Origin of the sequence: Herbiconiux daphne (assembly GCF_024979295.1) — a bacterium.
GTDB classification, from domain to species: domain Bacteria; phylum Actinomycetota; class Actinomycetes; order Actinomycetales; family Microbacteriaceae; genus Herbiconiux; species Herbiconiux daphnes.
This window is the reverse complement of the sequence record NZ_JANLCJ010000001.1, coordinates 1-56263: the sequence shown is the minus strand read 5'-3', so window position 1 is coordinate 56263 and position 56263 is coordinate 1. Positions and strand designations below refer to the sequence as shown.

Sequence of the window (56263 nt, the reverse complement as noted above, 5' to 3'; positions counted from 1 at the left end):
CCGCTGCCGCGATCTCGTCGAGCTCTGCGAGAGAGGCGAACTGCTCGGCATCCATCTCGAGGGGCCCTTCCTGTCTGCCGCACATCGCGGGGCCCATCCCGAGGCCCTGCTGAGGGCTCCGGATGCCGCCGAGCTCGACCGACTCCTCGCCGCCGGTTCCGGGTGGGTGAAGTCGGTCACCCTCGCTCCCGAGCTGCCCGGTGCCGATGCCCTCGTCGCCCGGCTCGACGAGAGCGGCGTGATCGCCGCGTTCGGGCACACCTCGGCCACCGACGAACAGATGACCGCCGCGCTGGCGGGCCGGAGCGGTTACATCACGCACCTGTTCAACGGGATGCCGCCCATCCACCACCGCGACCCCGGGCCGGTGATCCCCGCCCTCCTCGACCCGGCGTGCTCGGTCGAGATCATCAACGACAACGTGCACGTGCATCCGGATGTCGTCCGGGCCGTGTTCCGGTTGGCCGCCGGCCGCGTCGTGCTCATCACCGACGCCATGGCCGCAGCCACACTGCCCGATGGCGTCTTCGGTCTCGACGGAGCCGAGATCGACGTGCGCGACGGACGAGCCTGGTCGGTCACCGAGCAGTCACTTGCCGGCAGCACGCTCACGATGGCCGAGGCGGTGCGCAACACGATGGCGCTGGGTGTCGATGTCGTGGCCGCGGTCGATGCCGCCGCCGGCATCCAGGCGAGGCTGCTGGGGCTCGAGCACGAGATCGGCGCGATCGGCGTCGGCATGAGGGCGGATCTCGTGGCGATGGACCCCTCGTGGAAACCCGGACTCGTCGTGCGCGCCGGTGTTCCGGTCGAGGCACCGGCATGCTGACCATCACCCTCAACGCGGCACTCGACGTGACCTACACGGTCGAACGGCTGCAGCCGGGAGCCAGTCACACCGTCAACTCCGTGCGCGCTCAGGCGGGTGGCAAGGGAATCAACGTGGCGCGCGTTCTGGCGGGGCTCGGCGAGCGCGTGACGGCCACGGGTCTGGTGGGCGGGGCGACGGGGGCTGAGATCCGCCGCGACCTCGCGTCGACGAACATCGGCGACAGCTCGATCTCGGTCGGCGGCGACTCTCGCCGCACCCTCGTGGTGGTCGACGACGAGGGCGCGACGGCCTTCAACGAACCGGGCGACGGGCTCGAATTCACCTGGCGGCACGTGGAACCCGAGCTCGTCGACCTCATCCCGCACGGGTCGGTCGTCATCGCGTCGGGGTCACTGCCCTCCCAGGCGCCGCCCGACGCCTATGCCCGCCTCACCCGCGAGGCCCATGCACGGGGCAGCGCGATCGTCGTCGACACGAGTGGCGAACCGCTTCTGCTCGCCGCTGCGGCCGGGGCCGACCTGGTCAAACCCAATGCCGAGGAGCTCGAACGCTCGACCGGGCATCGAGACGCCGCAGCGGGCGCGGCCGTGCTGCTGGCCCTCGGCGCGCGATGCGTCGCCGTGTCACTCGGCCCGGACGGCATGCTGCTCTGCACCGCCGACGAGACGGCACGAGCACGCCCGCCGGGGTTCGTGAGCGGCAACCCGACCGGAGCCGGTGACGCGGCCGTGGCCGCACTCGCCCTGGGGCTGCGCGACGATCTGCCCCTCTCCACCAGCGCCGTGCGGGCCGTCGCACTGTCGGCCGCGGCCGTGGCGCATCCCTTGGCCGGCCACGTCGATGCCGGCCACTACCGCGAATTCTTGACCGCAGTCACCCTCGAAGGGGGATTCGATGACGCTCACCACCACCGCCACTCTCGTTGACGAAGCCGTTCACGCCGGCGTCGGTGTCGCGGCGTTCAACGCCATCACCCTGGAACAGGTCGAGGCATTGCTCGAAGCCGCCGAAGCGGCCGACCGAGCCCTGATCGTGCAGCTCAGCGAGAATGCGATCCGATTTCACGGCGACGAGGTCGCGCCGATCGCGCGCGCGACGGTCGCGGCGATCGAATCGTCGACGGCGCGGGCCTCCCTGCACCTGGATCACTCGATGTCGCTCGATCTGTGCAAGGCGGCTGCCGCGTCGGGCGCGTCGTCGGTGATGTTCGACGCGTCGCACCTCGAGTTCCACCGCAACCTGCGGGCCACCGCCCAGGCAGCCGAGTGGGCGCACGACGCCGGAGTGCTGATGGAGGCCGAACTCGGGGCGGTCGGGGGCAAAGGCGGGGCTCACACCCCGGGCGTGCGCACCGACCCCGATGAAGCACGCCGGTTCGTCGACCGCACCGGGGTCGACGCGCTCGCCGTCGCGGTGGGCAGCGTGCATGCCCAGCAGTCGCGCGAGACCCTCCTCGACCTCGATCTCATCGAGGCGATCCATCGGGTGGTGCCGGTGCCCCTCGTGCTGCACGGCTCGTCCGGCGTTCCCGATCAGCAGATCGTCGAAGCGGTGCGTCGCGGCATCACCAAGGTGAACATCGGCACGGTGCTCAACATCGCCTACACGGGCACATTGCGGGAACACCTGAGCGCGAATCCGCGGCAGTCCGACCCGCGCCCCGGTCTCGGGCACGCCCGTTCCGCCATGGCGGCGGTCGCAGCGGAACTGCTGCGCACCGTACACTCGACGCGATCGGCGGAGGTGCGGTGACCGGATCACCCGAGGGGAGCGGCATGACGAGCGATGCGACATCCGGAGTCGGCGCAACGGCCCTCTCGGGCCGAGAACTGGTGGGGTTCGAAGGACTGGCCGAGCGTCTGCCGACACCGCCGTTCCCGCGCGAAGACGACGCCGGCGTCATCGCCGCCCGCTTGCGCGACGTGCTGGGGGTGCCGGCGAGCAGCGGCACCACGATCGTGCGCGAGGGCGAGAGCTGGACGCGGGACGGGATCGACGGCGTCGCCCTCAGCTGGAACGCCGGATGGGGGCCCGACACCCAGGCGTGGCTTCTGCGTCCGGCCGGAGAGACGGGCCCCCTTCCCGGTGTCGTCGCCTTGCACTGCCACAGCGATGTGAAGTACTTCGGCAAGGAGAAGATCGCCGACGGGCCGGGCGAGACCGCGCCCGAGGTACAGCGACTGCGATCGCAGTCGTACGGCGGGCGGGCCATGGCGAACGAGATCGCGCGGTCGGGCGCGAGCGTGCTCGTGCACGACGTGTTCGGCTGGGGCAGCAGGCGGTTCCCGGTGTCGGGGATGTCGGCGCGCAGCGAGCGGTATGCGGCGCTCGCGGAGGCGGCGGCTGCCGTAGCCGGCTCAGGGGCGGGGGCAGGAGCTGAGGCCGTCGGAGCCGGGGCGCTCCTCGGCGAGGCGGAGCGGTATGAGATCCACGCCGCTCCCTACGAAGACGCCGTGGCGAAGGTGCTCGGGCTGCTCGGCACGTCGTGGGGCGGGGTCGTCGTGAGCGAAGACCTGCTGGCGGCCCGGCTTCTGGCCGATCGTGCCGATGTGGCGCCAGGCGGGGTCACGCTCGTCGGGATGTCGGGCGGCGGAGCGCGGGCCGTGCTCGCCTCGGCGCTCAGCGACGACATCCGGGCCATCGGGGTGATGTCGATGATGTCGACCTTCGGCTCGCTCGTCGACGGTTACGTGAACAAGCACACCTGGATGATGCTGAATCCCGGCATCGGGCGGGTCGCGGAATGGCCCGACATCGCCGGGGCGCGCGCACCGCGGCCGCTGTTCGTGGGCTTCGCCGCCGAGGACGAGCTGTTCCCGGCGGAGGGGCTTCGGGCCGCCGACGTTCGACTCGCGGAGCGCTACGCCGCTGCCGGCGCGTCGGCCCGCTACCGAGCGCACTGGGAGGATGCCCCGCACTCGTTCGGAGTGCCGATGCAGGATGCGTTCATCCGATGGCATCGCTCGCTCGTGAACCCCTGACGCCGAGCAGGGCACTCACCGGCGCCACGGCGATCAGCGCACTACAGGCGACCAGTGCCGTCTGAACGCCGGCGGCCTGCACGACGACTCCGCACAGCGCTCCTCCGGCGGCGATTCCGGAGGCCGAGGCCGTGTTGATCCAGGTGAAGCCGCGGGTCAGGGCGTGGCGGGGCACCGTCGTCTCGACCAGCTGCGTGGAGGTGACGTGCACCGGAGCGATCGTGGTGCCTGCGACCAGGAGCGCGAGCACGATCACCGGAAGCACCGGGGCGAGTGCTGCCGCCATCACCGAGGCAAGGAGGGTCACGGCGGCCAGTGCTTGCACGGTCGAAGGAGCTCGTCGCACGCGGATCGCGCCGTAGGCCAGGCCGCTCACGAGGCTCGCCAGACTCGTGAGTGCCACGATCACGCCGGCTGCGGGGGCGTAACCCTGCTGGGCGGTGAAAGCGGTCACCACGATCGGCGCAGCGCCGAAGAAGCAGCCCAGCCCGAACACGACCCCGAGGGTCGACACCAGCCGGCGGGACACGAAGCCGCCGCCGGATCTCCTCACGGCCGTCTGCGCACCCTCGGCACGCGCGTCGCGAGCTCGGGCCGGGGGTGCGGTGCGCCGCTGGGCGACGAGCACGACGCATCCGGCCACGAGCAGACCGGCGGCGCCGACCGTGCCGGCCCCCCACCAGATCAGGCCGCTCGCGAGAGTCACCGCGGGCGGTCCGGCGAGGAACACCACGTCGTTCACGGCCGCCTCGAGCGAGAACGCCGTGCGCAGCCGGTCGCGGTCGGTCAGAAGATGAGTCCAGCGGGCCGCCGACAAGGCGCCCGGCTGCGGCAGCGATCCTCCGGCGACAACCGCTCCGGCGATGAGAACCGGAACGCTGTCACTCAGGCATCCGGCCACCACCGACGCCAGACCGAGCAGGTGACCGGCCAGGAGTAGGGGCACCGTCCTGGTCTGCCCGAATCGATCGACCAGCCGGGCGAGCTGCGGACCGGCGACGGCCTCGCCGGCGGCGAAGGTTCCCGTCGCGAGGCCGGCCAGCGCAAAGGAGCCCGTCAGCGACTGCACGGTCCACAAGAGGCCGAGACCGGTCATCGCCACGCCCAGTCGAGCGACGGAGGCACCCGCGAAGAAGGCGGCCGCACCCGGGGGCGAGAACAACGAGGCATAGCGCTCGCGCCCTGATCGAACGCGAAGGATCAGCATCTGCGCAGCGCGCCGCACGTCGGCCATCGTCGACGCCTCCACGCGGCTGGCCCGGATCGTCGGCAGACAAGTCGGCCTGGACTTCGACGATCAACGACTCCACCGCAGAGTCATGCATGTGAATGCCTCTCCAGTTTATCGCCGGTCACATCCGTAGTGATAGCGAAGCGGTCAGTAGTGATAGGGGAAGGGCGACCAGTCGGGGTCGCGTTTCTCGAGGAAGGAGTCGCGGCCCTCGACCGCTTCGTCGCTCGCATAGGCCAGGCGGGTCGCCTCGCCGGCGAACACCTGTTGGCCCACGAGACCGTCGTCGACGGCGTTGAACGCGTATTTCAGCATGCGCACCGCGGTGGGCGACTTGCCGAGGATGGTTCTGGCCCACCGCAGCGCCTCGGTCTCGAGTTCGGCGTGACGTACGACCGCGTTCACCGCACCCATCTCATAGGCCCGGCGCGCACTGTATTCCTCGGCCAGGAAGAACACCTCGCGCGCGAACTTCTGCCCCACCTGGCGGGCGAAGTAGGCGCTGCCGTAGCCGCCGTCGAACGAGCCGACATCGGCATCCGTCTGCTTGAAGCGGGCGTGCTCCTCGCTGGCGATGGTGAGGTCGCACACCACGTGCAGGCTGTGCCCGCCGCCGGCCGCCCAGCCCGGAACCACCGCGATGACAACCTTCGACATGAACCGGATGAGCCGTTGCACCTCGAGGATGTGCAGGCGGCCGGAGCGGGCGGTGTCGATGCCCTTGGCGGTCTCTCCGTCGGAGTATTTATAGCCGTCACGGCCCCGGATGCGCTGGTCGCCCCCGCTGCAGAACGCCCAGCCGCCGTCTTTCGGGCTCGGACCGTTGCCCGTCAGCAGCACCACGCCCACACGGGGGTTCTGCCGAGCGTCGTCGAGCGCCGCGTAGAGCTCGTCGACCGTCTTCGGGCGGAACGCGTTGCGCACCTCGGGCCGGTCGAACGCGATGCGTGCCACGCGGCCCTCGCGGTCGAGGTGGTAGGTGATGTCGGTGAACCCCTCCGAACCGGGCGCGACGACCCATTCTGACGGGTCGAAGATGTCGGAGACTGTGGTGCGTTCGGTCATGACCCCAGCCTATTCGGGCGGTGGATTCGGGGCCGTTCCGGGCCGATTATGTGGATAACCCGCGAGCCGCGCGAGACTTGTGGAGTGATGGACGACGACGTGACCGAACTCCCCCCGCTCGACGACCTGCTCGAGACGGCGCGGGTGGTGGCCATCCCACTCCACACCCGCTTCCGGGGTCAGACCGTGCGCGAACTCGTGGTGTTCGAGGGGCCCGAGGGTTGGACCGAGTTCTCACCGTTCCCCGAATACGACGACGCCGAGGCCGCATCCTGGCTGCGGGGAGCGATCGAATTCGGGTATGCGCGGATGCCGACGGCGCTCCGTGCCGAGATCATGGTGAACGCCACACTGCCGGCGGTGGCGGCATCCGAGGTCGCGCGCGTTCTGTCGCGATATGACGGATGCCGCACGGTGAAGGTGAAGGTCGCCGAAACCGGCCAGACACTCGACGACGACGTCGCTCGCGTACGCGAGGCTCGCGCGGTGCTCGGCGCCGAGGGCCGGGTGCGCATCGATGCGAACGGCGGCTGGAATGTCGACGAGGCCGAGCACGCGATCCACCGGTTGTGCGAGTTCGACCTCGAGTACGTCGAGCAGCCCTGCGCGACCGTCGACGAACTGGCTGAGATCCGCGGCCGCGTCGCCTACATGGGTATTCCGATCGCCGCCGACGAGAGCGTGCGCAAGGCGGCCGATCCGCTCGCGGTCGCGAAGGCCGGCGCCGCCGATCTGCTCGTGATCAAGGCCCAACCCCTCGGCGGGGTGCGCCGCGCGATCGAGGTCGTGCGCCTCGCGGGCCTGCCGGCCGTGGTGTCGTCAGCCCTCGAGAGCTCGGTGGGAATCGCCATGGGAGCGCACCTCGCGGCCGCCCTGCCCGAACTCGACTACGACTGCGGCCTCGCCACCGTCGACCTCTTCACCGGTGACGTCACCCACGACAGCCTTGGGCCCCGAGCCGGACGTATTCCCGTGACGCGCCCCGACGTCGACCCCGCCCTCCTCGACCGCTACCGCGCAAGCCCCGACCGCGAACTCTGGTGGCGCGACCGCCTCACCCGCTGCCACGCCCTCCTGCACTGACCCCCAGCGCCCGCCCCTCCGCCCCGAGAAGTCACAATCTGTCCTACGACAGCCCAACTTTCAACACATTTCGACTTCTCGCGTGGGCACAACTCGGTCGAGCGGCTGCCCGTCACACCGAGAAGTCACAATCCGTGCCATAACCGTCCGGGGTGCCACGATTCCTGACTTCTCGCGGTAGCTCGCGAGCACCCTTCGACGGCTTCCGCGCGACCGCCCCGCGGCGAGGCCGCCCGCGAGCGCTGGTGGCATGACCGCACCACCCGCGCCCGCACTACCCGCACCACCCGCGCTACCCGCCCCGGCGCACGATGGCCGCTCCCCCAAAAAGTCACGTTCCGTTCCACCACGGCCCAACGGGCAACGCATTTTGACTTCTCGCGTGCGCACAACTCGGTCGAGCGGCTGCCCGTCACACCGAGAAGTCACAATCTGTGCCAAAACCGCCGGAGTTGCCACGTTTATTGACTTCTCGCGGCTCCTCGCGGGAGGTTCGCAACCAATACAGGGCGCGCGCCGACGCGAGCGGTGGAGGCGCGTCCGCAGCGGTGCCGCGCTCAACTGCGCCGAGCGGCATCCCGACGCGCCGAGAAGTCACAATCTGTGCCAGATCCGCCCGAGATGCCACGGGTATTGACTTCTCGCGTGGGCACGCGCGACGAGCGCGCGGCTAGAGGCCCGAGTACGCGTGCAAGCCCTTGAAGAAGACGTTCACGATGCCGAAGTTGAAGAGCACCGCCACGAAGCCCACGATGGCGAGCCAGGCCGAGCGCGAACCGCGCCAGCCGCGCGTCGCCCGCGCGTGGATGTAGCCGGCGTAGATGACCCAGATGATGAAGGTCCAGACCTCTTTCGTGTCCCAGCCCCAGTAGCGGCCCCACGCCCGCTCGGCCCAGATGGCGCCGGCGATGAGCGTGAAGGTCCAGAACACGAAGCCCACGATGTTCACCCGGTAGGCCAGTCGCTCGAGGGTCTCGGCGTCGGGCAAGGTCTTCAGGAAGCGAAGGCGCAGCGCACCCGCCAGCCGCGAGACGGCGTCGCCCTTGGTCTGCAGCAGCTGCACCACCGAGAGGGCCCCGCCGAGGGCGAAGAACGCCGTGCCGAGGCTCGCGACGAACACGTGGATGACGAGCCACGCCGACTGCAGCGCCGGCGGCAGCGGCGACACGCTCACGTAGTAGTTGACCGTCGAGATGCCGAGCAGAATGAGCACGAGCCCGGTGACGAACGTGCCGAGGAACCGCAGGTCTTCGCGCAGCAGCACCACCAGGAACACCGCGACGATCAGCAGGGTGCCCGTGATCGAGAACTCGTACATGTTCGCCCACGGCACCCGGTCGGCGGCGACGCCGCGGAGGATGACGCCCGCGAGCTGGATGACCCAGGCCAGGATGGTGAACGAGACCCCGAGACGCAACGGGATCGACCGGCGGCCCGCAGTGTCGAGCCCCTCGACCGACACGAGAGCCGCATCGTCGGCGCCCGGGGAACCCGCGCCACCGGCATCCGGAGCCCCCACCACGGCGGGAACCTTCGCGGCACCGACCTCGGCACCCACCTCGGCAGCCTTCTTGACCGTCGACGACCGGCGGGCCAGGTCGAGCGCGAAGGCGATGAATGCGAGCGCATACACGGCCATGGCCGAGTAGATGAGGATGATCGAGATCTCGTCGAGGGTTTGCGTCACAGGTAGAGCCTAAGCCTTGGTGTCGGAAGGAGAAGAGGCGGCGTCAGACTGTGCAGAATCGGCCCCGTCATCGGGAGTTGTGGAGGAGAAGCTCTCGGCCTGTTTCGCCGCCAGCGCCGCCACCGCCTCGACCAGCCGCGGATCGTCGCCCCGGGCCAGACCCGCGTATTCCACGTGCACCGACCCGTCGGCCCGATCGGTCGCCTTGACCCACAGTCGCCGCCGCGGAATGAACAGCGACGTGAGCAGTCCGCCGAGCACGAGCACCGCGAACAGCAGCACCCAGCCCTGGGTGGGGTCGTGGTGCACGTCGAACGACGCGAACCGCTTGACCCCGTCGAGGGTGACGGTGCCGAGGCCGTTCGGCAGGTCGGCCGTCTCGCCCGGCTTCAACTCGAGCGAGTCGACACCGGTTTCGCCTCCCGTGAGCTGCGTCATCGAATCGGTGTCGAGCGAATAGACCGACGCCGGCACCCCACCGTCGAGGCCGAGGTCGCCGTCGTAGACGTTGAGCGTGAGCACCGGATATTGCAGCTCGGGGAACGACGAGAAGTAGACCCCGGATGCCGCCTCCGCCTGGGTCGGGTAGAAGAAGCCGATCAGCCCCACCTGGTCGGGCAGTCCGTCGGGGATCTTCACCACGCCGAGCGACGTGAGGCTCGCATCCTGCGGCAGGAAGGGCACTGAATCGGTGAACACCACGTCTCCCGCGGGGTTCCGCACCGTGATGGTGGGGGCGTAGCCGTTGCCGAGCAGGTAGATGTCGGTGCCGCCGATCTTCAAGGGGCTGTTCACCTTGATCTCGTCGGTGGAGGTCTCGCCCGCGGCATCCTGAGCCGTCACCGAGGCCGTGTAGTCGAGCGGCTGGCCGAAGGCCTTGAGCGACTGCGTCTCGTAGGTCGCCTCGAACGAGTCGAGGGTGAGGGCGTAGCGCGAGAGCTGGTCGTCGCTGAAGAAGCGGCCCGGGTTGAACGAGTCGTAGGCGAGCAGCGTGTTCACGAAGGTCTGCCCCTCCACCACCACGCGCTGCCCCTGGTAGCCGAAGCCGCCGCCGATGCCGACGGTGATCAGGATGCCGACGAGCGCCGAGTGGAAGACGAGGTTGCCGGTCTCGCGCATGTAGCCGCGCTCGGCCGACACCGAGACGGTCTCGCGCCCCGTTCGCGCGTCGACGCCGGTGAACACGACGGTGCGGTAGCGCTGGCGGCGCAGCAGCGTGCGGGCCGAGTCGACGACGGATGCCGCGTCTGCTCCACCCTCGAAATCGCGCGTGGTGAATCCCGCCAGTCGCGACAGGCGCGCAGGGGTGCGTGGCGGCTTCGCGCGCAGGGCGTCGAAGTGGTGCTTCGTGCGCGGGATGACGCAGCCGATCAGCGAGATGAACAGCAGCAGGTAGATCGACGAGAACCAGGCCGACGTGTAGACGTTGAACAGCTGCAGGGAGTCGAGGAACGGCGCCAGATCGGGGTTGTCGACGAAGTACTGCGTGACGCCGTTGGGGTCGGCCGCGCGCTGGGGCACGAGCGATCCGGGCACGGCTGCGAGCGCGAGCAGCAGGAGGAGGAAGAGCGCGGTGCGCATGCTGGTGAGCTGACGCCAGAACCAGCGCAGCCAACCGACGACGCCGAGCTTCGGCAGGGTGACGTCGTCGCCGGCCTTCGGTCGCTCGGGCTGCGCGGAATCGTAGTGATCAGATGGGCGAGACAAAGCCGTTGATCACCGCCTGCATCTCGTAGATCCAGATCGTCCAGAGCCCCGAGACCATCAGGATGCCAATGGCCACGAGCAGGGCGCCGCCGACGATGTTGATGGTGCGGATGTGGCGCTTGAGGAACCGCACCGAGCTGGTGACCCAGTTGAGGCCGAGGGCCACGAGCAGGAAGGGCAGGCCGAGGCCGATGCAGTAGAAGAGGCCGAGCAGCACGCCGCTCCAGGCCGAGCCGCTCGTGAGGCTGAGCGCCTGGATGGCGCCGAGGGTCGGGCCGATGCAGGGCGTCCAGCCGAGGCCGAACACGATGCCGAGGATGGGCGCGCCCGCGAGGCCGGTGGCGGGTCGCCAACTCGGCTTGAAGGTGCGCTGCATGAAGCTGAACTGGCCGATGAACACGAGCCCCAGGGCGATGACGATCACGCCCATGATGCGGGTGATCCACTCCTGCCAGACGATCAGCCAGGTGCCGAGGGCGCCGAAGGCCGCCGAATAGGCGAGGAAGATGACCGAGAAGCCCAGGATGAACAAGGCGATGCCGAGCAGCATCCGTCGCCTCGCCGCCTTGCGACCCGCCACCGAGTCGCCGGCGCCGCCCGCTTCGGAGATGCCGCCGACGTAGGCCAGGTAACCCGGAACGAGCGGCAGCACGCACGGCGACGCGAACGACACCAGGCCCGCGAGCAGGGCGATCGGGATGGCGAGCAGCAACTGGCCGCTCAGCACGACCTCGGCGAAGGGATTGCCCACGGGTCAGCCGGCTTCCGGCGAGGGGGTGGGTGCCGAGGTACCGGGCGCCGAGGTGCCGGGCTCGAGGTTCGATGTGATCAGCGTCTCGAGGATCGACGCGTCGCTCAGCTGGCCCAGGATGCGCGCGGCGACCCGGCCCTGCTGGTCGATCACGAGGGTGGTCGGCACCGCGTTGGGCGCGACGGTGCCCGAGAAGGCGAGTTGCATCGCCCCGTCGGTGTCGATGACGGAGGGGTAGGTGACGTCGTAGGTCTCGGCGAATGAGATGGCGGTCGGCGCCTGATCGCGCACGTTGACACCGAGGAACGAGACATCCCGGCCCTGGAAGTCGTTGTTGAGCTTCTCGAGGTCGGGTGCTTCGGCGCGACACGGCGCGCAACCGGCGTACCAGAAGTTCAGCACGAGCACCTGGCCCGCGTAGTCGGCCGACGAGACGGTGCCGCCGTTCTCGTCGGTGCCGGTGAACTGCACGGGCTCGCCGCGGTCGGCCGGCTCGACCTCGGTGACGGTGCCGTCGCCGGAGATGTAGCCCTTGTTGCTGCCGTCGAGGTACTGCTGCGCGAGCGGGTCGCTCGAGCAGCCCGCGAGCAGCAGCGTCGCGGCGACCGCCGTCGCGGCCACGGCGGCGCGGATGCGCGTCGACCTCGCCGTCACACTGCCCCCACGTCGGTGGCGCCGACGGCGAGCGGGGCGGCCGGGTCGACGTAGCCGACCTCGACGAAGCGACCGTCGCGGAACTCGAAGCTCGTGATGCTCGACAGGGCGCAGCGGCGCTTGCGCGGGTCGTGCGGCAACTTCTTGCCGACGATGGTGAGGTGCGCCATCCAGATCGGCAGCTGGTGGCTGACCATGACGACGTCGCCGGAGTCGACGGATGCCTGTGCGTCGGTCATGGCGGCGAGCATGCGTGCCGAGACCTGGCGGAAGGGCTCGCCCCAGGCCGGGCGCCACGGGTTCCAGAGGAAGCGCCACATGCGCGGATCGCGGAGCGCCCCGCCCGGGCCCTTCATCCGCCGGCCCTCGAAGGCGTTCGTGGGTTCGATGATGCGGTCTTCGATCGACGGCGCGAGCTCGAAAGCCTGGGAGATGGGCTGGCCCGACTGACGGGCGCGCAGCAGCGGCGACGTATAGAGGGCGCTGATCGGCCGGTGACGCGCCACCAGATCGTCGGCCGCCGCCTTCGCCATGCGGTGCCCGAGTTCGCTGAGGCCGAAGTTCTCGAGGCGCCCGTAGAGCACTTCGTCGGGGTTGAAGACTTCGCCGTGGCGGACGAGGTGGATCTGGCTGGCGGGCACGGCATCCAGTCTACGAGCGCCGATACCGCGAGAATGCCGAGAGGGCCTGAATCTGTTAGCGACACTTCACCAGTCATGAAGAACTATTCGATTGTGCTGAACAGTCATCCGCGGTGGAATGGATGTCAGAAAGGCTTACTCATGACCATCATCACCCTGTCCGTTTTCGCCATCATCTCCGCCGCCGGCATCGCCGCGACCATCGCCGCCATGCGCGTCGACGGCTATCGGGCCGTTCCCTCGCGCGAGGCCTGATCGACCAGTCGCGGGTAGACTCTTCTCCCGTGACTGAACGCACCCTCGTCAAGAACCTGGCCGCCCTCGAAGACGGCCTCGTGACCGTCTCCGGATGGGTCGAAACCGTCCGCGACCAGAAGAAGGTGCAGTTCGTCGTGTTGCGCGACGAGTCGGGCGCCGTGCAGCTGGTGAACCCGCGCACCGACGACACCGAGGCGGTGGCCGAGATCATCTCCGGCCTCGCCCAGGGGTCGTTCGTGACCGCCACCGGCGAGCTGAAGCACGACGAGCGCGTGAAGCTCGGCGGCATCGAGGTGAAGCTCGCCACCCTGGTGGTGGAGACCGCAGCGATTGCCGAGACGCCGATCGCGGCCGACTCCGGAATCGACAAGCGCATGGACTGGCGCTTCCTCGACCTGCGCCGGCCCGAGCAGAACCTCGTGTTCCGCGTGCAGACGACGCTCGAGCACGCGTGGCGCACTTACTGGGTCGAGCACGACTTCATCGAGATCCACACCCCGAAGCTGATGGCGTCGGCGTCGGAGTCGCGCGCCGAGCTGTTCGAGGTCGACTACTTCGACACCAAGGCCTACCTGTCGCAGAGCCCGCAGTTCTTCAAGCAGATGGCCCAGCCCGCCGGCTTCGGCAAGGTGTTCGAGGTGGGCCCCGCGTTCCGCGCCGACCCGTCGTTCACCTCGCGTCACGCCACCGAGTTCACGAGCGTCGACGCCGAGATCTCGTGGATCGACTCGCACGAAGACGTCATGCAGCTGCACGAAGAGCTCATGGTGGCCGGCTTCAAGGCCGTCAAAGAGAAGCACGGCGACGAGATCAAAGCGCTCTTCGACGTCGACATCGAGGTGCCGACCCAGCCGTTCCCGCGCATCCCGCTCGCCGAGGCGAAAGAGATCGTGGCATCGCGCGGCTACGTCGTGCCCCGCGAAGACGACGACATGGACCCGGAGGGCGAGCGCCAGATCGCGGCCTACGTCAAGGAGACCTACGGTCACGACTTCGTCTTCCTCACCGACTACGCCGCGAGCATCCGGCCGTTCTACCACATGCGCAACGCGGCCGACGAGACCATCACCAACAGCTACGACCTCGTCTACAACGGGGTGGAGATCTCGACCGGCGCCCAGCGCGAGCACCGCATCGACGTGCTCGTCGAGCAGGCCAAGCAGAAGGGCCTCGACCCGGAGGAACTCGAGTTCTACCTCGACTTCTTCCGTTATGGCGTGCCGCCGCACGGCGGCTTCGGCATGGGCCTCTCGCGCGTGCTGATGCTCATGCTCCACCAGACCAACCTGCGCGAGGTCGTCTACCTCTTCCGCGGCCCCACCCGCCTCACCCCGTGATCGCGGCGCCCACCCCGGCGCACGACGGCGGCGGCCGCTAACACGGTCACCACCACCACGAGCACGGGAACCGCGACCCAGACGACCCCCCAAATCAGGACCCAGACGACCCACCAGATCAGGTTGCCCGCCCCAGCATCACCCACACGCAGCTCACCTTCCTTGCCGAGTATTCCTCAGCTCCCGGTGAGAGGCTAGGCCGCGAGACGGCCTGTCGGCAACGCGCGACGACGACCTGTGGATAACGAGCGCCGTGAGGGCCGCCAGTGGGTCAGAGGTCGATGTCGACCGACGCCCGAGCCGACACGAGTGCCTTGATCTGAGGCACGACGAGCAGGTGCTCGGGGTGCGACTGGTAGGCGTCGAGACCCGCGAGGTCGTCGAAGTCGGCGATGAGCACGACATCCCAGTTCGCGTCGAAGTAGGCCATGTTGCCCGCGACGGTCAGCGAACGCACCGACGGCACGAGCGGCGGCAGCGACGAGAGCAGACGCACGATCGTGTCGACCGCGTCGGCCTTCTCGTGCGGGTCGGTGGCGACGAGCTTCCAGGTGACGACGTGTCGGATCATGCGGAGACCTCCAGCAGTGCGGCGCGGAGACGGGCCTCGTCGACCCGCCAGATGGTGTGCACGCGACCCTCGATGAGCACCACCGGGATCTCCTCGGCGAACTCGTCCATCAGGGCGGGATTGTCGAGGATCGACAGCTCCGTCACGGCGACGTCGACCGACGGCACCGACGAATCGGCCGCGAGATCGTCGAGCACCCCGCGGATGGCCTCGCGCGCGTCATCGCAGAGATGACACCCCGGTTTGCCGACCAGCGTGAGAGAGACGGATGCCACGGCTCAAGCCTATCGAAGCACTCGCCGCAGCCCTCATCCGAGCACTTGCCGCGGCGGCATCCGCGCGGTCACAGCACGAAGTCGGGCTCGATGGTCCAGGCCGTCGCCGACTCGAGCACCCCGAGCAGGGACAACGCGCTCAGAACCGCATGGTCGTGACCGAGGGTCGAGTAGACGTCGAGCGCGAGCGGCGGCGGTTCGCCGAACTTGGGAATCTCGATCTCGACCCGGGCGCCGCCGTCGAGGCCGATGAACGGGTGCACGCCGCGCGCATCCGTCACCTCGCGATCGAGCGCCAGTGCGACGATCGCGAGCGCGTCGACCTTGGTCACCGCATCGCGGACGACCAGGGTGGCGCAGTATTCGACCGGAGACGGCACGAGCCCAGTATCTCCCTCGGCGCCCAGCCCGCGGTGGCCGCGGGCAAGCAAAAAGCGCCAGACGCAATGTCTGGCGCTCTGCTCGCGTAGCGAGACGTAAAGTCTGGCTACTTCTTGTTGCGACGCTGGTGGCGAGTCTTGCGAAGCAACTTGCGGTGCTTCTTCTTCGCCATGCGCTTGCGACGCTTCTTGATTACAGAACCCACACAAACCTCACACGTATTGGTATTGACCGCGGCGATTCGGCGGTCAGGGGCAAAAGAGCCTCGCAGAAGTGTACCAGCTACCGTCAGGCGGAATCGGCGACGTGATTCTCGACCGCCGAGGCGACAGCAGACTCCGGCACCCGGAACGAGCGGCCGAAACGGATCGCCGGAAGCTCACCGGAGTGCACGAGACGGTAGACGGTCATCTTCGACACCCGCATCATCTCGGCGACTTCGGCGACCGTGAGGAAACGCACGTCTTCCAGGTCAGCAGCCATGGCGAAACTATAGGGCTCGAAGGCGCTCACGAGCAACAGCAGTCACTCCCGCATCACCGGCGACGGCGGATGCGACAGCGTCAGCCTCAGCGACGCAGCTTCGACACCAGGTCGTCGGCCACCGACTTCACGGCGTGCGAGGTCGCCGCCGCCCGGCGCCCGACGTTCTGGCCGAACGTCGCCGCGGCCGACTTGACCGCGTCGGACGCGTTGTCCCACAACTCGTCTTCGGCGGCGGTGTCGAAGTCGGCGGAGAGGAACGGGATGATCCAGTCCTCGACGTCTTCGAGCGGCGACACATCGATCTTGTAGAAGCGGTGCTGACCCTCTTCGCGCACCATCACGAGGCCGGCATCCCGCAGCACCTTGAGATGCTTCGAGACCGTGGGCTGACTGAGTTCGAGCTGCCCCACGAGCTCGGACACACTGAACTCCCCCTCGGCCGCCCCCGACGTGGTCGACGTCTCGGTCGAGACGTACCGCTCGAGCAACAACGACAGCAACTGACGCCTGGTGGGGTCAGCGATCACTGAGAAGATGTCGGCCATGCGTCCAGGGTACTGGTGCTCCCCCGCATTCGCGCCACCGCCGGGTAGCATTGCACCGTTCACACAGGGGCAGCCAGAACGACTGCCGAAGCGAGGATCTGGATGAGCTTCCGCAGCACCACGATCAGTCGCAACCCGCTGCACCGGAGCCGCACCTGGATCGGCCGCATCCGCGACGGGATGCGCGAATTCTCGGAGCGCTCACCCTCCCGCTTCGCCATCCTCATCTTCGCGGCGCTCGTGCTCATCTTCACGGTGCTGTTCTCGCTGCCGATCTCGAGCGCCTCGGGCCGCGCCACGAGCCTCGCCGACTCCGTGTTCACCGCCGTCTCGGTCATCTGCGTCACCGGCCTCTCCACAGTCGACATGGCCACCCACTGGTCGGTCTTCGGCCACATCGTCATCTACTTCGGCGTGCAGATCGGCGCGCTCGGCGTGCTGACGCTCGCGAGCATCCTGGGCCTCGTCATCTCGCGCCGGCTGGGGCTGCGCGCGCGTCTCATCGCCGCGAGCGACACCAACCCGCTCCGGATGCACCACGGCCCGGTCGCCGAGGGACAGGCCGTGCGGCTCGGCGAGATCGGCTCCCTGCTCGCCACCGTCGCGATCAGCGCCCTGGTCATCGAGCTCGCGCTCGCGGTGCTGCTGCTGCCACGGATGCTGGTCGACGGCATCCCGATCGGTGAGGCCGTGTGGTTCGCGCTCTACTACTCGGCCATGGCCTTCACGAACACGGGGTTCACGCCCAACGCCGACGGGCTCACGCCGTTCGCGGGCGACTACTTCTTTCTCACCGTGCTGATGATCGGCGTGTTCCTCGGCAGCATCGGGTTTCCGATCATCTACACGCTGTCGAGGAGCGTCAAGGGATGGCGCCAGAACCACAAGCGCGGGATGAACCGGCCACCGCGCTGGTCGGTGCACGTGAAGCTGACGCTCGTCACCAGCGCCATCCTGATCGTGGCGGGCGCCGCGCTCTACATCGTGCTCGAATTCGACAACCCGAAGACCTTCGGCGAGCTCGGGGCGGGTGACACCGTGTTCCAGAGCTTCTTCCTGTCGGTGATGACCCGGTCGGGCGGATTCTCGACCATCTCGATCCCCGATCTCAACGGGTCGAGTCTGCTCGTGACCGACATGCTCATGTTCATCGGCGGCGGGTCGGCGTCGACGGCCGGCGGCATCAAGGTGACCACCCTCGCCGTGCTCTTCCTCGCCGCGTTCGCCGAGGCCCGCGGCAACCAGGAGATGGAGGCGTTCAGCCGCCGCATCCCGAGCGACGTGCTGCGCCTGGGTGTCAGCGTCGTGCTCTGGGGGGCCACCACGGTCGCGGTGTCGAGCATCCTCATCCTGCAGATCTCGAAGGCGTCGCTCGACTTCGTGCTGTTCGACGTGATCTCGGCGTTCGCGACCTCGGGACTCACCACGGGGCTCACCGCGTCGCTTCCCGACGGCGGCATCTACATCATGGCGGCCACCATGTTCATGGGCCGCGTTGGTACTGTGACACTGGCTGCCGCCCTGGCCGCGAGCCAGCGGCAGCAGCTCTACAAGCGCCCGGAAGAGAGGCCCATCGTTGGTTGACCGAATCAAACACGACGCGCCCGTGCTCGTCATCGGTCTCGGCCGGTTCGGCGCGGCGACGGCGGGCGAGCTCGACCGGCTGGGCCGCGAGGTGCTCGCCATCGACGAAGACGAGCGGCTCGTGCAGAAGTGGTCGGAGCGCGTGACGCACACCGTGCAGGCCGACGCCAAGAACGTCGAGGCGCTGCGGCAGATCGGGGCGCAGGAGTTCCAGATCGCGGTGGTGGCCGTCGGGTCGTCGATCGAGGCATCCGTTCTCATCACGGCCAATTTGGTCGATTTGCGAGTGCCGCAGATCTGGGCCAAGGCCATCTCGCGCTCGCACGGCAAGATCCTCGAGCGCATCGGCGCGAATCACGTCATCTACCCCGAGGCCGAGGCCGGCGAGCGCGTGGCGCACCTGGTGTCGGGCCGCATGCTCGACTTCATCGAGTTCGACGACGACTTCGCGCTCGTGAAGATGTATCCGCCGAAACCGATCCGCGGCCTCAACCTCACCGAGTCGGGGGTGCGCACGAAGTACCACGTGACCGTCGTCGGTGTGAAGAGCCCCGGCAAGCCGTTCACCTACGCCACGGAATCGACCGTCGTGTCGAACCACGACCTCATCATCGTGTCGGGCAAGAGCTCCGACATCGAGACGTTCGCGTCGCTCGGGAATTGAGCTGGTTTCGTGCGGCTAGCCGGCGGCCAGTTCTTTGGCGCGGGTGAGGGCGGCGTCGGTGGCGCGGGTGAACAGGGCGGGCAGGTCGGCGTCTTGCAGCACGGCGATGGCTCGTTCGGTGGTGCCCTTGGGGCTCGTCACTTGAATCCGCAGCTCGGTGGGGGTCTTGCCCGAAGCCACGAGCAATTCGGATGCGCCGGCGAAGGTTCCGTTCACCAGCTCGGCCGCCTGCTCGGCGGTGAACCCCTTCTCCACAGCCGCGGCCGTCATCGCTTCTATCAACAGAAACACGTACGCCGGCCCTGATCCCGAGATGGTGCTGAGAGCATCGAGCTGTGATTCCGGAACCTCGACCACCGTCCCCACCGTCTCGAACAGCGCGCGCACGAGCGCCAGATCGGCGTCGCTCGAGCGGGTGCCTGGTGAGACGCCGGTGACCGCCCGGCCGACGATGGCGGGAGTGTTGGGCATCGAGCGCACCACCGCGACGGTCTCCGGCAGGTGCGCCTCGAACGTCGCGACGGTCACCCCCGCGGCCACGCTCACGACGATCGTTCCCGGCTCGAGCGCCTCGGCGATGTCGTCGAGCAGGTCGGGCACCATCGCGGGCTTCACGGCGACGAGCACGACGGCGGCGCCGGCCACGGCACGTCGATTGGCGTCGGGGTCGCTCTCGGTCGCGAAAGCCGTCACACCGTCGGTTCCGTCGAACTCGGCGGCCCGCTCGGCAGACCGGTTCGTCACCCGGATGCCGCCCGTCACCTCGACCGCGTCGGCGAGCAGCCCGCCCAGAATGGCGCGGCCCATCGAGCCTGCTCCGAGAAGGGCGATGGACGGGAGTCGGGTGCTTTCGACGGTGCTCACGAGTCCATCCTAGGATTGGCCACGCAGCGGGTTGAGATGCGGAGAAAGAGGGCATGGCGTGAGCACATCAGGCGGCACCAGAGCGATCATCGCGGCGTTGCTGGCGAACGTCGGCATCGCCATCGCCAAGTTCATCGCGTTCCTGCTCTCGGGGTCGTCGTCGATGCTCGCCGAGAGCGTGCACTCGCTGGCCGACTCCGGCAACCAGTTGCTGCTTCTGCTCGGCGGGCGCAAGTCGCGACGCAAGGCCGACAAGGAGCATCCGTTCGGCTACGGCCGCGAGCGCTACGTCTACGCGTTCGTGGTGTCGATCATCCTGTTCTCGGTCGGTGGTGTGTTCGCGATCTACGAGGGCATCGAGAAGGTGGGGCACCCGGAGGAGATCTCGAATCCGTGGATTCCGATCGGCGTGCTACTCGTGGCCATCGTGCTCGAGGGGTTCTCACTGCGCACGGCGATCAAGGAATCGAACCACACCCGTGGCAAGCAGAGCTGGGTGCAGTTCGTGCGACGGGCCAAGGCGCCGGAGCTCCCGGTGGTGCTGCTCGAAGACACCGCAGCGCTCACCGGTCTGGCGTTCGCGCTGGTCGGCGTGGGGCTCTCGGTCGTCACCGGCAACGGCATCTGGGACGGCATCGGAACCCTCTTCATCGGCACCCTGCTCGTGCTCGTGGCGGTGGTGCTGGGCATGGAGACCAAGAGCCTGCTCGTCGGCGAGGGCGCGACCGACGCCGACACGTCGAAGATCATCACCGCGATCGAGGGCACGCCCAAGGTCGATCGCCTCATCCACATGAAGTCACTCTACCTGGGGCCCGACGAACTGCTCGTCGCCGCGAAGATCGCCCTCGCGCCCGAGAGCGAATTGCGCGACGTCGCCGAGACGATCAACGAGGTCGAGGTGAACATCCGCGGCGTGATGCCCATCGCGCGGGTCATCTACATCGAGCCCGACGTCTACGTGCCCCCGGTCGAGACCGAGACCAACACGTCGGCCATCGTCATTAAGAGCACCGACTGAGCGTGACGGGTCGGCACGCGGTCGTCATCCGCAATGAGCGCGCCGCCGGGCTCGGCAACTTCGAACCGGTGCTGCTCGCCCATGGCTACACGATCGAGGTGATCGACGCCGAGCCGAGTGCGGGCGCGCTGCCCGCGGCACAGGGCGGCACGGCTCCGAGCGACACCGCGCAGGGCGGCACCGGCGGGTTCGCCGCCGCACTCGCCGCGGCATCCGGAGCCGACCTCGTGATCGTGCTCGGTTCGAGCCGGGGCGTCTACGAGAACGACCGCCACGACTTCATCGACCCCGAGATCGCGTTCGTGCGCGAGCGCCTCGCTCGGTCGACCCCGACGCTCGGCGTGTGCTTCGGGGCCCAGGTGATCGCGGCGGCACTCGGCGCGCCGGTGCATCCGGGCCCGGGGGCGGATGTCGGCTACCGCGACGTGACGCCCACGGCCGATGGCCTGGCGTCTCCGCTGCGCCATGTCGCCGGTGTGCCGATGGCCGAGTGGCACGGCGACACTTTTCCGCTGCCGGAGGGCACGGTGCGCCTGGCGTCGTCGGCGCGCTACCAGAACGAGGCGTTCGGCATCGGCGACTGGCTGCTCGCCGTGCAGTTCCACCCCGAGCTGACCGACGAGATGCACGAGCAGTGGCTCGCCGACGACGAGGCCTACGTGCTGAACGCCGGCTACTCCCCCGCCGCCCTGCGCGCCGACCGGGAAACCTTCGGCGCCGGCATGCAGACCGCGTCGCAGCGGATGCTCGCCGACTACCTCGACCGCATCGCACGTCTCGGCTGAGCCGGCCCGCGCAAGCAGACCGACGACCCCCTACCGCCAACCCCTACTGCAGCGGCCCGTCCCCTACCGCAGCGGCCCGTCACCACGGAAGAACGTCGTGAGCAACGCCGCGCACTCCTCGGCCTCGACCCCCGCCACCACCTCGACCCGGTGATTGAGCCGGCGGTCGCGCAGCACGTCGTAGACCGAGCCCGCCGCGCCCGCCTTGTCGTCCCACGCCCCGAAGATCACCCGCGGGATGCGGGCCGAGAGAATCGCCCCGGCGCACATGATGCACGGCTCGAGGGTCACGATGAGGGTCGCGTCGGTGAGATGCCAGTCGTCGATCTTCCACGCCGCCTGCTTGATCGCCACGATCTCGGCGTGCGCCGTCGGGTCCTGCCGCAGTTCGCGCTCGTTGCGGCCCACCCCGATCACCTCGCCGTTGCGGTCGATCACGATCGCACCGACCGGAACGTCGTCGGTCTCGAGGGCGGCCCGGGCCTCGTCGAGCGCCAGTCGCATCCAGTCCGACAAGATCTCCGGAGCCGGCAGCGTGCTCGGCATCGAATCGGCCACGTCAGGTCCTCTCGGTCGGGCGGCAGGTTCCATAGTCGTGCCTCGGGGCGGTCCCGTCCAGTGCGGCTTCCGGCAGCCGGTGCGGCGTCCGATAGATTGACTGCTATGCGAGTTCACGTTGCCGACCACCCGCTCATCACCCACAAGCTCACGGTTCTGCGCGACATCAACACGCCGTCGCCCACCTTCCGCTCGCTCGCCGAAGAGCTGGTGACCCTGCTCGCCTACGAGGCCACACGCAACGTGCGCGTCGAGCCCGTCACCATCCAGACCCCGGTCGCCGAGACCACCGGCGTCGCCATCAGCGACCCGCGCCCCCTCGTCGTGCCGATCCTCCGCGCCGGCCTCGGAATGCTCGAGGGCATGACCAAGCTCGTGCCCTCGGCCGAGGTGGGCTTCCTCGGCATGGTGCGCAACGAAGAGACGCTCGAGCCCACCACCTACGCCGAGCGTCTGCCCGACGACCTCTCCGACCGGCAGTGCTTCGTGCTCGACCCGATGCTCGCCACCGGCGGGTCGCTCTCGGCCGCCATCGGCTTTCTGTTCGATCGCGGGGCTCAGGATGTCACGGCCATCTGCCTGCTCGGAGCCCCCGAGGGTGTGGCAGCGCTCGAGAAGGCCACCGAAGGCCGCGACGTCACCCTCGTGCTCGGCGCTCTCGACGAGCGGCTCAACGAGAAGGGCTACATCGTTCCGGGCCTGGGCGACGCCGGCGACCGCCTCTACGGCACCGTCTGACCGCCGCGCCTCAACCGGCCTCCTCGGCCCCGGCCGCGGGGGCCGCGCTGGGAGCCGTGGGAGCCGAGTCGGCGTCGCTCGCCTCGCCATCGTCGGTCGATGCGCGCTTGCGGCGCAGCAGGTCGAGCAGGCCGATCACCAGCGCGATGGTCATGAGCCCGAGCGTCACGAGAAAGGCGTTGCGAAAGCCGTCGTGATAGATCATGACGTTGTCGCTGTTGCCCGGGCCCTCGCGATAGAGGGTCGAGAAGAAGATGGATGACGCGGCCGCCACGCCCACCGCCGTGCCCACGCGCTGGCCCACCTGAGCCATCGACCCGGCGACGCCGCCCTCGGTCACCGGAACATCCGCGAGTGTGAGGGTCTGGTTGGGCGAGATCACGAGCCCACCACCGGCGCCAGCCACCGCCATCGCGCCCGCCATGAACCAGATCGAGTCCTCGGCGGGCGGCAGCACGGCCCCCAGAAGCACGAGCACGAACCCCACGATCGCGATCACCAGGCCGAGCACCACGAGCGACCGGCCGTAGCGCGCCACGAGGCGCCCGCCGATGAGCGCGGTGATCGCCGACGTCAGCGCGAACGGAATGCTCACCATGCCCGCGAACACGGGCTCGAAGCCGAGGCCCTCCTGGAGGAAGAGCGTCGTGAGCAGGAACACGGCCGGGATGGCCGCGAAATACGCGGTGGCCAGCAGCAGGCCATTGCGATACGACCCCAGCGAGAACAGGGCGAAATGGATGGCGGGCGACTTGCCCGCCGCCTCGTAGCGCCGCTCCCACGCGATGAACACCACCACCGCCACCGCGCAGCCGGCGAGGGAGAGCCACCGCCACGGACTGTCGTCGGGCCCGCCGGTCGTGAGCACGAACGGCAGCATGAAGGTGAACACGGCGATGCCGAGCAGCACGATGCCGACGAGGTCGAGATTGCGCGCTCCCGGCTGGTGCGGCTGCGTCTTCGGCAGCAGCCGGATGGCGAGCAGCAGGGCGATGATGCCGAGCGGCACGTTCATCCAGAACAGCAGTCGCCAGCCGTCGGTCGGTCCGCCAACCGCGATCAACAGGCCGCCGAGGGTGGGGCCGAAGGCCGTCGAGACGCCGATCGTGGCGCCGAACACCCCGAACGCCCGCCCGCGCTCCTCGCCCTGGAACAGCTGCTGCACGAGCCCGAGCACCTGCGGCATCTGCACGCCCGCGGCGACGCCCTGCAGGATGCGGGCGATCACCAGGGTCTGGATGGTCGGCGCCACGGCGCACAGGGCGCTGGCCACGGTGAAACCGCTGAGTCCGATGATGAACATGACCTTGCGCGAATAGAGGTCGCCGAGCCGCCCGGAAGGCACGAGCGCCAGGCCGAAGGCCAGCGCGTAGCCCGCCACGATGATCTGCAGCTCGGTCGAGCCGGCGCCGAGCGACTTCTCGATCGAGGGCAACCCGACGTTGACCTTCGAGAGATCGAGGATGGTGAGGGCGGCCACGGCGACGCACACGCCGAACGCCTGCCACCGGGCGCGACCGGAGATCGCGGGAATCGAGGGAGTGGCCATGCGCTCGAACCTATACCTCGGTCGGCGGCGCAGCCGCCCGCAGGATGCGCGAGGCCGATCGGGCTCGCGCGGATCGCTTGACATTTCGGGGCGGCATCCGGTTAGCTTCTGTCTATGACTGACAACGTGCACACCCTGACCTCCTTTGAGGCCCCTGGGGATGCCGGCATGATGATGGCCGGCAGCGTCGTCATGTGTTGTCGAATGTGTCGCTAACGAGACAATCTCGTCGAGCACCTCTTCACCTCTCAGCCTCATCCCGCTGATCGAACGGTACAGGTGCTCCCGCATCGGAATCCCGATGCCGCCCGGACTCTCATCGCAGTCCGCAGCCTGACACACCTCCGGCCCCCGCTCACGCGGGCCACTGTTCCATAGGACAACTCTCATGTCGATCGCCCACCTGGATTCCCGCCCCGCCACCATCACCCCCATCTCGCGCGTCGACGACGTCGCGACCACCCCCCGCATCCGCGCCGTGCCCGAGGGCACCGAAGCGCGCGGCTTCGTGCTCTACGTCGGCATCGACGAAGACAAGGCCGCCGCCGACGGCACCGACCTCGGCCGCATCGTCGAGCAGCTGAAGGCGCTCGCCGCGCAGATCGCCCCGTCGTCGGAGACCTACGCCGCCGTGGCCCTCGCGCCCCGCGGCGCCGGCGGCCGCGACGTCGAGGTCGTGCGCCTCGCGCTGCAAGACCCGTCGGCGCTCGCGAAGCACCGCCAGGTTCCGGATGCGCAGGATCGCGCCCGCGACGGCGTGGTCGTCGACCTCTCGCGCAAGCGGGTGCTGCTCGACAACACGGCCGCGAACCTCACCTACAAGGAGTTCGAGCTGCTGCAGTATCTCGTGCTGCGCGAGGGCCGCACCATCGAACGCGCCGAACTCATCACCGCGCTCTGGAGCGCCGGCGACGAAGAGGTGCCCAACGAGCGCACCATCGACGTGCACGTGCGACGCCTGCGCTCGAAGCTCGGCGACTACGAAGACATCGTGCGCACCGTGCGCGGCGTCGGCTACCGCTTCGACCGCCACGCGGACGTGTCGGTGCGGCACACGAGTACGCCCTCCCCGGACCTGTTCTAGTTTGTGCGCCGCCGCCTCTGCGGCGCACCTTGCGGTAAGGGTTCGGCTCGGGAGAACTTGGCCGCTCTCAGGGTGGAAAAGCGACGTCACGCCGCCGCTTTTCCACGGCTCGGTTGTGCGCCGCCGCCTCTGCGGCGCACCTTGCGGTAAGGGTTCGGCTCGGGAGAACTTGGCCGCTCTCAGGGTGGAAAAGCGACGTCACGCCGCCGCTTTTCCACGGCTCGGTTGTGCGCCGCCGGGCGGGTTGATTGGCGCTTCAGGGTTGGCGGTGGGGTTTGGTGGGGAGGGCGAAGGCGGTGAATGCGCCTAGGGCGGTGAAGGCGGTGGCCCACCAGAAGGCGAGGTCGAAGCCGTCGGAGAGGGGGCCACTGCTCCCCGACGTCGCGAGAGCACCTTCGAGAATGACCGCCAGCAGCGCGACACCGAACGAGCCGCCGAGTTGCTGCACGATGCGCGTGATGATGCTGGCATGCGGCACGTCGTCGCGATCGAGGCCGATGTAGGCGACGGTCATCAGCGGCACCAGCACCGCCCCGAGGCCGAAGCCGCGCACCACGAGCACCGCCATGAGCACCCACTGGTCGGTCGTGGCGGTCACGAAGGCGAACGGCACGGTCGAGAGGGCGACGATCGCGAAACCGGCGACCGCGACCCATTTCGCTCCGAGCGAGTCGGTCAGCCGCCCGGCGAAGAACCGGCTCACCAGCGCTCCGACGCCCTGAGGCGCGAGCAGCAGCCCGGCGCCAAGCGCATCGAACCCGCGCACCTCTTGCCAATAGAGCGGCAGCAGCAGCATCGCGCCATAGAGCGAGACTCCCGAGAGGAACAACAGCACGCATGCCGACCACACCCCACGATGGCGGAGCAACCGGATGTCGACCAGCGCCGCCCCGCCCCGGCGCCTCGCGTGCAGAACGAAAGCGACGACCAAGGCGACCCCGACGATGACCGACACCAGCACGTCGAGGCGCGTGAACCCGCCCTGCTGCCCCGCGTTGGAGAGACCGTAGAGCAGCCCGACGACGCCGGGCGACAGCAGCACGAAGCCCAGCAGATCGAAGCGCGGCCGAGCGGCCGGGTTCTCGTTCGGCAGGATGCGCCAGGCCAGAACCAGGCCGACGACGCAGAACGGCACGTTGACCCAGAACAGCCACCGCCAGTCGAGCGCGCCGAGGATGAGACCGCCCGCGACCGGGCCGAGAATGGGGCCGAGCGCCGTCGGCAGGCTGACCACCGACATGATGTTGCCGAGCCCGCGGCCGCCCGAGGCCTGCACGATGATCGTGGCGAGCAGCGGCAGCATGAGTCCGCCGCCCAGGCCTTGCAGTGCCCGGAACGCGATCAGGCTCGGAGCGTTCCAGGCCAGGCTGCACGCGACCGAACCCACCAGGAACACGACGAGGGCGAACATCCAGACCCGTTTGCCACCGAAGCGCGCCTGCCCCCACCCCGCGAGTGGGATGGCGATGCCGAGCGCGAGCAGGAACGCGGTGCTCACCCACTGGATCGTGGCCACCGACGAATCGAGCTCGGTCGTGAGCGTGTGCAACGCCACGCTCACGATCGTGGTGTCGAAGACCACGGCCAACGCTCCGACGATCAGCACCGTCGCGGTCTTCGCCATCTGGGGGTCGATCCGCTTATCGGTGCCGGTGTTCGTCGTCATCGGGAGTCCTCTCGTTAAGGAACAGTCATGTACCTTAACGAGACTAGGGGTCTGCGATAAGGTACACAAGTGGGCCCTGACGAGACGATGCCGAGACGACGACGCGGTCGCGAACTCGAAGACGCCCTGCTGCAGGCCGCACTCGACGAGCTCGCCGACAGCGGCTACGGAGACTTCACCATCGAGCGGGTGGCCGAGCGCGCCGGCACCAGCCGTCACGTTCTCTACCGGCGCTGGCGCTCGCGCGAGGAACTCGTGCTGGCCGCCCTGCGGCACGACGCCGACCGCGACGCGGCCGAGGTGCCCGACACCGGATCGCTGCGAGAAGACGTGCTCGCCGCCCTGCGTTCGGCGAACGAGCGGCGCATCGGCGCCGTCGCGCTCTACAGCGTTCAGCTCGGCACCTACTTCCGCGACACGGGCACCTCGCTCGGCGAACTGCGCCGGCAGATCCTCGGCGACCGCCCCCCGGTCATGCAGACGATCGTCGACCGGGCCGTGGAGCGCGGCGAGGTCGACCCGCGCCGGCTCACCCCGAGGATCGTGACCCTGCCCGCGGATCTGCTGCGCCACGAGGCTCTGATGACCCTCGGCCGCGTGCCCGACGAGGCGATCGTGGCGATCGTCGACGACGTGTTCCTGCCGCTCGTTCAGGGCAGCTGAGGCCCCCGTTCGGGGCACACAGCTAATTCTCAGAAAAATAACGTTTTGGTAACTAGCGCTCCGTTACCAGACCGTTATATATTGATGAAGCCGAAGTTGTTTGCTGTGGCAGCTTCGGCGGAATGTGATTGCAGGACACTCTTGGTGCAAGGGAGAGGGCCCGTCGTTAGCCTCTACGACGGGCCCTCAATCACTTAACGCTCCGGTCCCCGCCGGTCCGATACACCCGGTCCAATACAGTGGCCGGATGACCCGTGAGATGCTCTTCGTCGGCACCGTCATCACCGCCGATGCCGCACAGCCCCGCGCCGAAGCCCTGCTCGTGCGCGACGGGCGCATCGCCGCCGTCGGCGGGCGCGCCGCCGTGCAGGCCGAGGCCTCCTCGGATGCCGCCGTGGTCGAGCTCGGCGACCGCGCCCTGCTGCCGGGTTTCATCGAGGCCCACGGTCACCCCTCCGACAGCGCCGTCGTGCTGAGCCGGCACTTCGTCGACATCCGCCCCGTCACGCTCGAGACCGCCGACGACGTGATGCGCGCCATCCGCGACGGCGTTCGCGACCACCCCGACGGCGCCTACTTCAACGGGTGGGACGGCCTGCTGCAGACCGGCCTCGCCGACCCCACCATCGCCGAGCTCGACGCGATCGGCGGTGACACCCCCCTCGTGATCCTGCACAACTCCGGCCACGTCGTCTACTTCAACTCCGCGGCCGCCCGGCAGGCCGGTGTCGACGCGAGCACCCCCGATCCGGCCGGGGCGCACTGGCAGAAGGATGCCGCCGGGGCGCTCACCGGCAAGGGCTTCGAGGTCGGCACCGTGTTCGCCCTGCTCGGCCCCACCCTCACCACTGCAGCCCACGAGCTGCCCGAGCTGCTGCCCGCCTACCTGCGCAGCCTCAACGCGGTCGGCATCACCACGGTGAGCGACATGAGCTGGGATGCCGCGAAGCAACCCGCTCTCGACGCCGCCCGCGCCGCCGCTCCGCTGACGGCGCGACTGCGGCTCTACGAGATGTCGGCGCCCGGCCGGACCGCATCGGTGCCGCTCGAGAACGGCGACGACGTCGTGAAGCAGGTGGGCGTGAAGACCTGGGCCGACGGCTCGCCCTGGGTCGGCAACATCCTCATCTCGTTCCCCTACCTCGACACCGACGGCACCCGGTCGATCGGGGTCGCGCCCGGGTCGCACGGCTCGGCCAACTACTCCCGCGAGCAACTCGACGAGGTGGTGGAGCGCTACTTCCCCGACGGCTGGCAGCTCGCCTGCCACGTGCACGGCGACCTCGCGGTCGACCGGGTGCTCGACAGCTGGCAGGCACTGCTCGAGCGGCATCCGCGGTCCGACCACCGGTTGCGCATGGAGCACGTCGGCGCCATGTCGCCCGCCCAGTTCGAGCGGGCCGCCGCTCTCGGCGCCACCGTGAGTCTGCTCATCGACCATGTCTACTACTGGGGCGAGGTGCTCGTCGACGAGCTCTTCGGCCCCGAGCACGGCGGCCCGTGGGCGAACGCCCGAGCCGCTCTCGACGCCGGGCTCACCATCTCGTTCCACAACGACGGCACCGTCACACCGGCCGAGCCGCTGCGCAACATGGCCGTCGGCATGACGCGCACCACGCGCGCCGGTCGTCACATCGCGGGGGCGGAGGGGGTCACGTTCGACGAGGCCCTGCGCGCCCAGACCCTCGGCGCCGCCTGGCAGCTCTTCGCCGAGAACGAGGTGGGCAGCCTCGAGGTGGGCAAGTACGCCGACCTCGTGGTGTTGTCGGCCGACCCCGCCTCGGTGCCGCCCGACCAGCTGCCCGCACTCGAGGTGCTCGAGACCTACCTCGAAGGGCGGCGGGTCTACCGGCGCGACGACGCCTCCGGCGCGTAGCCGCGTGCCAGAATGAGACCCACGATCTGCAGTCACGAGTGTCAGGAGCTCAGATGGCCCCGGATGTTTCCCCCGTCGCGGCCTGGGAATCGCTCTTCCGCGCGCAGGTGACCGTCATGCGGCAGCTCGCCGCCGAGTTCCCCACCGGCATCGTGTCGCTGAACGAATACGACGTGATGTTCAACCTGTTCATCCAGCCGCGCAAGGTGCTGCGCATCCGCGACCTCGGCGAGAAGGTGCTGCTCACCCAGCCCAGCATCAGCCGCCTGGTCGACCGGCTCGTGTCGCGCGGCATCCTGCAGAAGAGCGACGACCCGACCGACGGCCGGGGCACGCTCGTCGGCCTCACCGACCACGGCGTGCAGGTCTACCGGCAGGCGGCGGTCATCCACGCCGAATCGATCAGCGCGCACATGAGCGGCCACCTCTCGCCCGCCGAGCTCGACGAACTCGCCCGTCTGTGCGACAAGCTGCGCGAGGGCATCACCGCGAAGTGACCGGATGCCGCGGCCGCCGCGCCGGAGTGGTGGTTGACTGAACCCGTGACCGAGCAGACGACCGTGGTGTGGTTCCGCGACGACCTGCGCATCCGCGACAACCCGGCGCTGCACGAGGCCGCCGCCGCCGGAGGGCCCATCGTCTGTCTCTTCGTGCTCGACGACGTCAGCGAGGGGGTGCGCCCGATGGGCGGCGCCTCGCGCTGGTGGCTGCACGGCAGCCTCACCGCGCTTCGGGAGGAACTACGCGGCATCGGGCTCGATCTGACCCTGCGTCGCGGCTCCTCCTCCCGAATCGTGCGCGAGGTGGTCGACGAGACCGGCGCCGCGAACGTGTTCTGGAACCGCCGCTACGGCGAGGCCGAGCGCGACATCGATGCCGGCCTCAAGTCGTCGTTGCGCGACGACGGCATCACCGCGAAGAGCTTCCAGGCCTCGGTGCTCGTGGAACCCTGGACCGTTCTCACCGGCCAAGGCGGCTACTACAAGGTGTTCACCCCGTTCTGGCGCGCGGTCACGGCGAAGCCCACGCCGCGGCATCCGCTGCCCTCCCCCGGGGCCGAGCGCCCGCTGCACCGCCGTCGCATCGCGAGCGACGACCTCGACGACTGGAACCTGTTGCCCACCCGCCCCGACTGGGCGGCCGGGTTGCGCGAGCGCTGGCGACCGGGCTCCGCGGGTGCGCACGACCGGCTCTCGGCGTTTCTGCGCCACGGCGTCGACGCCTACGTCGACGAGCAGGACTTCCCGGCCGAAGACGCCACCTCGGGGCTCTCGCCGCACCTGAAGTTCGGTGAGATCAGCCCCTTCGAGGTGTGGCACGCGGTCGAGCGCCACCGGTCGCAGAAGGCCTCGACCCCCGGAGCCGCGGCGGGCGCCTCGGCCTTCCTGCGGCAGCTGATCTGGCGCGAGTTCGCCTACCACCTGCTCTATCACCTGCCCACGATCACCAGCGAGAACATGCGCCCCGAGTTCGACCGCTTCCCCTGGGCCGACCGCTCGCACGCCGAGCTCGAGGCGTGGCAGCAGGGGCGCACCGGCATTCCGCTCGTCGACGCCGGCATGCGCGAACTCTGGCAGACGGGCGTCATGCACAACCGCGTGCGCATGGTGACCGCGTCTTTTCTGGTGAAGAACCTGCGCGTCGACTGGCGGGTGGGCGAGGCCTGGTTCTGGGACACCCTCGTCGACGCCGACGCCGCCTCGAACGCGCTCAACTGGCAGTGGGTGGCCGGGTCAGGGCCGGATGCCGCCCCCTACTTCCGCATCTTCAACCCCGAGTTGCAGGCGAGCAAGTTCGACAAGCACGGCGAATACGTGCGGCGCTACGTTCCCGAGGTGGGCACCGACCCCTACCCCGAGCCCATGGTCGACCTCGCGTCGTCGCGGCGGGAGGCGCTCGACGCCTACGCCACGATCCGCTGACGCGCCACCAGGCACGACAGAATAGGGGGATGACTCGACGCGGCCTGTTCCTGTTCGCCGCGCTCGGCATCGCCTGGGGCATCCCCTACCTCTTCATCAAGGTGGCGGTCGGCGAGCTCGAACCGGCCATGGTGGTGCTCGCCCGCGCCGGACTCGCGGCCGTGCTGTTGCTGCCGGTGGCCTTCTTCCGGCGCGAGGTGGGCCGGGTGCTGAGGCGGTGGAAGCCGCTGCTGGCTTACACGATCGCCGAGATCATCCTGCCGTGGTACTTCTTGAGCTCGGCCGAGCAGCGCATCCCGAGCTCCACCGCCGGGCTGCTGCTGGCGACCGTGCCGCTCGCGGGCGTCGCCGTGGCGTTCGTGCTCGGCCGGCCCGAGAAGCTCTCGGCGCTCAACTGGCTGGGCCTCGGCGCCGGACTGGTGGGCGTCGGCATCCTCGTGGGCTTCGACCTGGCGGGTTCCGACCTCATCGGCGTCGCCGAGATGGCGGTGGTCGTGGTCGGCTATGCCGTCGGGCCCGCGATTCTCGCGCGCTGGATGTCGGATCTGCCGGGCGTCGGCGTCGTGTCGCTCTCGCTGGCGATCACCGCCGTGGTCTACCTGCCGTTCGTGCTGCTGACGGGCGCCTGGCCGACGGCCTGGCCCTCGGCGTCGGTGATCGGCTCGATCGTCGTGCTCGCCGTGGTCTGCAGCGCCCTCGCGTTCGTGCTCATGCTCGCCCTCGTGGGCGAGATCGGTCCGGTGAAGGCCACGACCATCACCTACGTCAACCCCGCCGTCGCCATCATCGCCGGGGCGCTGGTGCTCGGCGAGCGGGTGACGGTGTGGACCATCGTGGGCTTCGCCGTGGTGCTCGCCGGCAGCTATCTGGTGACGCGCAAGCGACGCGCCCCGGTCGCGGCCGAGGGCCCGGAGGAAGCCGCCGCACTCGAGTGAGGCCGCGCACGGGGCCCCGACTGAGCGCCCGAGCGCCAGTACCCCGATCCCTCAGTACCCCGAGAAGAAGTCCCGGTGCACCCGGCGCACCCCCGCACGGCGGAACTCGGTCGAGACGTGGTCGACGAACCCCGGAGGACCCGACACGTAGGCCCGGCGCCCCTCGAGGTCGCCGATCGCGGCGCCGAGCGCGGCGGCGGTGACCCGGCCCGCGCCGAGATACTCCCATCCCCGGGGCAGATCGACGGGCTCCGTGGGAGCGACGACGAGCACCCGGATGCCGGCAGCGACAAGTTCGGGCGCATAGGCGAGCTCCTCGGCACTCGACACGGCGTAGACCAGCACCACGTCGACCGGGCGGCCGATGCCGCGCGCCCGCTCGGCGAGCTGGCTGACGAACGGCGTGATGCCGATTCCCCCGGCCGCCAGCACGAGCGGAACCCCGGGGTCGGCCGGCAGCAGGAAGTCGCCGCCCACCCAGGTGGATCGCACCGTCGCCCCGGGTGCCAGGTCGACGAGCGCCTGCTTGAACGAGCTCGACGGCTGCGACAGCTTCACGCCCACGCTCACGAGCGCCTCGTCGTCGGGTGACGACGCGATGCTGAACATGCGGCGCGACCCCCGCGAGTCCACCCGGCGATGCGGCACCGTCAGCTCGAGATACTGCCCGGCCCGGAAGCGCACCGGCTTCACCGGCTCGAAGTCGAAGGCCGCCGTCGTGGGCGTCAGCGCACGGCGCCCGACGAAGCGCAGCCGGATGCCGCGGCGCTGCCCGAAGGCGAAGGCGACCGCGTTGCCCACGACGAGCGCGATCTCGGGCGAGGCATAGACGGGGCCGAAGGAGTAGGGGATGGAGAACAGCACGGCGACGACCGCGGCGACGGCCAGCTGCTGCCGGCGCCGGGGCGGCAGCGTCAACGGTTCGCTCAGCATGAATCCCGCCAGGAACACGATCGGGAACGAACCCAGCGCTAGCCAGAGCGAGTCGAGCAACGGCTGGCCCACCAGCACCAGGCGCACCGTCACGATGGCGGTGGCGAGCACCACGAAGGTGAGCCCGACCGCGATCTTGCGGGTGCGGTAGAGCACGATCAGGGCCCCTACCGCCACGAACGGCAGCAGCACGGGGTTCGCCACCCACCAGGCGGACAGGTTCAGGGTGGTGATCGTCATGACGACGGCCGCCACCGCCACGGGGTTGGAGATGTGCCGACCGCGCACGGCGAGCACGAACTTCGAGGCGGAGGCCACGACACCGCTGAGGGCCAGCAGCAGGAGGGCACCGGCATCCGCGGTGGGCATGAACACGAAGAAGACGAGGATGCCGGTGATCGCCGACGACTCGAGGTGGGCACGGGTGCGGAACGCGAGCGCGAGCACCCAGCTCGACACCATGGTGGCGACGAGCGCCACGATGAGGCTCAGCACGAGCTGGAGCGGGGTGTAGAAGAGCTGACCCAGCGAGCTCGCGACGAGGGCGACGAGGGCGATGGCGCCGAGCACGAGCACCATCAGGCGATACATGGTGACGCGGCCGAGCACGGTGTCGATGCGGGCTTTCATGAGAACAGCTCCCCCCGGAAGTCGCGCGACCTCTCGGCGCGCCCGTCGGCGTACATGCGTACATAGCTGAAATGGAATGTCTCGGCAAGACGGTGCGCCCCGGTGAAGAAGAGCGCGGTGGCCAGGCCGTCGGCGAGCGCCGTGTCGGCCGCGACGACCCAGGTGGCGATCACCTCGCGGGCCGGTGACCCGGTGCGCGCGTCGAGGATGTGGTGCAGGCCGTCGCCCCAGACCCGGCGGTTGCTCGCCGAGGCGCAGAGCGACGCGTCGGCCACCTCGGCGACGCCGATGGCCGTGCCCGGCTGCAGCGGATGCTCGAGTGCGACCCGGATCGGCTCCCGCCCCGAGTGCACGAGATCGCCGCTCGCGTCGACCAGGAACTCGTCGTAGCCGCGGCCGCGCAGCAGCTCGGCCACGAGGTCGACCAGGTAGCCCTTTCCCGCCGCCCCCACGTCGATCACGACCGGGCGCTCGGTGGTCAAACGGCGGCCGTCACGCTCGACGTCGGCGGCCCAGCCGGCGGGGCCCGACGCCTCGGCGGCGGCCCGTTCGGCCGCGCCGGCGGGGCGCAGACGGTAGGAGGCGTCGTAGCCGAGCAGCTCGAGCTCGCGGCCCACGAGGGGGTCGACGGCGCCGTCGGTGGCCGCGACGAGGCGGTCGTAGAGGTCGAACAGGCCGATCGAGTCGGGCGGGAACAGATGGGTTCCCGGCCGCTCGGCGACCGCGGTCACGAGCGAGTCGGCGCGGAACCGGGAGTAGGTGCGGTCGAACTCCTCCACCCGGTCGAGCACGAGCCGGCGCGTGCCGGGGTCGAGCTCGCGAGGCGTCTCGATCTGCCACGACGTGCCGATGCCGTCGAAGTCGAAGTGCGCCGGCGCGGCGGTGCCGGCCGGCCGGGCGCTCGAGGTGGCGCTACGAGGCATCGGCCTTGATCGCGTCGATGGCCTCGTTGAAGCCGCCGCTGGTGAGGCTCGATCCGGCCACCCGCGAGACCGAGATCTCGTCGATGTCCTTGCCCACGACGACCTCGGCGATGCCGTCGGCGAACTGGGTCTGGTACTGGATGGCCGTGGGGTTCGTGGCATCCGGAGTCACGGTCACGGCCGTGATCACGTCGCCGGCGAGGGTGACCGACACGTCGATCTCTTCGGGGCCGTTCGGCGAGACGTAACCGCCGGTGGCCGAGTAGTCGCCGTCGGCATAGGTGCTCGACGACGCATCGGCCGAACCGGAGTCGCTCGAGGCATCGGGCGAGGGCGTCGACGCGGCCGACGACGCGGCGGCCGAGGTGCTCGGCGCGACGGTCTCGGCATCGGCCGACGAGGGCGTGTCGGTGGCGCAGCCGGCGAGCGCCGCCGAGATCGACAAACCGGTCATCGTGGCGAGGGCGAGCTTCTTCTGTCGAGTGTTCATGCGGAGTCCCTGTCGTTGGAGGCGGTCATTCGGTCGCGACGGTCGATTTCGACTGATACGAACGTATTGATCAAGGCTGTCAGGTGCCCATGAGCCGTCAGTGTGTTCTCAATGAGGTGCATTCGGCTGCACGGCCCGAGGGCGACCGTCGGCCTCACTCCAGGTCAACGGAACGCCGGCGAAGAACGTTCAATCGGATTTCTGGCGCCGCAGCCGCCGCAGAGTGCTGATGGTGCGCTGTTCGGGCAGGCTCCAGCCGAAGCGCACCGCCAGCAGGCGGATGAGCGTGGTCACGATCACGCAGCCGACCCCCGCCACCGTGATGTTCGCGCCCGACGACGCGGCGGCCACCAGGAAGATCGCGCCGGCCCCCGCCGCCACGGCGTAGAGCGACCCCACGTGCATCACGCCGATGGGCATGCCGAGCAGGATGTCGCGCAGCATGCCTCCGCCCACGGCGGCGACCACACCCACGAACACCGCCGGCACCACCGGCAACCCGAGCGACAGCGCCTTGCTCGCCCCGATCGCGCAGAACAGCCCGAGGCTCACCGCGTCGAGCATGGTGATGGCCACGTTCAGGCGCGAGAACAGGCGCTCGAGCAGCATGCCGAGCAGTGCCGCGACGATGGCGACCGGGATGTACCAGTTCGACTGCAGCGCGGCCGGCACCTGGTTGAGCAGCAGGTCACGGATGACACCACCGCCGAACCCCGTGACCACACCGATCAGGCCGACCCCGAGCAGGTCGAGGCGCTTGTCTTTGAACTGCGCGGCGAACATCGCCCCTTGCACACTGCCGAGCCCCGTGGCCGCGAGATCGAGCCACATCGGAATCTCGAACTGCTCGGCGACCATGCTCCGATCCTCCCACGCACCGAGGCACCCCCGGGCGCACGTCGCCGGGCGCCGGCCGCCGTCAGCGCCCGCCCCCCGCCGTCGGGACCGCCTCGGTCAGCGCGGCCCGGCCACACCGACCAGATTGCCCTGCGGGTCGGTGAAGTGGCCCACGACGAGCGAGCCGTTCGGGTTGGCCGCCGGGCCCATCACCCGCGCGCCGCCGAGTCGCTCGGCTTCGGCGAGCGCCGCCTCGACGTCGTCGACGGCCACGTAGAACACGGCGTGGGGTGCCCGGCCCGGGCCGCCGCCCACGCCGCCCGGGATGCCGGCGGGGGCACCGGAGTCACTCGCGGTGCCGTTCGTCGCGGTGCCGTTCGTCGCGGCGTCGATGAATCCGTAGTCGCCGGCATCCGACACCTCGGGGGCCACGGGCGAGTCGGTGTCGTATCGCCAGTCGAACAGCTGCGCGTAATAGGCGCGCAGGGCGGCCGCGTCGGGCCCCACGATCTCGAAGTGCACGACGGGTCGTCCCATGTGAGCGAGACTACGCGCGCCGTCAGCGGAACGCGAGGATCTCGGGCCCCCACGCCTGCCGGATGCCGGCATCGGGGTCGGCCACCACCTCGTCGTCGCGGTCGATGATGAGGGTGCCCCGCTCGGCCTCGTCGTAGCGCGGCCATTCGAGCGGCGCGGCGTCGGCGTCATCCGGAGCCCGCCCGTGGGCGAACGCGAGCCATCGCGCCTGCATGCGGCGCGACACCCGCTTGGCCTCGCCGCGGCCGCCGAGGCGGAACACGATGTCTTTGCCCCGGGGGGCGAACGAGTTGAACACGTAGGCCAGTTCGGCCGCGTGCGTGGCGCCGATGCCCGTGACCTTGAGCAGCGGGGTGGCATGGTCGAAGCGGTACATCCAGGTGGGCGCGTAGCGGCTGTGGGCTTCGGCGAGCCAGATCGACGGCATGCGGAACCCGGCGTCGCGTGACACCTCGGCGGGCGTGCGGCGGCGTGGATACGACGGGTAGGCGCCCGTGATGCGCTCGCTGACGCCCTCGAACTCGGGCCGGTCGACGGCGATCTCGACGAACATGCGCTCGATCGATTCGGTCGTGATCGGCAGCAGCGGCGAGCGCATCAGCTTGAAGAACGACGACTCGTCGCGGTTCGTGCCGATGATGAGCGGGATGCGGGGCACGGTTCCGTCGCGGAAGGCGGCGAGCGGGTAATCGGGCAGCACGTCGTCGCCGTAGACCGGGGCCATGGCCAGCGTGCCCGGCACCGACGTCGACACCTCGTGGATGAGCTCGGCGCCGGCGTCGACCAGGTCGAACGGGTCGAGATCGCGCAGGCGCTGGGCGTCGCGGGGCTCGATGCCGACGATCGAGAGGAACTTCTCGGCCACCGTCGCCGCCCGCTGCCGGCCGTAGATCGACGTGACGGGCGCGCTCTGCGCGATGGCGCGGTGGAACAGGCCGGCCGCCGAGGGCGACGCCATCAACGCGATGACGGATGCCCCGCCCGCCGACTCGCCGAAGAGCGTCACGTTGCCGGGGTCGCCGCCGAAGGCCGCGATGTTGTCCCGCACCCACTCGAGCGCGAAGATCTGGTCGCGCAGCCCGACGTTGGAGTCGAAGCCGTGGCCGAAGCTCGAGGTGCCGGCCGTGGCCGAGAGGCTCGAGAAGTCGACGAAACCGAGCACGCCCAGACGGTAGTTGACGGTGACCACCACGACGTCTCCGCGCTCGGCCAGCTTGCGCGCGTCGTAGAACCGCTGGCCCGTGGAGCCCTGGAAGTAGCCGCCGCCGTGGATCCACACCATCACCGGCTTCGCCGCGGCACCCGCGGGAGCGTCGCCCGCGGCTGATTCGCCCGATGTCGCGCCCTGCCCGACGGGCGTCCAGACGTTGAGGCTCAGGCAGTCCTCGCTCATGCCGATGGCGGCGTCGACCTCCATCGACTTCAGGATGCGCTGCGGCGCCATCGGGCCGTAGCCGGTGGCATCGCGCAGCTCGGGCCAGGGCGGGGGCGCGATCGGCCGGCGGAATCGGCGATCGCCTACGGGCGCCGCCGCGAACGGGATGCCCTTCCAGCTCAGCACGCCGCCCTCGCGTGCTCCTCGCACGGCCCCGGCGGACGTCTGGCGGATCGGTGACTCCTGACCCACGAGCGTCATAGCGGCATGCTACCCGTGGCGGCTGGGTGCGCCGACCTACGCCGGCCGGTTCACCGTCGAGCGGCGCTCGGGGTGCGGGGCAGGCGCCGCAGGTCGTCGACCGCGGGGCCCTCGATGCGGGTGCCCTCCGCGGTGAAGCGCGACGCGTGCAGCGGGCAGTCCCACGAGCGCTCGGCGTCGTTCCAGGCGAGCACCCCGCCGAGGTGCGGGCACACGGCGCTCACCGCGCAGGTGGTGCCGCCGACGGTCGAGATGCCCACCGGCCGCCCGTTCGCGTTGGCGACCACGCCCTCACCCTCGGCCGGGCGGGCGACGGGCACCGAGCGCCGTTCGGCCCCGAGCCATCCCTTGGCCGCCTCGGCGCCGACCTCGGCACCGCCGATGCCGCCGCGACCGAGGTCGGCGGGCTTCGTCATGCGCGTGGCGAGCACACGGTGCCAGTGGCGTCGCTCCGACCAGGCGTCGCCGAGAATCTCGGACGACAGCCGGATGCCGGCCGCCACCCCGTTGGTCATGCCCCACTTCGCGAACCCCGTGGCCAGATAGACCCGACCTCGGCCGCGGGGCAGTGCGCCCACGAAGGGGATGAGGTTGAACGACTCGTAGTCCTGCGCCGACCAGGAGTTGGTGAGACGGGCGCCGGGGTAGTGGCGTTCGCTCCAGGCCCGCAGGTCGTCGACGCGGTCCTGCTCCGAGAACGAGCCGGCCCGGCCGACGCCGTGCCCGTTGCCCCCCACCACGAGCAGGTCGCGGCCGTCGCGAGGGGCCGTGCGCACCGACCGGGAGCGCACGGAGTCGCCGATGGAGAGGAACATGCCGTCGGGCAGGTCGCCCGGCCCGGCATCCGGAACCTCGAAGGCGAGGGCGTAGGAGCGCTGACCATGCGTCTTGGCGAAGTACAGCCCGCGGTCGAGGATGGGCGTGGCCGTGGCGAGCACCACGTTCAGCGCCCGCACCTCGCCGAGGGGAGTGATGACGCGGGCCGGCGACGACGCCTTCACCCCGGTCACCCGCACCCCGGTGTGGATGATGCCGCCCGACTCCATGAGCTCGCGCGCGAGCGCCACCACCGCGTCCATGGCGTCGAACTGCGCCTGTTCGCCGAGCGCCACCCCGAACGCGAACGGGAACGGCACGTCGACGTCGTCGACCAGCCCGACCGGCAGGCCCACCTCGCGGGCCGCGCGGTATTCGGCCTCGACCGCGTCGGCTCCGTCGGCGTGCTGGGCGTAGCTGTAGGCGGTGCGGCGCTGCACGGGCACGCCGGCGCGCTCGCAGAAGTCGAGCAGCCATTCCTGGCCGTCGCGGTTGGAGTCGACGTAGGCCTGCAGCACCCGGCGGGAGTGGTGGCGGCGGATCGTCGACAGCCGGCTGCCCTGCAGCAACGAGATCTTGCCGGTCGTGTTGCCGGTGGCGAGCGCTCCGATGTCGAAGGCCTCGATCACCGCGACCCGGCGCCCGGCCTCGGCGAGCATGAGGGCGGTCGAGAGCCCGGTGATGCCCGCGCCGACGATGACGTCGTCGTATTCTTCTTCGGCCAGGAACGGGTGCGTGGGCAAGGGGCGGCGTCCGTCGAGCCAGAGGGATTGCATGGCACCAGTAGACACCTGACTCCGCGGGAGCGGGCGGGTGTGCGGATGCTCTGCGGATGCTCCCAGAAGCTCTGCGGTTTCGCGCACGGGTCGACAGCGCGCCAGAATGGTGCCTACGGTTGGTCAGTGCGACGGGGTCAGCCGCGCAACCGTCCTCGACACGAACCTTCGAATGGGAGCAGCAATGTCCGACCTGAACGACCGGATCAACGAGCCCGACGAGACCCTTGAGTTCTCGCTCTCCGACCAGGAGCTGGAGTCGGTCGACCTCGACACGACCGAAGACATCGACGACGACCCCGATCTCGTCGACGCCGACGTCGAGAAGGTCGACCCGATCTTCGACGACGACGAAGAGGTGCTGAACGACAACTTCGGCTACGAGGAGTAGGTCGCGAACACCACGACGTTGTCGAGGTAGTGACCGGTGGAGTCGTCGAACACGCCTCCGCAGGTCACCAGGCGCAGCTGGGCGTCTGGCGTAGGGCCGTAGACCTCGGTGGTGGGAAAGGCGTTCTTGGGCGCTTGGATCGACCGGTCGACCGTGAAGGCCACCGACCGGCCGTCGGAGAGGTCGACCTCCACCCGGGCGCCGGGGGTCAGTGAGGCCAGGGCGGAGAAGACGGCTGGTCCGACGGCGGAATCGATGTGCCCAGCGATGACGGCCGGTCCGAGGTCGCCCGGCACGACGCCGTCGCGATACCAGCCGGCGCTCGCGAAGTCGGCCGGGGCCTCGATCGCGCCGGTCGCGTCACGGGTGAGCGACTCGAGCCCCGAGTCGACGCCGATCGACGGGATGCGCACGCGCACCGGCTGGGCGGCGGAGCGGGCCTCGCCGGCGGCGGCATCGGTGGCGGTGGCGCTGTCGGCGGCGCTCGCGAGCCCGGGTGCGAGCTGGGGGTCTTGCATCGCTCCGGCCGCGCCCGACGAGGCATCGGCCTGCATGCCGCCGGGGCCGGGCGTGGCCGTGTCGTCGGCGCTGCCGGCTCGGTCGCTCCGATCGGCGGAACCGGATGCCGCAGCCGGGCTGCTGCCCGAGGCGGCACCCTCGAGGGATCCCGCCGACCCGGCGGAGCACCCGGCGAGCAGCGTCATGACGATCGCGGCGGCGCCGGCGGCAGCAGCGAGACGACCGTGCGCCGGGCGGGCGCCGAGGTCACGACGAGCACCGCGACCGCCAGGCGCACGACGGACACCGCGAGCTCCGGGGGAACCGGGGCCACCAGCGGCGCGACGAGCACCGTCACCACCGCCGGCACTCGCCCCCCGGCCTGCCGATCCGGGTGCCGGCATCAGCTGACCTCGGGGGCCCGGCGCAGCACGCGCTTGAGCACGAGCACGGCGGCGCCGAGAACGGCGAGAACGGCGGCCGTGCCCACGGCCTCGAGCGAGCGGGGTCGTGCGGTGGCGGCATCCGTCGCCGTGTCGCGGGTGGTGTTGCTGGTGCTGGCGCCATCGAGGCTGTGCCCGTCGACACCGGTCGCGGCGCTGCCGTTCACGTGCTGCGTGGCGGTCGCCCCACCGCCGGTCTGGATGCCGCCCGACGGCAGGTCGCCGACGCTGGCCGAGTCGATGACCGACGTGAGCGTCACGCCGCCCGAGGCGTTGTCGAGCACGAAGAGGGTCGCGACGGCTCCCGAGGCGAGGTCGATCTGAGCGGTCGACGAGGTGGTGTCGGCGGTGACGTCGAGGGTCCAGGGGCCGGCGGCGACGCTGGAGTAGCCGGTGGCCGTGCCCTGCTGGGCGTCGGTGGTGATGGCCGTGCCGGTGGTGGTCTCGATGTCGACCGACTTCGCGGTGGTGGAGGCCTGGATGACCCGCACCCGCGCCTGCCCGGCGGCGGGTGGGGTGAGGTCGTCGGGGAACACCGCGGTGTCGAGGTCGGCGTTCTTGCCGTAGGCGGCGACCGTGAGTGGCTGGCCGGGCTTGACCTCGACCGACTGCTGGATGACGGGGGCCGTGCCGGTCGGAGCGTCGGAGGGCACCATCGAGATGACGTAGATGCCGTGCGGCAGGTCGATGTAGGGCGACACGGCGCCGTAGGCGACGTCGTCGAGCTCGGAGACGACCGCTCCGCCCGAGAGGGCCGTGAGCTTCACGTCGACCGATTTCGTGTCTGGTGAGAGGTGGGCGACGCGCACCCAGCCGTCGCCGGGTTCGTCGGCCTGCGCGCCGGATGCGCCGACGACGCCCAGCACCCCAAGGCTGAGCACGGCGGCGAGAACGGTGGCCGACGACGCCAGGCGGCGCGCCGGAGTGGTGGTCGTGAGGAGGGAATGCATGGTGTGTTCCTTCGAACGGTGGGGCGGTGGTGCGGTGGGGGTTTCGGTTTCGATCGGCGGGCCGGTCGAGGAGGAGGGCGGTGGTGCGGTGGTGGTGTTGTTCGGTGGTGCGGTAGTCGGTTGTCGGCGGAGTGTTCGGTTATCGGGGGGTCGGGTATCGGGGGGTCGGGTCGATGGTTCGGGTTCACGGGGCGGCCGGCGGAATCAACCCCTCCGGCTCGCCCACGGGGAAGGTCACGACGAGGCCATCGGGCGAGGGCGTCACGGATGCCGGCCGCACCGGTTCACCGAGCGCCGAGAACCACGCGCTGATGCCGGGGTCGTCGCCGGCCGGCACCCCGCCCGACGACTCGATCAGCAGCTGGCGCCGGGGGGCGGTGTTCTCGCCGGTGGCGAGCGGGAAGTCTGCCACGACCACCGACGTGTCACCCAGCAGCTGGGCGAGCGAGAGGATGACGCGGGAGTCGACCCGCCCGGTGGTGAGCAGCTCGCGAGCGCCGTCGGAGAGCGTCAGATCGGGGTTCGCGGCGAGCTGCACCCCGGCTGCGGCACGATCGGCGGCCGACACAGCGTCGTTCGGAGTGGGCCCAGCCTGCTCGGCATCTGCCTGCCCGGCGGGCGGCGCCCCAGCCGCTGCCGCATCGATCTTGCGCACGTCGACGCGGCCGGCGCCTTCGCCGAAGCTCGCCACCACCGTCGAGTGCTCGATGGCCTGGGCCACCGGGTCTCCCCCGCCGGCGCCGAGGGAGGCGGTGGCCACGAGGTAGTCGACGTCGCGCCATCCTGTGGCGTCCGCGCTCGGAGCCAGAGCGGCATACCCCGACACCGCAGCTCGAGCGAACCCCCGCTCGAACAGGTCGACCACCAGGGCGTCGTCGACGATGACACGGGTGTTCGGCGCGAGGTTGACCCCGAGCCACGACTCGGCATCGCGGAGCGGCCGGTTCACGTCGGAGGCGACGAAGGCGGTCAGGCGATCATTCCAGAGCGGAGTCGCCACCACGGCCGCGGCCAGCACCCCCGTCACCACGAGCAGGCCGAGCGCCTGGCGCGCGAACACCGTGCCGGGCGTCGCGGGCGCGTAATGAGCGCCGACCGCCTCGACCGCCGTCGGCCCCGTGCGCACCCTGGCGCGCGCGAGCACGCTCTGCACGATGCCCGGAACGAGCACCGCCACCAACGGCAGCACCAGAACGATCAGCACCCCCGCGGCCGCCAGCACCCCGGCGACCGCCACCGTCACGAGCACGGTCACCGCCAGCGGCCGCAGGCGCCGCGCGAGTAGTCCCCCTACGGCCGCCCCACCCGCGACCACCAGCCCCACCGGATCGAGCACCCACCACAACCCGGATGCCGCCACCAATCCACCCCCCGACCCCGCGGCTGTCCCACCACCGAACCCCTCACCGGCGACCCCGACCCCGACCTGCTCAACCTGAAGCACCCCCACACCCCACCCGAGTGCTGAGGCCACCACGAAGTACACCCCCACAACCGCCACGAAGGCGCCCGCCACCAGCACCAGCGCACCCCGCCGACCGGCCGACGCTGCGCCCTCACCCGTCAGTGCCGCGCCCCGACCGGGCGCGCCCAGCCTCCGAGCCACAAGCCACGCCACCAGCGGCACCCCCACGATGCACACCGGCGCGGTGACGACAGCGATCCCGGCGGTGATGCCGGCGGCGATCGCCGCGAGCAGTCCCCAGCGGGCTCGCTTCGAGGGCCGGGCCGACCCCTGGGCCTCGACGAACGCATCGGGACGCACCCCAGCGAAACCGAAACCGGAGCCGCCCCTGCCGCCGTCAGCCGGAGCCGCCGCCACGACATCGGCGGCCGCGTCGCCTCGACGGCCGCCGACCGCCAGCACGAAAGCGGCGAGCAGCCACAGAACCCCGATCTGCTCGACCGAGACCGAGCGGTGCACCTGCAGGGCGATCGGGGCGACGGTGAACAGCAGCACCGCGGCAGCGGACGACGCCCGGCCGAGCCCGAGGCGACGAGCGAGAACCCAGAGAAGCACGGCCGACACCATCGTGACGAGAACCATGAACTCGCGGGCCCCCACCACCGCCAGCTCGTGACGTCCGAAGGAACCGGTCAGCGCGGTGTAGCCGGCGAGTTGCAGCACCCCGGCCGCAGGATCGCCGCCCCACAACGAGGTCGAGGTGAGGTCGCCGAAACGCACGAAGTCCCACGCCTTCGTCGTGAGCACGCCCTCAGTCGCCGAGATTCTCGGCGCGCCGGCGAGCCCTGCGATCTGCGCCACCGCGCCGATCACGAGGGCGACCAGGAGCCATGCGGCGCTCCGCCCTCGCCGCGTTACCCACGACGAAACCGACGAAGACGAAGACGGCGTCGACAACGGTGTCGATGTAGCATCCGAACCCCGGCTGTGATCGGTGAGGGTATTGTCGACGTCGACCATGAAGGGCATTCGGAGCCGACGGTGTCACCCGATTGGGGTTCACGGGGTGAAATTCACGAATGTCGGGGTGAAATCACCGACCGGAGAAGAATCGCCTCACGTGGCCGGCCATCAGGTCGGGCTGTTCGAGGGCGGCGAAGTGCCCGCCACGAGCAAGCGGCGCCCAATGCACGATGTTCGAGCACGCCCGTTCGGCGATCGACCGCGGCAACCCCGCGAGCCCGGGTTCGGCACTGACCGGGAACGCCGCCGGCACGTCGATCATCGGCCGCATCGCGTTGCTGTCGTAGTCGAGGTATTGCCGGAACGACGTGCCGATCGACCCCGTCACCCAATAGAGCGTGAGCATCGTGAGGACGGTCTCACGATCGATCACCCGCTCGAATTCGCTACCGTCGCCCTCGCTTCCCGAACCCCTCCAGTCGGCCCAGTCGCGATATTTGTCCACCAGCCACGCCGCGAGCCCCACCGGCGAGTCGATCAGCGCGGCCGCGATCGTGTCGGGCCGGGTGATCATCATGGCGCTGTAGCCCCCGTCGAGCTCGTCGTACGCGCCCTCGAACGCAAGGAACGCCTCCTCCTCCGGGCTCAGCGTCGCGTCATCGAACGACGACGGGAACGGCGGATGAATCATCTGGATGCCCACGACCTGCTCCGGATGCTCGGCCCCGAGCCACGCCGTGGCCGCCCCGCCGATGTCGCCCCCGAACGCGCCGTATCGCTCGTAGCCGAGCACCTCGGTCATGAGGGCGTGCAGCAGATCGGCGATCGCCTTGCGCGTCAGCGGCCCCTCGGGCAGACCCGAGAAGAGAAACCCGGGGAGCGACGGGATGACGACGTCGAACGCCTCGCCGTCGTCGCCGAACCGCACCGGATCGGCCAGCCGCTCGGCCAGCGGCAGCATCTCGACGAAGCTGCTCGGCCAGCCGTGGCTGAGCAGGATCGGGAGCGGTTCGCGCCCGGCCTCCTCCGGCCCCCGCACGGCTGCGAGGCGCACGAAATGCATACGCGTGCCGGCGACGGTGGCGACGAACTGCGGATGCCGGTTCAACCGCGCTTCGACCGCCCGCCAGTCGAAGTCGTCGCGCCACGTCGACACCAGGCTCTCGAGGTAGCCCGCCGGCACCCCGGCGGCCCAGTACTCGGGTCGCGACGGCGCGACGAACCGCGCACGCGCGAGTCGCCCGCGCAGGTCGTCGAGCACGTCATCGGCCACGTCGATGGTGAATGGCTCCATGCCCACGACCCTAGGCCAGCCCGGCCCAGCCCCGCCCGGCCCACCCCGCCGAGACCCAGCCCCGCCCGAAGCCCGGCCCTCAGATGTAGATCGCCGGGTCGAGATAGAACGCCGGGTCGGTCAATGCCCCCCGCTCGGCCGAGTCGGGCGGCAGCTGCGAGAGATCGCGCGCCGGGATGCCGACGAGAATCGCCCCCGTCGGCGCATCCTTCACCACCACGGCCCCCGCCCCGACCATGCTGTCGGCGCCGATCGACACGGGCCCGAGAATGGTGGCGTTGGCCCCCACCACCACGCGGTCGCCGAGCGTCGGATGCCGCTTCTCACGTCGCTCGCTCTTACCGCCGAGCGTCACCCCGTGATAGAGCATCACGTCGTCGCCGATCTCGGCGGTCTCGCCGATCACCACCCCCATGCCGTGGTCGATGAACAAGCGCCGGCCGATGCGCGCACCCGGATGGATCTCGACCCCGGTGAGGAACCGCACGAACTGCGACAGCAGTCGGGCCGGCAGCTTGAGCCCGGGGCTCCGCCACCAGCGGTTCGCCACCCGGTAGCCCCACACGGCGTGCACGCCGGGGTAGGCGAGCACCACCTCGATCGACGTGCGGGCCGCGGGGTCGTGGGTGCGGGCGGCGCGCACGTCTTCGCGCAGGCGCGCGAGCAGCGACGACCGGCTCACCGCGCGCCGTTCTCGGTCATCCGCACCTCTGAGGGCCTCGTCGGGCAGCCGGCTCAGTCGCCGAGCCCGGCCCAGAGCGGCGTGGAGATGTAGCGCTCGCCCAGGTCGCACACGACGGCCACCACGGTCTTGCCCGCGTTCTCGGGGCGCTTCGCGACTTCGAGGGCCGCCCACATGATGGCGCCCGACGAGATGCCGGCCATGATGCCCTCTTCGCTCGCGAGGTCGCGCGCGACCCGCAGCGAGTCGTCGAGGCTCACGTCGATGATCTCGTCGTAGACCGTGCGGTCGAGGATGTCGGGAACGATGTTCGCCCCGATGCCCTGGATCTTGTGCGGCCCGGCCTTGCCCTGCGTGAGCAGCGGCGAGTCGAGCGGCTCGACGCCCACGACCTGCACGCCGGGCTTGCGCTCTTTGAGCACCTGGCCGACACCGGTGATGGTGCCGCCGGTGCCGATGCCCGCCACGAAGATGTCGATCGCGCCGTCGGTGTCGGCCCAGATCTCTTCGGCCGTGGTCTTGCGGTGGATCTCGGGGTTCGCCGGGTTCTCGAACTGCCGGGCCAGGATGGAGTTCGGCGTCGACTCGACGATCTCGGTCGCCTTCGCGAGCGCCCCACGGATGCCGTCGGGCCCCGGGGTGAGCACGATCTCGGCACCGTAGGCGCGCATCACCACGCGGCGCTCGGTCGACGCCGTCTCGGGCATGGTGAGGATGACCTTGTAGCCACGGGCCGCGCCCACCATCGCGAGCGCGATGCCGGTGTTGCCCGAGGTGCCCTCGACGATGGTGCCGCCGGGCTGCAGGGCTCCGGATGCCTCGGCCGCGTCGACGATCGCCACGCCGATGCGGTCTTTCACGCTGTTGGCCGGGTTGTAGAACTCGAGCTTGCCGAGCACGGTGGCGTCGATGCCCTCGGTCAGCTTGTTGATGCGAACCAGCGGGGTGCGCCCGACGAGTTCGGTGACGTCGTTGTAGATGCGAGCAGACATGGGCGTTCAGCTTTCTGAGAGCGGTCGTTGGTCGTCTCGACAACTCTAGTTCGACGCCCGCTCCCGCGGCTCGCCCGCGCGGATTATGACGCGAGGCCCTCGATGACCTCGGAACCCGGCAGCTGCGCGAGCAGCGCACCCGGCACGATGAGCTTCGACCGACGGATGCCGCTGCCGATGATGACCGCGGGCGCCGCCGCCACCCGTCCATCGATCAGCACCGGCCAGGCGGCCGGCAGCCCGATGGGGGTGATGCCGCCGTACTCCATGCCGGTCTCCTCGACCGCCCGCTCCATCGGCAGGAACGACGACTTGCGCACGTCGAGCCGCTGCCGCACGACGGTGTTGACGTCGGCACGCGTGCTGGCGAGCACCACGCACGCCGCCACCCGCTCCTGGCCCTCGCGTCTGCCGGCCACGACGACGCAGTTCGCGAGCGTCGTGGCGTCGAGCCCGTAGGTCTGCTGCGTGGCGGCGGTGTCGCTCTGGGGGGGGTCGATCTCGACGACCCCCACGGCATCCTGCAGCCCCAGGGCCTCGATGGCCTGCCAGACGGGCGGGGCGACCAGAGCGGGGCGGGCGGAGACGGGAACGGTGGTCAGCGCACCGAGCGTGAAGACGGCCATGATCCGATTATCACGCCACCTGCACCTCGTGCGGCCACTCGGCGGCCCGGTGCTGGAACTCGAGGATCGCGGGGTTCTGCACGACCCCGTCGGCGATCTCGGTGGCGCGGGCGAGCGTGGCATTGCCGGCCCGGGCATCCGGCCCCGCCATCATCGCGGGAACGAACGGCAGCAGCGCCTCGCTGTTCTCCCAGCTCGAGGAGTTCCAGAGCAGCGACGGGCTGTGATCGACGCCGTAGTAGTTGATGCTGCCGTCGCCGATGGTGAACATCGGGTCGGAGAAACTCGTGGGGCGGGCCCATTCGAACGCCATGCCCTCATCGCACGACACGTCGACGATCAGGCTGCCGGGCCGGAACGATCCCAGGTCGTCGACGCGCAGGTAGAGCAGCGGGGCGTTCGGGTCTTGCAGCGTGCAGTTCACGACGATGTCGCTTTCGGCCAGGAAGGGCGCGAGCGGCACCCGGCCGTCGTCGGTGATGACCTCGCTGAGGTAGGGGCCGTCGTCATGGTCGAACTGGATCATCTGCGCCGAATGGATGGGCGCGGCCACCGCGGCGACCCGCCGGTTGGTGAGCACCCGCACGTCGTGGATGCCGTGGGCGTTGAGCGCCGTGACGGCGCCGCGGGCGGTCGCGCCGAAGCCGATCACCACGGCGGTCAGCCGGCGGCCGTAGGAGCCGGTCGACCCGCAGAGCTCGAGCGCCTGCAGCACCGAGCAGTAGCCGGCGAGCTCGTTGTTCATGTGGAAGACGTGCAGCCCGAAGCTGCCGTCGGCGTTCCAGTGGTTCATCACCTCGAAGGCGACGAGGGTGAGCCGCTTGTCGATGGCCAGCTGGGTGATCGCGGCATCCTGAACGCAGTGCGGCCAACCCCAGAGCGTCTGACCGTCGCGCAGCTGCTGCACGTCGGCGAGTTGCGGCTTGGGCAGCAGCACGATGTCGCTGCCCGCGAGAACTTCGGCCCGGCTGCCGATGCGCCCGACGAAGGGGGCGATCGCGGCGTCGTCGACGCCGAACCGGCGACCGTAGCCCTCTTCGACGAGCACGAACGGCCGAAGGATCTCGTCGATGCGGTCGAAGTGCGCCGGATGAATCGGCACGCGTCGCTCGTCGGGCTTCAGCGACGTGCCGATGACGCCGAGAACCGAGGGCGCCGAGCTGGGGTTCGAGCCGGCGTTGAGGCCGGCGGTTGGGCTGGTGTTCGTGCTGGTGGTCATGCGCTTTCCCCTCGACGGGGGCCGGGCGACTCCGTGCCTCGAACGCTACACCACGCCGAAATGACTCCGCCGCCCCGGTGATCACCGGGTGGTGACGCGGGGCGGCGGAGCGGAGTGCGCGGACCTAGCCGTAGATCGGTGCGCCGATCTAACCGCAGCTGTAGGTGACGCCGTTCATCTCGTAGACGCCGTTGGAGCACTGGCTGACCACGGCGGCGATCACCACGAAGAAGATGATGAACCCGATGATCGACAGCACCAGCGAGACGATGCCGAGGATGAGGCCGACCGTGGCCGGGGTGTTCTTCGGCACTCCGCCCTTCTTCGACTGGCTCTTGGCGATCGCGCTCACGATGATGCCCGCGATGGCGCCGATGAACGGGATGATGAAGAACGAGGCGATCGAGAGCACGAGGCCCACGATGCCGAGCGTCTTGCCCGGAACCACCGGCGCGGCGCCGTAGCCAGGCTGCGGCTGATAGGCCGGGGCTCCCGAGGGCGGCGCCGGTGGCGCGGCCTGGTACTGGGGCGCGGCGGGGGGAGGGGGCGTAACGGGCTGCTGGGGCGGAACCGGTGCGCTGTTCGGCGGCTGATTCTCGTCGGTCATGAGCGGACTTCCCTTCTCTGGTGGATCTTCCAGGGTGATTCGAAGATTACCGTGAAGCTCCGGTCACGGCCGAAGATTTCGCGGGTCGGCGTGATTCCGGCGAACCGCTAGCGTGGAGACGTCCGATCCTCGTCGAAGGAGAATGCTGTGGCTGCAGTGCGCCCCCTGTCCGGTGCCCGAATCGATCTCGAGGCCGGTGACTACCGCGCGTCGATCGCCTCGATCGGCGCCACCCTGCGCGTGCTGCAGTTCGACGCCCGCGACCTGATCGTGCCGTTCGGCGTCGACGAGGTGCGCCCGGGCTACCGTGGAGCCACCCTCGCGCCCTGGCCGAACCGGGTGGTCGACGGCCGCTACACCTTCGACGACGTCGACGAGCAGCTGCCGCTCACCGAGCCCAGCCGGGGTCACGCGCTGCACGGCCTGGCGAGCTGGCTCGATTTCACCGCGGTCGACCGGGCCGTCGACCGCGTCGGCCTCGTCGCCGTGATCGAGCCGCAGACCGGCTACCCGCACCGCCTCGAGCTGCGGGTCGACTACCTGCTCGACGAGCAGGGGCTGCACGAGACCGTGACGGCCAAGAACGTGGGCACGGCGCCGGCTCCCTACGGCACCGGCCCGCACCCCTACCTTGTGGCGGGGCCCGGTCTCGTCGACGACTGGACGCTCGAGCTGCCCGCCGACGAGGTGCTCACCGTGACGGCCGACCGGCTCATCCCGATCGCGCTCGCCGACGTGGCGGCCGAAGGCGACGGCGTCTTCGACTTCCGCGAAACGCGACCGATCGCCGACACCTTCATCGACCACGCGTTCACGAGCGTGCACCGCGACGCCGACGGCCTGGCCACCGTTCGCGTGACGGCCGCTTCGGGTGACGGCGTGGCGATGAGCTTCGGGCCGGAGTGCGCCTGGGTGCAGGTGCACACGGCCGACACCCCCGCGCCTGACACCGACCGCATCGGTCTGGCGGTCGAGCCGATGACCTGCCCGCCGGATGCGTTCAACTCGGGCGTCGATCTCGTGGTGCTCGAACCCGCACAGAGCACCGCGGCATCCTGGACCCTCACCGCGATCACCGCCGGCGCCTGACGGCGGGCCTCACCGCAGGCACCGCCGCAGGCACCGCCGCAGGCACCGCCGCGACCACCCGATCGGCGCGAGTCAGCCCGCGAGGTCGTCGGCGTCGGGCAGGCTCGCGCGGTCGTAGCTCTTGTGGTGGCGCGGGATGAACACCGTGAACACCACGCCCACAACGGCGGCGATCGCCGAGATCACGAAGGCCAGCTGGAAGGCCGAGGCGCTGGGGGTGGTGACGTCGCCGACGGTCACGAGACCGGTGGTGAGCACCACGCCGAGCACGGCGCTCGCGATGGTGGAGCCGAGCGTGCGCATGACCGAGTTGAGGCCGTTCGAGGCCGCCGTCTCGGTGGCGGGCACGGCGCCCATGATGAGGTTGGGCATCGAGGCGTAGGCGAATCCGACGCCGAACCCGACGGCGGTGGCGATGAGGATGGTGTGCCACACCTCGCTCATGAAGAAGATGGCCACCACATAGCCGACCGCGATGATGGCGATGCCGAGCAGCAGGCTCGTGCGGGCCCCGCGCGCCCGGGTCAGCCGCGCGGCCACGGGCGACATGGCCCACATGATGAGACCGCTCGGCATGAGGCAGAGGCTCGCCACGAGCATCGTCTGGCCGAGCCCCACGCCGGTGCCGGTCGGCGCCTCGAGCAGCTGGGGCAGCACGACCGTGCTGGCGAAGAACGCGAAGCCCACGGTCACCGAGGCGAGGTTGGTGAGCAGCACCGTGCGGCGGGCGGCCACCCGCAGGTCGATCAGCGGGCTCTTCGTGCGGAGTTCGAAGAACCCCCAGCCCACGAGAACGAGCACGCCGACGGCCAGCAGGCCGATGGTCATGGGGCTCGCCCAGCCCCAGCTGCTGCCCTTCGACACACCGAGCAGGATGCCGACGAGCCCCACGGCGAGGCCCGCCGCCCCCACGAAGTCGAACGTGCCCTCGCTGCGGAGCGTGCTGACGGGGATGAGCCGCCACACGAGCACCAGGCCGATCGCGGCGAGCACACCCGAGACGACGAACAGCACGTGCCAGTCGAGGTATTGCGAGATGACCGCCGACACCGGAAGACCGACGGCGCCACCGACGCCGAGCGTGGCGCTGACGAGGGCCACAGCCCCGCCGAGGCGGTCGCGGTGCAGCACGTCGCGCAGGATGCTCACCCCGAGCGGGATGACGCCGATACCCACGCCCTGCAGCGCACGACCCACGATGAGGGGGATGAGACTCGACGAGAGCATCGCGATGACCGAGCCCACCACGACGAGCGCGAGAAGCACGAGCACCAGCCGCCGCTTGCCGTAGAGGTCACCGAGCCGGCCCGTGATCGGCGTGGCCACCGCGGCGGCGAGCAGTGTCACGGTGACGGCCCACTGCGCGTCGTCGGGTGAGACGTCGAGGATGGTGGGCAGCTCGGGCACCAACGGGGTGAGCAGCGTCATCATGAACGCCGCCACGAGACCGGTGAAGGCGAGCGCGAACACCACCGCGCGCTGGTTGACGGGCTTGCGCAGTTCGGCGCGCTCCGACTCGGTCAGCCAGGCTGCGGTCTCGGTGTTCTGCGTGATGGTAGTTACCCCCCGTGAAGTATTTTACTCCGGTGGAACCGCGCGGCTCGTCGCCCTATTCCCCGCGCGGCTCATTCCCCGCAGGGCGGAGCATGCACCGATCGCCGATAATGAAGCATGCGCACTGAGCGGGGCTTCGACCGGCTGGTCAACTTCAGCGACGCCGTGGTCGCGATCGCGATCACGCTGCTCATTCTGCCGCTCGTCGACACCGCCACCGAGCTCAAGGGCATGACCGTCATCGAGCTGCTGCAGAACGACGGCCTGAAGCTGCTGGTCTTCGTCATCAGTTTCGCCGTGATCGGGCGGTTCTGGCTCGCGCACCACCAGATGTACGAGCGGGTCGTGGGCTACAACATGCCGATGCTGTGGGTGAATCTGCTGTGGCTGCTCAGCATCGTGTTCCTCCCCTTCCCCACCGAGCTGATCGCCTCCACCGGCTACGACTCGGCCACCACCTCGGCGCTCTACGTCGGCACCATGGTGCTCACCAGCGCGGCGGCGACCTGGCAGATGGCGATCATCCTGCGCAACCCCGACCTTCAGGCCCCGGCCGCCCGCGGGCAGCTCACCCTGCAGCCCTCGCTGGTCTCGCTGGGGCTGATGCTCGCGGCATTCGTGTTCGTGCTGCTCTTTCCGAGACTCGGACTGTGGTGGCTGCTGCTGCTCGTGCTGAGCGGCCCGGTGCAGCTGCTGGTCAGGCGCATCCGGCCGCAGACGTCGGCGCCCGCGGCCTGAACCGCCGACTTCGCGTTTTTTTCGCACGCGCTGCATCCAAATCGGCCGAACCCCGGGAAGTAGGGGTGTAAGCAGTTTTCCCTCGTCCCCTCGGGGCTCGATTTGGAGGTACTCATGCGCAAGATCATCGTCGCCGGCATCGCAGCCGGCGCTCTCGTCGCTCTCGGAGGCGCTCTGCCGGCATCCGCTGCCGACGGAGACGCCCAACTGTCGGTGCTGCACGCGGTTCCGGATGTCACGGTCGACGTCTACGTCAACAACGCACTGACGCTCGACGACTTCACCCCGGGAACCCTCGCCGGGCCCCTCGCCCTGCCGGCCGGAACCTACTCCGTCGCCATCACGGCCTCCGACGCGGCCGACGCCAGTGCCCCGCTGATCGGCCCCATCGATCTGCCGCTGGCCGCCGGCGGCAACTACACCGCGGTCGCCCACCTCACTCCCGCGGGCGACCCGACGGCGACGCTCTACACCAACGACATCTCCACGATCCCGGCCGGCCAGGGCCGGCTGACCGTGCGGCACGACGCCGCGGCTCCGGCCGTCGACGTGCTGGCCGGCGGCGCCGCGGTGATCAGCAACCTCTCCAACCCCGCGGAGTCGGTGCTGACCCTTCCCGCCGGAACGGTCTCGGCGACCGTCGCCGCCACCGGAACCACCGACCCGGTGATCGGCCCGGCCGACGTGAACGTGGCCGAGGGCACGAGCACCATCGTCTACGCCTGGGGCAGCCTCGAGGCGGGCAACCTGGCACTGGCTGTGCAGACCATCGACGGACTGCACTCCAACCCGGGTGGCGTGCCCGCGGGCGAAGCCGGGCTGGTCGCCACCAACCGGCCCGCCGACACGAGCGGTCTGTGGTTCGCCGGTCTCGCCGCCCTGCTGGTCGTGGGTGCCGGAGCGCTGAGCACGACGGTTCGCCGTCGGGCCGTCGCGAAGTCGGGCCGCTGATCGCGGTCGACGCCGGCCGATCCGATCGATTCCGATCGACGCTGCGATCCTGATGCGCACCAGACGAGCCACGGCAGGGGCCACCGCGACCCCTGCCGTGGCTCCGGCGCGCGCCGGGATCGCGGCGGCGGCGGTGCTGCTCGCAGCTCCCCTCCTGACCGGATGCGCGGGGCCGACCGACTCCGCGACCGGCACGGGCGGGGCGGGTGCCACCTCCGCGGCCCCCACAGCCACCGCGCCCACGGGCTCCCCGACACCCGAGCCCACCTCCACCGCTCCCGCGGCATCCGGTCTCGACGTGCCCCGCACGAACGCCGACCTCGCCGCCCAGCCCCCGCAGACGGTGATCGAGCCGGTGCGGGTCGAGGTGCCGTCGCTCGGCATCGACGTCGCCGTGACCGCCGAGGCCCTCGCCGACGACGGCACGCTGGCGTTGCCGGCCGATCCGGATGTCGCCGCCTGGTACCGCTACGGGCCGTCGCCGTGGAGCGCGGCAGGGGCCACCGTCATCGCCGCCCACGTCGACTCGCTCGAATACGGGCTGGGGCAGTTCGCCCAGCTCGCCTCCGCGCCGGCCGGCACCCTCGTGGTGGTGACCGGCGACGACGCATCGGTCGCGCAGTTCACCACGGCGACCGTCGAGGTGCTGCAGAAGACGGCGGTGCCCTGGGCGACCGTGTTCGACCGCACGGGGGCGCCCCGGCTGACCCTGGTGACCTGCGGAGGCGAGTTCGACTACTCCACGGGGCACTACCTCAGCAACGTCATCGTCACCGCCACCGCCACCGCCACCCCGACCGGCTGATGGGGGCGGGACAGTATGCTCGTGACCACGACGACAGCGGAGCTGCGACCGGCGCTCGAGGCACGGTCACCGCGATCGCCCAGCGAGCGCGACGAGGCGCCGCGACCACGGAGGCACCCCACTGACGTGACAGACGACGTGACCGACCACGAGACCGACCTCTCGACCCTCGCCGAGGCATTCGGCGCGGGCGACGAGCGCGCGCTCGCCGAGGTCTACTCGCGCTGGGGCTCGCTCGTCTACACCCTCGCGGTGCGATCGCTCGGTGACTCCGGCGACGCCGAAGACGTGACCCAGAAGGTGTTCGTGGCCGCGTGGCGCGGGCGCTCGTCGTACGACCCGGCGCGGGCGAAGCTGCCCGGCTGGCTCGTGGGCATCGCTCGGCACTGCATCGCCGACGCGCACGAAGAGCGGTCTCGGCAGCGCCGCAGCGAAGAGGCCTACGCGGAACAGCGCGTGGTGCCCGCGGGCGACGACGTCGTCGACGCCACCGAGCGCATGATGATCGCCGACGAGCTGAAGCATCTCGAACCGGTGCCGCGCAGGGTCATGCAACTCACCTTCTATGACGACCTCACGCACGCGCAGATCGCGGATACTCTCGGGTTGCCGCTCGGCACCGTGAAGAGTCACATCCGACGAAGTCTCGTGCGGTTACGCAGCCGATTGGAGGTGGACCGTGACGCATATTGACGCCGAGACATTGGCGCTCATCGCCCTGTCGGAGATGACCCCCGACGCTGACGCCCGCGGGCACCTCATCGCCTGCTCGGAGTGCTCGAGCGAGCTCGCCGAACTCACCCGCACCGCTCAGTTGGGTCGCTCCACGCAGGGCCTCGAGCTGCTGCAGCCGCCCGACGCGGTGTGGGGGCGCATCCAGGCCGAGCTGGGGCTCGGGTCGAGCGCCGCTCCGGATGCCGCGGCGACCACGCGCGACCGGCGGGCGGCGTCTGGCGCGGCGGTTGCCGCAGCGGCAGCGGCGCCTGCTGGGGCGGCGCCTGCTGGAAGTGCACCTCCTGCTGGAGCGCCGGGCGCACGGCCCGGCGCAGGCCATGTCGCCGCGCCCGCCGCGCCCGCCTCGCCC

The 56263-nt window shown here is 70.1% G+C and carries 59 protein-coding genes and 1 pseudogene (1 of these 60 cut by a window edge); 24 read left to right on the top strand and 36 right to left on the bottom strand.

The genetic code is table 11. The features are described from left to right. The 4 genes in view from nagA to N1032_RS00290 are tightly spaced (each overlapping or abutting the next) and all read left to right on the top strand, a layout consistent with a single transcriptional unit that may run on beyond the window. Positions 1–829: the 3' portion of an N-acetylglucosamine-6-phosphate deacetylase gene (gene nagA / locus N1032_RS00305; protein WP_259536671.1), read on the top strand. 314 nt of this gene lie to the left of the window's left edge; the window shows 829 of its 1143 coding nt (coding positions 315–1143); its start codon lies off the left edge, out of view; the stop codon is at positions 827–829. Then, complete coding sequence (locus N1032_RS00300) at positions 823–1758, top strand: 1-phosphofructokinase family hexose kinase (protein WP_259536669.1); 936 nt, start codon at positions 823–825, stop codon at positions 1756–1758. The genes nagA and N1032_RS00300 overlap by 7 nt, the downstream gene beginning before the upstream one ends. Further along, on the top strand, positions 1727–2584 hold the full coding sequence (locus tag N1032_RS00295) for a class II fructose-bisphosphate aldolase (RefSeq protein ID WP_259536668.1): 858 nt from the start codon (positions 1727–1729) through the stop codon (positions 2582–2584). The genes N1032_RS00300 and N1032_RS00295 overlap by 32 nt, the downstream gene beginning before the upstream one ends. After that, positions 2581–3813 (top strand): dienelactone hydrolase family protein, encoded by a 1233-nt coding sequence (locus tag N1032_RS00290; protein WP_259536667.1) that lies wholly within the window; start codon positions 2581–2583, stop codon positions 3811–3813. The genes N1032_RS00295 and N1032_RS00290 overlap by 4 nt, the downstream gene beginning before the upstream one ends. Here the strand turns inward: N1032_RS00290 and N1032_RS00285 are convergent. Together N1032_RS00285 and N1032_RS00280 are read right to left on the bottom strand one after the other, a co-directional pair. Next, entirely contained in the window at positions 3779–5047 is a 1269-nt protein-coding gene (locus N1032_RS00285) for an MFS transporter (protein ID WP_259536666.1), read from the bottom strand. The genes N1032_RS00290 and N1032_RS00285 overlap by 35 nt on opposite strands. Before the next feature lie 144 nt (positions 5048–5191). Beyond that, the gene (locus N1032_RS00280) at positions 5192–6109 is read right to left on the bottom strand and encodes a 1,4-dihydroxy-2-naphthoyl-CoA synthase (RefSeq protein WP_259536665.1); all 918 of its coding nucleotides are present in this window, start codon (positions 6107–6109) and stop codon (positions 5192–5194) included. Between the two features lie 87 nt (positions 6110–6196). On the opposite strand from N1032_RS00280, the gene N1032_RS00275 reads away from it, so the two are divergent. Further along, a complete protein-coding gene (locus N1032_RS00275) occupies positions 6197–7192 on the top strand; it encodes an o-succinylbenzoate synthase (protein WP_259537936.1) in 996 nt (331 codons plus the stop codon). A gap of 670 nt (positions 7193–7862) precedes the next feature. Here N1032_RS00275 and ccsB read toward each other — a convergent pair. From ccsB to N1032_RS00250, 5 genes are read right to left on the bottom strand one after another with little or no spacing between them, the layout of a single operon-like run. Next, on the bottom strand, positions 7863–8879 hold the full coding sequence (gene ccsB / locus N1032_RS00270; protein WP_259536664.1) for a c-type cytochrome biogenesis protein CcsB: 1017 nt from the start codon (positions 8877–8879) through the stop codon (positions 7863–7865). Between the two features lie 9 nt (positions 8880–8888). Further along, positions 8889–10586 carry a cytochrome c biogenesis protein ResB gene (gene resB / locus N1032_RS00265; protein WP_259536660.1) on the bottom strand — a complete coding sequence of 566 codons (1698 nt, stop codon included), beginning with the start codon at positions 10584–10586 and terminating at the stop codon, positions 8889–8891. Further along, positions 10570–11337: a cytochrome c biogenesis CcdA family protein gene (locus tag N1032_RS00260; RefSeq protein WP_259536659.1), complete on the bottom strand. Its 768-nt coding sequence runs from the start codon at positions 11335–11337 to the stop codon at positions 10570–10572. The genes resB and N1032_RS00260 overlap by 17 nt, the downstream gene beginning before the upstream one ends. Before the next feature lie 3 nt (positions 11338–11340). After that, complete coding sequence (locus N1032_RS00255; protein WP_259536658.1) at positions 11341–11991, bottom strand: TlpA disulfide reductase family protein; 651 nt, start codon at positions 11989–11991, stop codon at positions 11341–11343. Beyond that, positions 11988–12632: a histidine phosphatase family protein gene (locus N1032_RS00250; RefSeq protein ID WP_259536657.1), complete on the bottom strand. Its 645-nt coding sequence runs from the start codon at positions 12630–12632 to the stop codon at positions 11988–11990. Before N1032_RS00250 ends, N1032_RS00255 begins: the two co-directional genes overlap by 4 nt. 284 nt (positions 12633–12916) lie before the next feature. On the opposite strand from N1032_RS00250, the gene aspS reads away from it, so the two are divergent. After that, entirely contained in the window at positions 12917–14227 is a 1311-nt protein-coding gene (aspS, locus tag N1032_RS00245; RefSeq protein ID WP_259536656.1) for an aspartate--tRNA(Asn) ligase, read from the top strand. On the opposite strand, the gene N1032_RS00240 is transcribed toward aspS, so the two are convergent. From N1032_RS00240 to N1032_RS00210, 7 genes are all read right to left on the bottom strand, one after another. After that, the gene (locus N1032_RS00240) at positions 14191–14373 is read right to left on the bottom strand and encodes a hypothetical protein (RefSeq protein ID WP_259536653.1); all 183 of its coding nucleotides are present in this window, start codon (positions 14371–14373) and stop codon (positions 14191–14193) included. The genes aspS and N1032_RS00240 overlap by 37 nt on opposite strands. A gap of 125 nt (positions 14374–14498) precedes the next feature. Then, positions 14499–14798: a Dabb family protein gene (locus N1032_RS00235; RefSeq protein ID WP_259536652.1), complete on the bottom strand. Its 300-nt coding sequence runs from the start codon at positions 14796–14798 to the stop codon at positions 14499–14501. Continuing rightward, positions 14795–15073 carry a glutaredoxin family protein gene (locus N1032_RS00230; protein WP_259536651.1) on the bottom strand — a complete coding sequence of 93 codons (279 nt, stop codon included), beginning with the start codon at positions 15071–15073 and terminating at the stop codon, positions 14795–14797. Before N1032_RS00230 ends, N1032_RS00235 begins: the two co-directional genes overlap by 4 nt. Before the next feature lie 68 nt (positions 15074–15141). Beyond that, on the bottom strand, positions 15142–15453 hold the full coding sequence (locus N1032_RS00225; protein ID WP_259536650.1) for a hypothetical protein: 312 nt from the start codon (positions 15451–15453) through the stop codon (positions 15142–15144). A 107-nt stretch (positions 15454–15560) separates the two neighbouring features. Further along, positions 15561–15659, bottom strand: a complete 99-nt coding sequence (locus N1032_RS00220) for a 30S ribosomal protein bS22 (protein WP_003792170.1) — start codon at positions 15657–15659, stop codon at positions 15561–15563. An 83-nt stretch (positions 15660–15742) separates the two neighbouring features. Continuing rightward, the gene (locus N1032_RS00215; RefSeq protein WP_259536649.1) at positions 15743–15937 is read right to left on the bottom strand and encodes a helix-turn-helix domain-containing protein; all 195 of its coding nucleotides are present in this window, start codon (positions 15935–15937) and stop codon (positions 15743–15745) included. An 86-nt stretch (positions 15938–16023) separates the two neighbouring features. Further along, a complete protein-coding gene (locus N1032_RS00210) occupies positions 16024–16485 on the bottom strand; it encodes an ArsR/SmtB family transcription factor (protein WP_259536648.1) in 462 nt (153 codons plus the stop codon). A 102-nt stretch (positions 16486–16587) separates the two neighbouring features. Here N1032_RS00210 and N1032_RS00205 point away from each other — a divergent pair, with 102 nt between their 5' ends. Then, on the top strand, positions 16588–18069 hold the full coding sequence (locus N1032_RS00205; RefSeq protein ID WP_407932990.1) for a TrkH family potassium uptake protein: 1482 nt from the start codon (positions 16588–16590) through the stop codon (positions 18067–18069). Continuing rightward, positions 18062–18733 (top strand): potassium channel family protein, encoded by a 672-nt coding sequence (locus tag N1032_RS00200; RefSeq protein ID WP_259536645.1) that lies wholly within the window; start codon positions 18062–18064, stop codon positions 18731–18733. Before N1032_RS00205 ends, N1032_RS00200 begins: the two co-directional genes overlap by 8 nt. 15 nt (positions 18734–18748) lie before the next feature. Here the strand turns inward: N1032_RS00200 and proC are convergent, their stop codons facing one another. Then, positions 18749–19597 carry a pyrroline-5-carboxylate reductase gene (proC, locus tag N1032_RS00195; RefSeq protein WP_259536643.1) on the bottom strand — a complete coding sequence of 283 codons (849 nt, stop codon included), beginning with the start codon at positions 19595–19597 and terminating at the stop codon, positions 18749–18751. A 58-nt stretch (positions 19598–19655) separates the two neighbouring features. On the opposite strand from proC, the gene N1032_RS00190 reads away from it, so the two are divergent. After that, a complete protein-coding gene (locus tag N1032_RS00190) occupies positions 19656–20618 on the top strand; it encodes a cation diffusion facilitator family transporter (RefSeq protein WP_259536638.1) in 963 nt (320 codons plus the stop codon). Between the two features lie 2 nt (positions 20619–20620). Continuing rightward, positions 20621–21403, top strand: coding sequence for a glutamine amidotransferase-related protein (locus N1032_RS00185; RefSeq protein WP_259536637.1), 783 nt, complete (start codon positions 20621–20623; stop codon positions 21401–21403). Between the two features lie 63 nt (positions 21404–21466). On the opposite strand, the gene tadA is transcribed toward N1032_RS00185, so the two are convergent. Next, positions 21467–21907, bottom strand: a complete 441-nt coding sequence (tadA, locus tag N1032_RS00180; protein ID WP_259537934.1) for a tRNA adenosine(34) deaminase TadA — start codon at positions 21905–21907, stop codon at positions 21467–21469. 159 nt (positions 21908–22066) lie between these two features. Between tadA and upp the strand changes: the two genes are divergently transcribed. Next, entirely contained in the window at positions 22067–22699 is a 633-nt protein-coding gene (gene upp / locus N1032_RS00175; protein WP_259536636.1) for a uracil phosphoribosyltransferase, read from the top strand. Between the two features lie 10 nt (positions 22700–22709). Here the strand turns inward: upp and N1032_RS00170 are convergent, their stop codons facing one another. Beyond that, positions 22710–24248, bottom strand: coding sequence for an MFS transporter (locus N1032_RS00170; protein ID WP_259536635.1), 1539 nt, complete (start codon positions 24246–24248; stop codon positions 22710–22712). A gap of 388 nt (positions 24249–24636) precedes the next feature. Between N1032_RS00170 and N1032_RS00165 the strand changes: the two genes are divergently transcribed. After that, positions 24637–25332, top strand: coding sequence for a winged helix-turn-helix domain-containing protein (locus N1032_RS00165; protein ID WP_259536634.1), 696 nt, complete (start codon positions 24637–24639; stop codon positions 25330–25332). Between the two features lie 256 nt (positions 25333–25588). On the opposite strand, the gene N1032_RS00160 is transcribed toward N1032_RS00165, so the two are convergent. After that, entirely contained in the window at positions 25589–26998 is a 1410-nt protein-coding gene (locus N1032_RS00160) for an MDR family MFS transporter (protein WP_259536633.1), read from the bottom strand. A 69-nt stretch (positions 26999–27067) separates the two neighbouring features. Between N1032_RS00160 and N1032_RS00155 the strand changes: the two genes are divergently transcribed. The 5 genes from N1032_RS00155 (at position 27068) to N1032_RS00135 (ending at position 32394) form a co-directional block, all read left to right on the top strand. Beyond that, positions 27068–27661 (top strand): TetR/AcrR family transcriptional regulator, encoded by a 594-nt coding sequence (locus tag N1032_RS00155; RefSeq protein WP_259536632.1) that lies wholly within the window; start codon positions 27068–27070, stop codon positions 27659–27661. Between the two features lie 247 nt (positions 27662–27908). Continuing rightward, entirely contained in the window at positions 27909–29537 is a 1629-nt protein-coding gene (locus N1032_RS00150) for an amidohydrolase (RefSeq protein ID WP_259536631.1), read from the top strand. Positions 29538–29590: 53 nt separating this feature from the next. Then, on the top strand, positions 29591–30034 hold the full coding sequence (locus N1032_RS00145) for a MarR family winged helix-turn-helix transcriptional regulator (protein WP_259536629.1): 444 nt from the start codon (positions 29591–29593) through the stop codon (positions 30032–30034). A 45-nt stretch (positions 30035–30079) separates the two neighbouring features. Beyond that, complete coding sequence (locus tag N1032_RS00140; protein WP_259536627.1) at positions 30080–31459, top strand: cryptochrome/photolyase family protein; 1380 nt, start codon at positions 30080–30082, stop codon at positions 31457–31459. Between the two features lie 29 nt (positions 31460–31488). Further along, on the top strand, positions 31489–32394 hold the full coding sequence (locus N1032_RS00135; RefSeq protein ID WP_259536626.1) for a DMT family transporter: 906 nt from the start codon (positions 31489–31491) through the stop codon (positions 32392–32394). A gap of 51 nt (positions 32395–32445) precedes the next feature. Here N1032_RS00135 and N1032_RS00130 read toward each other — a convergent pair whose 3' ends face one another. From N1032_RS00130 to N1032_RS00100, 7 genes are all read right to left on the bottom strand, one after another. Continuing rightward, the gene (locus N1032_RS00130) at positions 32446–33957 is read right to left on the bottom strand and encodes an FAD-dependent oxidoreductase (protein ID WP_259536625.1); all 1512 of its coding nucleotides are present in this window, start codon (positions 33955–33957) and stop codon (positions 32446–32448) included. Continuing rightward, on the bottom strand, positions 33954–34880 hold the full coding sequence (locus tag N1032_RS00125) for an FAD:protein FMN transferase (RefSeq protein WP_259536624.1): 927 nt from the start codon (positions 34878–34880) through the stop codon (positions 33954–33956). The genes N1032_RS00130 and N1032_RS00125 overlap by 4 nt, the downstream gene beginning before the upstream one ends. After that, positions 34870–35370 (bottom strand): hypothetical protein, encoded by a 501-nt coding sequence (locus tag N1032_RS00120; protein ID WP_259536622.1) that lies wholly within the window; start codon positions 35368–35370, stop codon positions 34870–34872. The genes N1032_RS00125 and N1032_RS00120 overlap by 11 nt, the downstream gene beginning before the upstream one ends. A gap of 189 nt (positions 35371–35559) precedes the next feature. Further along, positions 35560–36228 carry a trimeric intracellular cation channel family protein gene (locus tag N1032_RS00115; protein ID WP_259536621.1) on the bottom strand — a complete coding sequence of 223 codons (669 nt, stop codon included), beginning with the start codon at positions 36226–36228 and terminating at the stop codon, positions 35560–35562. Positions 36229–36324: 96 nt separating this feature from the next. After that, positions 36325–36744, bottom strand: a complete 420-nt coding sequence (locus N1032_RS00110; protein WP_259536620.1) for a VOC family protein — start codon at positions 36742–36744, stop codon at positions 36325–36327. 22 nt (positions 36745–36766) lie between these two features. Then, positions 36767–38380, bottom strand: coding sequence for a carboxylesterase/lipase family protein (locus tag N1032_RS00105; RefSeq protein WP_259536618.1), 1614 nt, complete (start codon positions 38378–38380; stop codon positions 36767–36769). 50 nt (positions 38381–38430) lie between these two features. Further along, a complete protein-coding gene (locus tag N1032_RS00100; protein WP_259536615.1) occupies positions 38431–39972 on the bottom strand; it encodes an FAD-dependent oxidoreductase in 1542 nt (513 codons plus the stop codon). Positions 39973–40156: 184 nt separating this feature from the next. Between N1032_RS00100 and N1032_RS00095 the strand changes: the two genes are divergently transcribed. Then, on the top strand, positions 40157–40363 hold the full coding sequence (locus N1032_RS00095; protein WP_259536614.1) for a hypothetical protein: 207 nt from the start codon (positions 40157–40159) through the stop codon (positions 40361–40363). Here N1032_RS00095 and N1032_RS28225 read toward each other — a convergent pair. From N1032_RS28225 to N1032_RS00040, 10 genes are all read right to left on the bottom strand, one after another. Beyond that, complete coding sequence (locus N1032_RS28225; RefSeq protein ID WP_310795901.1) at positions 40351–41067, bottom strand: class F sortase; 717 nt, start codon at positions 41065–41067, stop codon at positions 40351–40353. The genes N1032_RS00095 and N1032_RS28225 overlap by 13 nt on opposite strands. Beyond that, entirely contained in the window at positions 41064–41231 is a 168-nt protein-coding gene (locus N1032_RS00080) for a hypothetical protein (RefSeq protein WP_259536612.1), read from the bottom strand. The genes N1032_RS28225 and N1032_RS00080 overlap by 4 nt, the downstream gene beginning before the upstream one ends. A 33-nt stretch (positions 41232–41264) precedes the next feature. After that, positions 41265–42254, bottom strand: coding sequence for a DUF4397 domain-containing protein (locus N1032_RS00075; protein WP_259536611.1), 990 nt, complete (start codon positions 42252–42254; stop codon positions 41265–41267). Between the two features lie 184 nt (positions 42255–42438). Beyond that, a complete protein-coding gene (locus tag N1032_RS00070; protein WP_259536610.1) occupies positions 42439–44679 on the bottom strand; it encodes a hypothetical protein in 2241 nt (746 codons plus the stop codon). A 73-nt stretch (positions 44680–44752) separates the two neighbouring features. Continuing rightward, the gene (locus tag N1032_RS00065) at positions 44753–45916 is read right to left on the bottom strand and encodes an epoxide hydrolase family protein (protein ID WP_259536609.1); all 1164 of its coding nucleotides are present in this window, start codon (positions 45914–45916) and stop codon (positions 44753–44755) included. Positions 45917–45995: 79 nt separating this feature from the next. Continuing rightward, entirely contained in the window at positions 45996–46598 is a 603-nt protein-coding gene (gene epsC / locus N1032_RS00060; RefSeq protein WP_259536608.1) for a serine O-acetyltransferase EpsC, read from the bottom strand. Positions 46599–46651: 53 nt separating this feature from the next. Next, entirely contained in the window at positions 46652–47590 is a 939-nt protein-coding gene (gene cysK, locus N1032_RS00055; protein WP_259536607.1) for a cysteine synthase A, read from the bottom strand. 83 nt (positions 47591–47673) lie between these two features. Continuing rightward, on the bottom strand, positions 47674–48216 hold the full coding sequence (locus tag N1032_RS00050; RefSeq protein ID WP_259536606.1) for a YbaK/EbsC family protein: 543 nt from the start codon (positions 48214–48216) through the stop codon (positions 47674–47676). A gap of 10 nt (positions 48217–48226) precedes the next feature. Further along, complete coding sequence (locus tag N1032_RS00045; RefSeq protein ID WP_259536605.1) at positions 48227–49435, bottom strand: N(5)-(carboxyethyl)ornithine synthase; 1209 nt, start codon at positions 49433–49435, stop codon at positions 48227–48229. A 148-nt stretch (positions 49436–49583) separates the two neighbouring features. Further along, positions 49584–50042, bottom strand: a complete 459-nt coding sequence (locus tag N1032_RS00040; protein ID WP_259536604.1) for a DUF4190 domain-containing protein — start codon at positions 50040–50042, stop codon at positions 49584–49586. A 147-nt stretch (positions 50043–50189) separates the two neighbouring features. Between N1032_RS00040 and N1032_RS00035 the strand changes: the two genes are divergently transcribed. Then, complete coding sequence (locus tag N1032_RS00035; protein WP_259536603.1) at positions 50190–51131, top strand: aldose 1-epimerase family protein; 942 nt, start codon at positions 50190–50192, stop codon at positions 51129–51131. A gap of 72 nt (positions 51132–51203) precedes the next feature. On the opposite strand, the gene N1032_RS00030 is transcribed toward N1032_RS00035, so the two are convergent. Continuing rightward, entirely contained in the window at positions 51204–52631 is a 1428-nt protein-coding gene (locus N1032_RS00030; RefSeq protein WP_407933003.1) for an MFS transporter, read from the bottom strand. A 171-nt stretch (positions 52632–52802) separates the two neighbouring features. On the opposite strand from N1032_RS00030, the gene N1032_RS00025 reads away from it, so the two are divergent. From N1032_RS00025 to N1032_RS00005, 5 genes and pseudogenes are all read left to right on the top strand, one after another. After that, entirely contained in the window at positions 52803–53423 is a 621-nt protein-coding gene (locus N1032_RS00025) for a TMEM175 family protein (protein ID WP_259536601.1), read from the top strand. A gap of 114 nt (positions 53424–53537) precedes the next feature. After that, the gene (locus N1032_RS00020) at positions 53538–54374 is read left to right on the top strand and encodes a DUF4397 domain-containing protein (protein ID WP_259536600.1); all 837 of its coding nucleotides are present in this window, start codon (positions 53538–53540) and stop codon (positions 54372–54374) included. A 52-nt stretch (positions 54375–54426) separates the two neighbouring features. Beyond that, on the top strand, positions 54427–55179 hold the full coding sequence (locus N1032_RS00015; RefSeq protein ID WP_259536599.1) for a class F sortase: 753 nt from the start codon (positions 54427–54429) through the stop codon (positions 55177–55179). A 21-nt stretch (positions 55180–55200) separates the two neighbouring features. Then, complete coding sequence (locus N1032_RS00010) at positions 55201–55872, top strand: RNA polymerase sigma factor (protein WP_310795900.1); 672 nt, start codon at positions 55201–55203, stop codon at positions 55870–55872. Next, positions 55859–56263, top strand: a pseudogene (locus tag N1032_RS00005) (hypothetical protein); the annotation flags it as partial. The gene N1032_RS00010 and the pseudogene N1032_RS00005, both read left to right, overlap by 14 nt.

Coding starts and splice junctions, on each gene's coding strand:
- N1032_RS00025 (WP_259536601.1), top strand. CDS start 52,803: ATGCGCACTGAGCGGGGCTTCGACCGGCTGGTCAACTTCAGCGACGCC.
- N1032_RS00115 (WP_259536621.1), bottom strand. CDS start 36,228: ATGGTCGCCGAGCAGTTCGAGATTCCGATGTGGCTCGATCTCGCGGCC.
- cysK (WP_259536607.1), bottom strand. CDS start 47,590: ATGTCTGCTCGCATCTACAACGACGTCACCGAACTCGTCGGGCGCACC.
- N1032_RS28225 (WP_310795901.1), bottom strand. CDS start 41,067: ATGACGCTGCTCGCCGGGTGCTCCGCCGGGTCGGCGGGATCCCTCGAG.
- N1032_RS00075 (WP_259536611.1), bottom strand. CDS start 42,254: ATGCATTCCCTCCTCACGACCACCACTCCGGCGCGCCGCCTGGCGTCG.
- N1032_RS00235 (WP_259536652.1), bottom strand. CDS start 14,798: ATGATCCGACACGTCGTCACCTGGAAGCTCGTCGCCACCGACCCGCAC.
- N1032_RS00135 (WP_259536626.1), top strand. CDS start 31,489: ATGACTCGACGCGGCCTGTTCCTGTTCGCCGCGCTCGGCATCGCCTGG.
- N1032_RS00160 (WP_259536633.1), bottom strand. CDS start 26,998: ATGACGACGAACACCGGCACCGATAAGCGGATCGACCCCCAGATGGCG.
- N1032_RS00095 (WP_259536614.1), top strand. CDS start 40,157: ATGTCCGACCTGAACGACCGGATCAACGAGCCCGACGAGACCCTTGAG.
- N1032_RS00125 (WP_259536624.1), bottom strand. CDS start 34,880: ATGCCTCGTAGCGCCACCTCGAGCGCCCGGCCGGCCGGCACCGCCGCG.
- N1032_RS00015 (WP_259536599.1), top strand. CDS start 54,427: ATGCGCACCAGACGAGCCACGGCAGGGGCCACCGCGACCCCTGCCGTG.
- N1032_RS00205 (WP_407932990.1), top strand. CDS start 16,588: ATGAGCTTCCGCAGCACCACGATCAGTCGCAACCCGCTGCACCGGAGC.
- N1032_RS00215 (WP_259536649.1), bottom strand. CDS start 15,937: ATGGCTGCTGACCTGGAAGACGTGCGTTTCCTCACGGTCGCCGAAGTC.
- N1032_RS00165 (WP_259536634.1), top strand. CDS start 24,637: ATGTCGATCGCCCACCTGGATTCCCGCCCCGCCACCATCACCCCCATC.
- N1032_RS00210 (WP_259536648.1), bottom strand. CDS start 16,485: ATGGCCGACATCTTCTCAGTGATCGCTGACCCCACCAGGCGTCAGTTG.
- N1032_RS00020 (WP_259536600.1), top strand. CDS start 53,538: ATGCGCAAGATCATCGTCGCCGGCATCGCAGCCGGCGCTCTCGTCGCT.
- N1032_RS00145 (WP_259536629.1), top strand. CDS start 29,591: ATGGCCCCGGATGTTTCCCCCGTCGCGGCCTGGGAATCGCTCTTCCGC.
- N1032_RS00070 (WP_259536610.1), bottom strand. CDS start 44,679: ATGGTCGACGTCGACAATACCCTCACCGATCACAGCCGGGGTTCGGAT.
- tadA (WP_259537934.1), bottom strand. CDS start 21,907: ATGCGACTGGCGCTCGACGAGGCCCGGGCCGCCCTCGAGACCGACGAC.
- N1032_RS00120 (WP_259536622.1), bottom strand. CDS start 35,370: ATGAACACTCGACAGAAGAAGCTCGCCCTCGCCACGATGACCGGTTTG.
- upp (WP_259536636.1), top strand. CDS start 22,067: ATGCGAGTTCACGTTGCCGACCACCCGCTCATCACCCACAAGCTCACG.
- N1032_RS00275 (WP_259537936.1), top strand. CDS start 6,197: ATGGACGACGACGTGACCGAACTCCCCCCGCTCGACGACCTGCTCGAG.
- N1032_RS00285 (WP_259536666.1), bottom strand. CDS start 5,047: ATGGCCGACGTGCGGCGCGCTGCGCAGATGCTGATCCTTCGCGTTCGA.
- N1032_RS00130 (WP_259536625.1), bottom strand. CDS start 33,957: ATGAAAGCCCGCATCGACACCGTGCTCGGCCGCGTCACCATGTATCGC.
- N1032_RS00100 (WP_259536615.1), bottom strand. CDS start 39,972: ATGCAATCCCTCTGGCTCGACGGACGCCGCCCCTTGCCCACGCACCCG.
- N1032_RS00105 (WP_259536618.1), bottom strand. CDS start 38,380: ATGACGCTCGTGGGTCAGGAGTCACCGATCCGCCAGACGTCCGCCGGG.
- N1032_RS00065 (WP_259536609.1), bottom strand. CDS start 45,916: ATGGAGCCATTCACCATCGACGTGGCCGATGACGTGCTCGACGACCTG.
- N1032_RS00295 (WP_259536668.1), top strand. CDS start 1,727: ATGACGCTCACCACCACCGCCACTCTCGTTGACGAAGCCGTTCACGCC.
- N1032_RS00280 (WP_259536665.1), bottom strand. CDS start 6,109: ATGACCGAACGCACCACAGTCTCCGACATCTTCGACCCGTCAGAATGG.
- N1032_RS00150 (WP_259536631.1), top strand. CDS start 27,909: ATGACCCGTGAGATGCTCTTCGTCGGCACCGTCATCACCGCCGATGCC.
- N1032_RS00300 (WP_259536669.1), top strand. CDS start 823: ATGCTGACCATCACCCTCAACGCGGCACTCGACGTGACCTACACGGTC.
- N1032_RS00050 (WP_259536606.1), bottom strand. CDS start 48,216: ATGGCCGTCTTCACGCTCGGTGCGCTGACCACCGTTCCCGTCTCCGCC.
- N1032_RS00170 (WP_259536635.1), bottom strand. CDS start 24,248: ATGGCCACTCCCTCGATTCCCGCGATCTCCGGTCGCGCCCGGTGGCAG.
- N1032_RS00040 (WP_259536604.1), bottom strand. CDS start 50,042: ATGACCGACGAGAATCAGCCGCCGAACAGCGCACCGGTTCCGCCCCAG.
- N1032_RS00110 (WP_259536620.1), bottom strand. CDS start 36,744: ATGGGACGACCCGTCGTGCACTTCGAGATCGTGGGGCCCGACGCGGCC.
- N1032_RS00045 (WP_259536605.1), bottom strand. CDS start 49,435: ATGACCACCAGCACGAACACCAGCCCAACCGCCGGCCTCAACGCCGGC.